Annotated in this window: 57 protein-coding genes and 1 riboswitch (2 of these 58 cut by a window edge); of the genes, 27 read left to right on the plus strand and 30 right to left on the minus strand. The window is 68.7% G+C overall.

Annotation, left to right across the window (positions count from 1 at the left end; genetic code table 11):
* Positions 1-705 carry the 5' portion of a Gfo/Idh/MocA family protein gene (locus tag EV647_RS16920; RefSeq protein ID WP_134003754.1) on the minus strand. 297 nt of this gene lie to the left of the window's left edge, so 705 of the gene's 1,002 nt are visible here — the first part of the coding sequence; it begins with the start codon at positions 703-705; its stop codon lies beyond the left edge, outside the window.
* Positions 696-2,099, minus strand: a complete 1,404-nt coding sequence (locus tag EV647_RS16925; protein WP_238177246.1) for an amidase — start codon at positions 2,097-2,099, stop codon at positions 696-698. The genes EV647_RS16920 and EV647_RS16925 overlap by 10 nt, the downstream gene beginning before the upstream one ends.
* 149 nt (positions 2,100-2,248) lie before the next feature.
* On the opposite strand from EV647_RS16925, the gene EV647_RS16930 reads away from it, so the two are divergent.
* The 3 genes from EV647_RS16930 (at position 2,249) to otsB (ending at position 4,162) form a co-directional block, all read left to right on the plus strand.
* Complete coding sequence (locus EV647_RS16930; RefSeq protein ID WP_134003758.1) at positions 2,249-2,557, plus strand: DUF3263 domain-containing protein; 309 nt, start codon at positions 2,249-2,251, stop codon at positions 2,555-2,557.
* A gap of 2 nt (positions 2,558-2,559) precedes the next feature.
* Positions 2,560-3,261, plus strand: a complete 702-nt coding sequence (locus EV647_RS16935) for a LytR C-terminal domain-containing protein (protein ID WP_134003759.1) — start codon at positions 2,560-2,562, stop codon at positions 3,259-3,261.
* A 67-nt stretch (positions 3,262-3,328) separates the two neighbouring features.
* Positions 3,329-4,162, plus strand: a complete 834-nt coding sequence (gene otsB, locus EV647_RS16940; RefSeq protein WP_134003761.1) for a trehalose-phosphatase — start codon at positions 3,329-3,331, stop codon at positions 4,160-4,162.
* Here otsB and EV647_RS16945 read toward each other — a convergent pair.
* On the minus strand, positions 4,128-4,568 hold the full coding sequence (locus EV647_RS16945; protein WP_238175505.1) for a hypothetical protein: 441 nt from the start codon (positions 4,566-4,568) through the stop codon (positions 4,128-4,130). The two genes, otsB and EV647_RS16945, sit on opposite strands and share 35 nt — an antisense overlap.
* 114 nt (positions 4,569-4,682) lie before the next feature.
* On the opposite strand from EV647_RS16945, the gene EV647_RS16950 reads away from it, so the two are divergent.
* The 6 genes from EV647_RS16950 (at position 4,683) to EV647_RS16975 (ending at position 10,535) form a co-directional block, all read left to right on the plus strand.
* Positions 4,683-5,630 (plus strand): DNA-3-methyladenine glycosylase, encoded by a 948-nt coding sequence (locus EV647_RS16950; RefSeq protein ID WP_238177247.1) that lies wholly within the window; start codon positions 4,683-4,685, stop codon positions 5,628-5,630.
* A 22-nt stretch (positions 5,631-5,652) separates the two neighbouring features.
* Positions 5,653-6,879 carry a sodium:proton antiporter gene (locus EV647_RS16955; protein WP_134003767.1) on the plus strand — a complete coding sequence of 409 codons (1,227 nt, stop codon included), beginning with the start codon at positions 5,653-5,655 and terminating at the stop codon, positions 6,877-6,879.
* Positions 6,880-6,944: 65 nt separating this feature from the next.
* Positions 6,945-7,088, plus strand: a riboswitch (SAM riboswitch).
* A 13-nt stretch (positions 7,089-7,101) separates the two neighbouring features.
* Positions 7,102-8,364, plus strand: a complete 1,263-nt coding sequence (gene thrC / locus EV647_RS16960) for a threonine synthase (protein ID WP_134003769.1) — start codon at positions 7,102-7,104, stop codon at positions 8,362-8,364.
* On the plus strand, positions 8,361-8,636 hold the full coding sequence (locus EV647_RS16965; RefSeq protein ID WP_130383007.1) for a ubiquitin-like small modifier protein 1: 276 nt from the start codon (positions 8,361-8,363) through the stop codon (positions 8,634-8,636). The genes thrC and EV647_RS16965 overlap by 4 nt, the downstream gene beginning before the upstream one ends.
* 13 nt (positions 8,637-8,649) lie before the next feature.
* Positions 8,650-9,666 carry a zinc-dependent alcohol dehydrogenase family protein gene (locus EV647_RS16970; RefSeq protein WP_134003771.1) on the plus strand — a complete coding sequence of 339 codons (1,017 nt, stop codon included), beginning with the start codon at positions 8,650-8,652 and terminating at the stop codon, positions 9,664-9,666.
* Between the two features lie 71 nt (positions 9,667-9,737).
* Positions 9,738-10,535, plus strand: coding sequence for a prolyl oligopeptidase family serine peptidase (locus EV647_RS16975; RefSeq protein WP_166680355.1), 798 nt, complete (start codon positions 9,738-9,740; stop codon positions 10,533-10,535).
* A gap of 30 nt (positions 10,536-10,565) precedes the next feature.
* On the opposite strand, the gene EV647_RS16980 is transcribed toward EV647_RS16975, so the two are convergent.
* The 3 genes from EV647_RS16980 to EV647_RS16990 form a co-directional block, all read right to left on the minus strand.
* Positions 10,566-11,789: a hypothetical protein gene (locus tag EV647_RS16980; protein ID WP_134003775.1), complete on the minus strand. Its 1,224-nt coding sequence runs from the start codon at positions 11,787-11,789 to the stop codon at positions 10,566-10,568.
* Between the two features lie 224 nt (positions 11,790-12,013).
* Positions 12,014-12,964, minus strand: coding sequence for a dihydrodipicolinate synthase family protein (locus EV647_RS16985; RefSeq protein ID WP_134003777.1), 951 nt, complete (start codon positions 12,962-12,964; stop codon positions 12,014-12,016).
* 11 nt (positions 12,965-12,975) lie between these two features.
* Positions 12,976-14,106, minus strand: a complete 1,131-nt coding sequence (locus EV647_RS16990; RefSeq protein WP_134003779.1) for a mandelate racemase/muconate lactonizing enzyme family protein — start codon at positions 14,104-14,106, stop codon at positions 12,976-12,978.
* Between the two features lie 95 nt (positions 14,107-14,201).
* On the opposite strand from EV647_RS16990, the gene EV647_RS16995 reads away from it, so the two are divergent.
* Positions 14,202-15,164, plus strand: coding sequence for an LLM class flavin-dependent oxidoreductase (locus EV647_RS16995; protein ID WP_134003781.1), 963 nt, complete (start codon positions 14,202-14,204; stop codon positions 15,162-15,164).
* Positions 15,165-15,571: 407 nt separating this feature from the next.
* Here EV647_RS16995 and EV647_RS17000 read toward each other — a convergent pair whose 3' ends face one another.
* The 8 genes from EV647_RS17000 to EV647_RS17035 all read right to left on the minus strand — a co-directional run bounded on the left by EV647_RS17000 (position 15,572) and on the right by EV647_RS17035 (position 24,274).
* Positions 15,572-16,444 (minus strand): carbohydrate ABC transporter permease, encoded by an 873-nt coding sequence (locus EV647_RS17000; RefSeq protein ID WP_134003783.1) that lies wholly within the window; start codon positions 16,442-16,444, stop codon positions 15,572-15,574.
* A complete protein-coding gene (locus EV647_RS17005) occupies positions 16,445-17,284 on the minus strand; it encodes a carbohydrate ABC transporter permease (RefSeq protein WP_238156812.1) in 840 nt (279 codons plus the stop codon). It lies immediately after the preceding gene.
* 80 nt (positions 17,285-17,364) lie between these two features.
* Positions 17,365-18,630, minus strand: a complete 1,266-nt coding sequence (locus EV647_RS17010; RefSeq protein WP_134003785.1) for an extracellular solute-binding protein — start codon at positions 18,628-18,630, stop codon at positions 17,365-17,367.
* Positions 18,631-18,720: 90 nt separating this feature from the next.
* Positions 18,721-20,706 carry a hypothetical protein gene (locus EV647_RS17015; RefSeq protein WP_238177248.1) on the minus strand — a complete coding sequence of 662 codons (1,986 nt, stop codon included), beginning with the start codon at positions 20,704-20,706 and terminating at the stop codon, positions 18,721-18,723.
* A gap of 154 nt (positions 20,707-20,860) precedes the next feature.
* Entirely contained in the window at positions 20,861-21,421 is a 561-nt protein-coding gene (locus EV647_RS17020; protein WP_134003789.1) for a hypothetical protein, read from the minus strand.
* The gene (locus EV647_RS17025) at positions 21,418-22,569 is read right to left on the minus strand and encodes an L-histidine N(alpha)-methyltransferase (protein WP_134003791.1); all 1,152 of its coding nucleotides are present in this window, start codon (positions 22,567-22,569) and stop codon (positions 21,418-21,420) included. The genes EV647_RS17020 and EV647_RS17025 overlap by 4 nt, the downstream gene beginning before the upstream one ends.
* 57 nt (positions 22,570-22,626) lie before the next feature.
* Positions 22,627-22,827: a cold-shock protein gene (locus EV647_RS17030; protein WP_130382983.1), complete on the minus strand. Its 201-nt coding sequence runs from the start codon at positions 22,825-22,827 to the stop codon at positions 22,627-22,629.
* A gap of 64 nt (positions 22,828-22,891) precedes the next feature.
* On the minus strand, positions 22,892-24,274 hold the full coding sequence (locus tag EV647_RS17035) for an MFS transporter (protein ID WP_166680356.1): 1,383 nt from the start codon (positions 24,272-24,274) through the stop codon (positions 22,892-22,894).
* A 52-nt stretch (positions 24,275-24,326) separates the two neighbouring features.
* On the opposite strand from EV647_RS17035, the gene EV647_RS17040 reads away from it, so the two are divergent.
* Positions 24,327-24,932, plus strand: coding sequence for a CGNR zinc finger domain-containing protein (locus tag EV647_RS17040; RefSeq protein ID WP_166680357.1), 606 nt, complete (start codon positions 24,327-24,329; stop codon positions 24,930-24,932).
* Here EV647_RS17040 and EV647_RS17045 read toward each other — a convergent pair.
* The 3 genes from EV647_RS17045 to EV647_RS17055 all read right to left on the minus strand — a co-directional run bounded on the left by EV647_RS17045 (position 24,893) and on the right by EV647_RS17055 (position 27,665).
* Positions 24,893-26,038, minus strand: coding sequence for a Cmx/CmrA family chloramphenicol efflux MFS transporter (locus EV647_RS17045; protein ID WP_134003797.1), 1,146 nt, complete (start codon positions 26,036-26,038; stop codon positions 24,893-24,895). The two genes, EV647_RS17040 and EV647_RS17045, sit on opposite strands and share 40 nt — an antisense overlap.
* 152 nt (positions 26,039-26,190) lie before the next feature.
* Positions 26,191-26,379, minus strand: coding sequence for a hypothetical protein (locus tag EV647_RS17050; RefSeq protein ID WP_134003799.1), 189 nt, complete (start codon positions 26,377-26,379; stop codon positions 26,191-26,193).
* Complete coding sequence (locus EV647_RS17055; protein ID WP_134003801.1) at positions 26,376-27,665, minus strand: PspC domain-containing protein; 1,290 nt, start codon at positions 27,663-27,665, stop codon at positions 26,376-26,378. The genes EV647_RS17050 and EV647_RS17055 overlap by 4 nt, the downstream gene beginning before the upstream one ends.
* 197 nt (positions 27,666-27,862) lie before the next feature.
* Here EV647_RS17055 and EV647_RS17060 point away from each other — a divergent pair, with 197 nt between their 5' ends.
* The 3 genes from EV647_RS17060 (at position 27,863) to EV647_RS17070 (ending at position 30,588) form a co-directional block, all read left to right on the plus strand.
* Entirely contained in the window at positions 27,863-29,350 is a 1,488-nt protein-coding gene (locus EV647_RS17060) for a PspC domain-containing protein (RefSeq protein ID WP_134003803.1), read from the plus strand.
* The gene (locus EV647_RS17065; RefSeq protein WP_134003805.1) at positions 29,347-29,988 is read left to right on the plus strand and encodes a response regulator transcription factor; all 642 of its coding nucleotides are present in this window, start codon (positions 29,347-29,349) and stop codon (positions 29,986-29,988) included. The genes EV647_RS17060 and EV647_RS17065 overlap by 4 nt, the downstream gene beginning before the upstream one ends.
* Positions 29,989-30,099: 111 nt before the next feature.
* A complete protein-coding gene (locus EV647_RS17070) occupies positions 30,100-30,588 on the plus strand; it encodes an N-acetyltransferase (RefSeq protein WP_134003806.1) in 489 nt (162 codons plus the stop codon).
* 191 nt (positions 30,589-30,779) lie between these two features.
* Here EV647_RS17070 and EV647_RS17075 read toward each other — a convergent pair whose 3' ends face one another.
* Genes EV647_RS17075 through rpsR form a run of 3 tightly spaced genes read right to left on the minus strand, consistent with a single transcriptional unit; the run spans position 30,780 to position 33,077 of the window.
* Positions 30,780-32,201 (minus strand): META domain-containing protein, encoded by a 1,422-nt coding sequence (locus EV647_RS17075; RefSeq protein WP_134003808.1) that lies wholly within the window; start codon positions 32,199-32,201, stop codon positions 30,780-30,782.
* A gap of 52 nt (positions 32,202-32,253) precedes the next feature.
* Positions 32,254-32,775, minus strand: a complete 522-nt coding sequence (locus EV647_RS17080; RefSeq protein WP_134003810.1) for an NUDIX hydrolase — start codon at positions 32,773-32,775, stop codon at positions 32,254-32,256.
* Between the two features lie 59 nt (positions 32,776-32,834).
* Positions 32,835-33,077, minus strand: coding sequence for a 30S ribosomal protein S18 (gene rpsR, locus EV647_RS17085; protein WP_133784955.1), 243 nt, complete (start codon positions 33,075-33,077; stop codon positions 32,835-32,837).
* Positions 33,078-33,213: 136 nt separating this feature from the next.
* On the opposite strand from rpsR, the gene EV647_RS17090 reads away from it, so the two are divergent.
* Complete coding sequence (locus tag EV647_RS17090; RefSeq protein WP_134003812.1) at positions 33,214-34,542, plus strand: aminopeptidase C; 1,329 nt, start codon at positions 33,214-33,216, stop codon at positions 34,540-34,542.
* Here the strand turns inward: EV647_RS17090 and EV647_RS17095 are convergent.
* A complete protein-coding gene (locus tag EV647_RS17095; protein ID WP_134003814.1) occupies positions 34,525-35,259 on the minus strand; it encodes an alpha/beta fold hydrolase in 735 nt (244 codons plus the stop codon). The two genes, EV647_RS17090 and EV647_RS17095, sit on opposite strands and share 18 nt — an antisense overlap.
* 41 nt (positions 35,260-35,300) lie before the next feature.
* Positions 35,301-36,026 carry a PIG-L deacetylase family protein gene (locus EV647_RS17100; protein ID WP_238175508.1) on the minus strand — a complete coding sequence of 242 codons (726 nt, stop codon included), beginning with the start codon at positions 36,024-36,026 and terminating at the stop codon, positions 35,301-35,303.
* Between the two features lie 42 nt (positions 36,027-36,068).
* Here EV647_RS17100 and EV647_RS17105 point away from each other — a divergent pair, with 42 nt between their 5' ends.
* Positions 36,069-37,154 (plus strand): serine hydrolase, encoded by a 1,086-nt coding sequence (locus tag EV647_RS17105; protein ID WP_134003818.1) that lies wholly within the window; start codon positions 36,069-36,071, stop codon positions 37,152-37,154.
* Here the strand turns inward: EV647_RS17105 and EV647_RS17110 are convergent.
* Both EV647_RS17110 and EV647_RS17115 read right to left on the minus strand, forming a co-directional pair.
* Positions 37,147-37,755, minus strand: coding sequence for a ClpP family protease (locus tag EV647_RS17110; RefSeq protein WP_134003820.1), 609 nt, complete (start codon positions 37,753-37,755; stop codon positions 37,147-37,149). The genes EV647_RS17105 and EV647_RS17110 overlap by 8 nt on opposite strands.
* The gene (locus tag EV647_RS17115; RefSeq protein ID WP_134003822.1) at positions 37,752-38,348 is read right to left on the minus strand and encodes a ClpP family protease; all 597 of its coding nucleotides are present in this window, start codon (positions 38,346-38,348) and stop codon (positions 37,752-37,754) included. The genes EV647_RS17110 and EV647_RS17115 overlap by 4 nt, the downstream gene beginning before the upstream one ends.
* A gap of 98 nt (positions 38,349-38,446) precedes the next feature.
* On the opposite strand from EV647_RS17115, the gene EV647_RS17120 reads away from it, so the two are divergent.
* Complete coding sequence (locus EV647_RS17120; protein ID WP_134003824.1) at positions 38,447-38,803, plus strand: hypothetical protein; 357 nt, start codon at positions 38,447-38,449, stop codon at positions 38,801-38,803.
* On the opposite strand, the gene EV647_RS17125 is transcribed toward EV647_RS17120, so the two are convergent.
* Positions 38,800-39,681 carry a phospholipase gene (locus EV647_RS17125; RefSeq protein ID WP_134003826.1) on the minus strand — a complete coding sequence of 294 codons (882 nt, stop codon included), beginning with the start codon at positions 39,679-39,681 and terminating at the stop codon, positions 38,800-38,802. The two genes, EV647_RS17120 and EV647_RS17125, sit on opposite strands and share 4 nt — an antisense overlap.
* A gap of 82 nt (positions 39,682-39,763) precedes the next feature.
* On the opposite strand from EV647_RS17125, the gene pcrA reads away from it, so the two are divergent.
* The 3 genes from pcrA (at position 39,764) to EV647_RS17140 (ending at position 43,808) form a co-directional block, all read left to right on the plus strand.
* Positions 39,764-42,082 (plus strand): DNA helicase PcrA, encoded by a 2,319-nt coding sequence (gene pcrA / locus EV647_RS17130; RefSeq protein ID WP_134003828.1) that lies wholly within the window; start codon positions 39,764-39,766, stop codon positions 42,080-42,082.
* Between the two features lie 41 nt (positions 42,083-42,123).
* Positions 42,124-43,149 (plus strand): glycosyltransferase, encoded by a 1,026-nt coding sequence (locus EV647_RS17135; RefSeq protein ID WP_134003830.1) that lies wholly within the window; start codon positions 42,124-42,126, stop codon positions 43,147-43,149.
* Positions 43,150-43,247: 98 nt separating this feature from the next.
* Entirely contained in the window at positions 43,248-43,808 is a 561-nt protein-coding gene (locus EV647_RS17140) for a hypothetical protein (protein WP_134003832.1), read from the plus strand.
* Here the strand turns inward: EV647_RS17140 and EV647_RS17145 are convergent.
* From EV647_RS17145 to EV647_RS17160, 4 genes are all read right to left on the minus strand, one after another.
* Complete coding sequence (locus EV647_RS17145; protein WP_202876191.1) at positions 43,805-45,088, minus strand: lanthionine synthetase LanC family protein; 1,284 nt, start codon at positions 45,086-45,088, stop codon at positions 43,805-43,807. The genes EV647_RS17140 and EV647_RS17145 overlap by 4 nt on opposite strands.
* On the minus strand, positions 45,085-45,603 hold the full coding sequence (locus tag EV647_RS17150; protein WP_134003834.1) for a DUF6886 family protein: 519 nt from the start codon (positions 45,601-45,603) through the stop codon (positions 45,085-45,087). The genes EV647_RS17145 and EV647_RS17150 overlap by 4 nt, the downstream gene beginning before the upstream one ends.
* Positions 45,604-45,659: 56 nt before the next feature.
* On the minus strand, positions 45,660-46,415 hold the full coding sequence (locus EV647_RS17155; protein ID WP_134003836.1) for a M23 family metallopeptidase: 756 nt from the start codon (positions 46,413-46,415) through the stop codon (positions 45,660-45,662).
* A gap of 351 nt (positions 46,416-46,766) precedes the next feature.
* Positions 46,767-47,618 (minus strand): triacylglycerol lipase, encoded by an 852-nt coding sequence (locus tag EV647_RS17160; protein WP_134003838.1) that lies wholly within the window; start codon positions 47,616-47,618, stop codon positions 46,767-46,769.
* A 134-nt stretch (positions 47,619-47,752) separates the two neighbouring features.
* On the opposite strand from EV647_RS17160, the gene EV647_RS17165 reads away from it, so the two are divergent.
* The 5 genes from EV647_RS17165 (at position 47,753) to EV647_RS17185 (ending at position 52,031) form a co-directional block, all read left to right on the plus strand.
* A complete protein-coding gene (locus EV647_RS17165; protein ID WP_134003840.1) occupies positions 47,753-48,172 on the plus strand; it encodes a cobalamin B12-binding domain-containing protein in 420 nt (139 codons plus the stop codon).
* Positions 48,173-48,522: 350 nt separating this feature from the next.
* Positions 48,523-49,845, plus strand: a complete 1,323-nt coding sequence (locus EV647_RS17170; RefSeq protein ID WP_134003842.1) for an ABC transporter substrate-binding protein — start codon at positions 48,523-48,525, stop codon at positions 49,843-49,845.
* A 97-nt stretch (positions 49,846-49,942) separates the two neighbouring features.
* Positions 49,943-51,001, plus strand: a complete 1,059-nt coding sequence (locus tag EV647_RS17175; protein ID WP_238175510.1) for a carbohydrate ABC transporter permease — start codon at positions 49,943-49,945, stop codon at positions 50,999-51,001.
* A 134-nt stretch (positions 51,002-51,135) separates the two neighbouring features.
* Positions 51,136-51,882: a carbohydrate ABC transporter permease gene (locus EV647_RS17180; protein ID WP_202871130.1), complete on the plus strand. Its 747-nt coding sequence runs from the start codon at positions 51,136-51,138 to the stop codon at positions 51,880-51,882.
* Complete coding sequence (locus tag EV647_RS17185) at positions 51,879-52,031, plus strand: hypothetical protein (protein WP_202871095.1); 153 nt, start codon at positions 51,879-51,881, stop codon at positions 52,029-52,031. The genes EV647_RS17180 and EV647_RS17185 overlap by 4 nt, the downstream gene beginning before the upstream one ends.
* Positions 52,032-52,080: 49 nt before the next feature.
* On the opposite strand, the gene EV647_RS17190 is transcribed toward EV647_RS17185, so the two are convergent.
* Complete coding sequence (locus EV647_RS17190) at positions 52,081-53,718, minus strand: glycoside hydrolase family 13 protein (RefSeq protein ID WP_134003845.1); 1,638 nt, start codon at positions 53,716-53,718, stop codon at positions 52,081-52,083.
* Between the two features lie 129 nt (positions 53,719-53,847).
* Between EV647_RS17190 and sucC the strand changes: the two genes are divergently transcribed.
* Both sucC and sucD read left to right on the plus strand, forming a co-directional pair.
* Complete coding sequence (gene sucC, locus EV647_RS17195; protein ID WP_134003847.1) at positions 53,848-55,020, plus strand: ADP-forming succinate--CoA ligase subunit beta; 1,173 nt, start codon at positions 53,848-53,850, stop codon at positions 55,018-55,020.
* A 14-nt stretch (positions 55,021-55,034) separates the two neighbouring features.
* Positions 55,035-55,571, plus strand: the 5' portion of a protein-coding gene (gene sucD, locus EV647_RS17200) for a succinate--CoA ligase subunit alpha (protein WP_134003849.1). The gene runs 354 nt beyond the window's last position; the window shows 537 of its 891 coding nt (coding positions 1-537); its start codon is at positions 55,035-55,037; its stop codon lies beyond the right edge, outside the window.

The raw sequence follows: 55,571 nt of genomic DNA on the forward strand, positions 1-55,571 counted from the left end.
GTTCTGCGACCGCAGGCCGCAGGTCAGCGCGGCGACCGCGCCGGACTCGTACCGCCAGGCCATCGCGACGTTCAGGTCGATGCCGTCGTCGTTCAGCGAACCGACTGCCTTCACCTCCGCCGGACGGCCGAGCGCCAGGTAGGCGAACGTCATCGGGTAGATGCCGCCGTCCATCAGAGAGCCTCCCCCGAGCGCCGGGTCGAGCAGGCGAACCGGCAGGGAAGGCTTGTGGAACGCGAAGTCCGCCACCACCTGCTGCGGCTCGCCGATCACCCCGCTGTCCAGGTCCTCGAAGAGCGCCTGGATCACCGGGTTCGTGCGCATCCACATCGCCTCGGCGAACAGTGTGTGGTGCTCCTTGGCGACCGCGATCAGGTCCCGGGCCTGCGCCGCGGTCAGCGTGACGGGCTTCTCGCACAGTACGGCGACGCCGGCCTGCAACGCCGTACGGGCGACGGCGTAGTGCTGCGGATGCGGCGTACCGATGTAGATCACGTCGACCTCGCCGGAGTCGATCAGCCGGCGGTAGTCGTCGTACGCGTGCGGGATGCCGAACTCGGCGGCGAACCTGTTCGCGCTGTCCTGGGAGCGGGACGCGACCGCGGTCGCGACGGCGTCGTCCGGAAGCAGCGCGAGATCGTGCGTGAACTGGGTCGAAATGTTGCCGGTCGCAACGATGCCCCACCTGACGCGATCTATACCCACTGTCTGAACTCCGGGGTCGGGAACGGTCCGTCTGCAGCGATTCTCGCGGTTTCCAAGGCGTGCGCCAAGCGAATGAGCGTGACCTCACTTCGCGCCGTACCGCTGATCGTGAGTCCGACCGGCAGTCCGGACACCACTCCGGACGGGACCGACAGCAGTGGATAACCGGCCAGGGCCGCGTGCGACGAGGAGCTGCCGAGCACGTGATCGCCGTTCACCAGGTCGATCGCCCAGGCCGGTGAGTACGCCGGGGATACCAGCGCGTCGAGCTGGTTGTCGCGGAGCAGGTTGTCGATGCCGTCCCGGCCCGCGCGGAGTGCGGTCAGGCGCGCGGCGACGTACACAGGGGAGCTGAGGCCCTCCGTGGCAGCAGCACGTTCAAACAGCTCCTGGCCGAACCACTGCAGCTCCTGGTCCGCATGCTTCTTGTTGAACGCTATGAGGTCGTCCAACGTCTGCGGGCCGCCAGGAGCGCGGGTAGCGAGGTACGACGCCATGTCGACCTTCAGCTCGTGGGCCAGCACCTGCAACTGGTCCTCGTCACCACCTGGTGTCGGCAACGACAGGTGGTCGACCAGCGTGGCTCCGCACTGGCTGAGGAGCTCCAGCGCTCGCTCGGTCACCTGGTCCAGGCCGTTCGAGTAGCCCCAGAGGGGACCGCGCGGTACGCCGATGCGCACGTTGCTGAGGTCCGTGCCGCGGCAGGCCTCCGTGTAGTCGGTCTGGCCGCCGGTGAGGACGGTGAGCAGGGCTGCAGCCTGGGTGACCGTCCTGGTCATCGGCCCGGCGGTGTCCTGCGAGTGCGAGATCGGGACGATGCCCTGCTGGGGGACCAGGCCGACTGTGGGCTTCAGGCCGACGACGCCGTTCAACGCGGCCGGGCAAACGATTGAGCCGTTGGTCTCGGTGCCGATCGCGTAGTCCGCCAGGCCCGCCGCGACCGCGGCGCCGGAGCCGGACGAGGAGCCGCCGGCCGAGCGGTTCAACGCGTACGGGTTGCGGGTGAGGCCGCCGTACGCGCTCCAGCCGGACGAGGACGCCGAGCCGCGGAAGTTCGCCCACTCGCTCAGATTGCTCTTCCCCAGGATCACGCAGCCCGCCGCGCGCAACCGCCGTACCAGCGGGGCGTCTTCCGGCGGCGGTGGCTGGTCGGCCAGCGCCAGCGAGCCGGCCGTGGTCGGCAGGTCCGCGGTGTCGATGTTGTCCTTGACCAGCACCGGCACGCCGTGCAGCGGCCCACGGACCCGGCCCTCGTCACGCTCGGTGTCGAGTCGGGCGGCTTCGGTGAGCGCGGCGGGGTTAGGGGTGCAGACGGCGTTGACCAGCGGGTCGACCTCACGAATCCGCCCCTGCAACTCCTCCACCAGCGCCACGCTGGACGGAGTTGAGCTCACTTGAACGATCCTGCCAGACTCGGGTGCGTCCCGTTGTCTTGTCAGCGACACGCTTCGTGTCGCCCGAGCGGTGAATGACATCGCTGTTGTTCAGCACGTAGAGTGGCAGGCGGACGGACGATCACCGACCGCACAGGAGTCAGCTGCACATGGACAGCGCCAACGCCAGCTCTTCCGGCCCGGCCGAAGCTGCGCAGCCGGCTGTTGCCGGACTCTCGGAGCGTGACGGCCAGATCCTTGCTTTTGAGCGGCACTGGTGGAAGTACGCCGGAGCGAAGGAACAGGCGATCCGGGACCAGTTCCAGATGTCGGCGACCCGGTACTACCAGGTCCTGAACGCACTCATCGACCGGCCCGAGGCCCTCGCGCACGACCCGCTGCTGGTCAAGCGCCTGCGCCGCCTCCGTGCCGCCCGCCAGCGCGCCCGCTCCGCACGCCGACTGGGCATCGAGGTCTGACCATGTCCCGCCGCCTCAGGGCGTGCCTCGCTGCCCCACGCCCGCGGGGCGAGCAGGGGCAGGTCCTGTCCTCCCTCGTCGCGGTGGCTGCCGTGGTGGCGATCGTGGCCGGACTGCTGGTGCTGTTCGGGACGCGAGAACACGACAGCAAGGCCGACGAGAAGCCGGCCGGCGTGAGTACGCCGAAGCCCACCTCCGGGCCGTCGACCGTCGGCGCCAGCGTGCCGCGACCGTCCACGAAGCCGACCACCGAGCCGACCGATGCACCGACCAGTGCGCCGAGTAGCGAGCCGCCGTCGACCGCGCCGACCCAGCCGACCGAGACCACGCAGCCGACCGAGACCACGCAGCCGACCGAGACCGCGCAGCCGACCGAGACCACGCCGTCGACTCAGCCGACCCAGCCGGTGGTGACGATCCCGGCGGAGGAACGGCCGGCGATCGAGGTGTACAACAACACCGCGCGCAAGGGTCTCGCCGACACCGTCGCGAACCGCGCCCGGCAGGCCGGCTGGACCGTGTCCGGGTCGCCGGACAACTGGCACGGCAAGATCGCCGAGAGCACGGTCTACTACCCGCCGGGCATGCTCGACGCCGCCAACCAACTCGCCCACGACCTCGGCATCGGCCGGACCAAGGGCGCACTGGACAACATGAAGAAGGATCGCCTGACCGTGATCCTGACCTCGGACTACAGCGGATGAGCGAGCGAACAATCAAGCACAGCGTGCTTCGTGTCTCATCCGCGCCCGGAGCGAAGCGAGGACGTGGATGAGCACCCCGGTCATCGAGACCGACTCGGGACGAGAGGGCTGGGAGGCCATCGTCTCGGACCCGGCGACCGCGGTGATCTCGTCCGACTTCGACGGCGTACTCTCGCCGCTCGTCGAGGATCCGGCGCGATCCCGGCCGGTCGAAGGCGCCCTGGATGCACTGGCCCGGCTCGCCCGGAGCGTGAACCAGGTCGCGATCGTCACCGGCCGGCCTGCACTGGTCGCCACCGAGCTGTCCGGTGTGAGCGGTTACCCGGGGCTGGGCAATCTCGTCGTACTCGGGCACTACGGGCTGGAGCGCTGGGACGCGGCGACGGGCAAGGTGACGAGCGACCCGGTGCCGGAGGGCGTCGCGACGGCGCGGGACCGGTTGCCGGGGCTGCTGCGCGAGGTCGGCGTACCGGATGCGTTCGTGGAGGACAAGGACAGCTCGCTGGCTGTGCACACGCGTCGGCTGGAGGATCCGGTCCGGGCCCTTGAACTGCTGCGGGCGCCGTTGAGAGCGCTGGCTCAGGAGGCCGGGCTGAGGCTGGAGCCGGGCAACCTCGTGCTCGAACTACGGCCGCCCGGCATCGACAAGGGCATCGCGCTCCGCCGCCTGATCGAATCCACCGGCGCGCGGTCGATCCTGTACGCCGGGGACGACCTGGGCGACCTTGCGGCGTACCGGGCGATCCAGGAGCAGCGGGACGCCGGACTACGCGGCGTACTGCTCGCTACGCGGTCCTCGAACGCGACCGAGCTGATCGAGGCCGCGGACATCGTCGTCGACGACCCGAGTGGTGTGGTGACCGTCCTCACGGCCCTTTCGGACGCGATCTCAGCCCGCTGAACGCCTGCGTCACGGTCTTGCCGATCGGCTGGACCGGGCGCTCGACGTACCCGCCCTCCTTCAGATCGGCGAGCCGTTCGAACGGGTTGCGCGACGCCGGGTCACCGGTGAGCAGGAACGAGACGACCACGCCCACGACGTACAGCGGGAGCATCGGCAGGCCGATCAGCCAGAAGTACTGCCACGAATGCCGCTCCTCGTGCCGGAGGAGCGCCGGGTTGTCGAAGTACACCCGCTCGTGCTTGCTCAGCACGACATTCCCGATCGTGAACGCCCCCGCGACCGGAAACCCGAGCTTGTACCCGTTCGCGAAGAACAACCCCCGAGGCCCCCGACTGAACGAAGCCCGCCCCAGAACCCCCACCACCGCCCCGGCAACCGTGGACAGATTCACAAAGTTCCCCACCAACTTCACCCACTGCCAGCCGGTCATGGCTCAGTATCGAGCCGATGTCCTAATGTCTCAATTCTCAGGACATCCGCTGATCTGGTTGTCGGCGGTGTGGGTCAGACTGGGGCGGTGAGTTCGGTGGTGCGGGTTTGGCGTCCTGGGCGGGTGGTGGATCCGCATTCGGTGATCGGGGGGTTGCGTAAGGGGCCTGGGGATCCGGCGTACGTGTTCGACGCGGCGCGGCGGACGGTGTGGCGGGCTACGCGGACTCCGGACGGGGCGGTGTTGTTGCGGTTGACGCCGTACGCCGGGTTTGTCGAGGCGGAGGCTTGGGGGCCGGGGTCGGAGTGGGCGCTCGACGGCGTGCCGGAGTTGCTGGGGGAGCGCGACAGCTGGGACGGGTTCGAGCCGCTGCCGGAGCATCGGGCGCTGGTGGACGCGGCGCGGCGGTTCCCGGATGTGCGTGTGCCGCGGACTCGGGCGGTGTTCGAGGCGATGGCGGCGGCCGGGATCGAGCAGGTGGTGACCGGCAAGGAGGCGTTCCGGGCGTGGCGGCTGCTGCTGCGTGAGTACGGCGAGCCTGCGCCGGGCCCGACGCCTCCGGACGGACGGCAGATGATGGTGCCGCCGGCGCCCGAGGAGTGGCGGCAGATCCCGTCGTGGCAGTGGCTGCGAGCGGGTGTCGAGGGCAGACGGTCGCGGGTTGTCATCACGGCGGCGACGCGGGCGAAGGCGCTGGAGCGGACGCTCGAGCTGAGCGACTCCGACGAGATCGAGCGGCGGTTGCGGTCGCTGCCCGGGGTCGGGGTGTGGACGGCGGCCGAGGTACGGCAGCGCGCTCACGGGGACGCGGACGCGTTCTCGTTCGCGGACTATCACGTGTCGCGGAACGTGTCGTACGCGCTGATCGGCGAGGAACTCGACGACGACGGCTGCGCCGAGCTGATCGAGCCGTACCGCGGCCACCGCTTCCGCGTCCAGCGCCTCCTCGAGCTCGCCGGCATCGGCCACCCGCGCTACGGCCCCCGCAAGGCGCTGCCCACTCACACCCCGGGAGCAACGCATCGCTTGAGGTGACACTGGGCACCGGATCGGCACAATGACGATCGACGGGGACGGTCTGTACCTGGTGGCAGGTCTGGCGTTGCTCCTCGGCGCCGTTCTTCCGCGTCTCTTACGCCGGTACGCCGTCTCCGCGCCGATCGCGTTCATCGGTGCCGGGATGCTGCTCGGGCCGGCCGTGGATCGCACCCACCTGAGCCCGATCGCCGAGCCCACGCTGACCAAGCATCTGGCGGCGCTGACCGTGATCGTCGCGCTGATGGGCGTCGGCCTGGCAATCGACCGGCCGATCAATCTCTTCACCTGGACGGTGACCTGGCGGTTGTTGTTCGTCGCGATGCCGGCGGGGATCGCAGCGCTGACCGGAGTCGGGTGGTTGCTCGGGTTGGCTCCGGCTACCGCGCTCCTCGTAGCAGCGGTCCTGGCGCCGACAGACCCGGTGCTCGCGTCCGACGTACAGGTGGATGGGCCGACGACCGGCGAGGACGCCGAGCTCGACGAGGACGACGAGGTGCGGTTCGCCCTGACGTCCGAGGCTGGGCTGAACGACGGGCTCGCGGCGCCGTTCGTCTACCTGGCGGTGTTCATCGCGACCAAGAGCTTCTCGCCGTGGCAGTGGGTCGCCTGGGACGTGGTCGGGAAGGCCGTGATCGGTGTCGCCATCGGCTTCGGTGCCGGCTGGTTGCTCGGGCGGATGACCTTCTCGGCTCCCGCTCGGAGCTTGCGGCTGTCCGAGTCGCGGGAGCCGGTGCTCGCGCTGGCCATGACGCTGGGCGTCTACGGGCTCACGCAGGTGCTGCACGGCTACGGGTTCATCGCCGTGTTCGTCGCTGCACTTACTCTGCGGTCGGTGGAGAGCAAGCACGAGTTCCACGGGGAGCTGCACGACTTCATCGGCGAGCTCGAGCACATCCTCACGTGGGGAGTCCTGCTCCTGCTCGGTGCCGCGGTCACGGCGGGGCTCCTGGAGCCGCTCACGTTGACTGGCGCGGCAGTCGGCGTACTGCTGGTTGTGGTAGTGCGTCCGCTGCTCGGGTGGCTGTCGCTCGCGCGATCGGGGTTGCGCCGGTCCGAGCGCTGGGCGATCTCGGCGTTCGGCGTCCGGGGTGTGTCGTCGGTCTACTACCTCGCCGCGACCGGAGCGCACTTCCGGGACGAGCTGCCGTGGCTGTGGGCGACACTGGGGTTCACGGTGATCCTGAGCGTGGTCCTGCACGGGATCGCGGCGACTCCGGTGATGCGCTTCCTGGAGCGCCGCAGCTGAGATCGCGTGTCTCGGATGGTGGGATCACAAGACACAATATGGACCCGATTGGGTAATCTCGGGGGAGCTCATCCAGAGGGACTGAGGGAAACGGCCCGTTGAAGTCCCGGCAACCCTCCCCGTCGAGCCCCCGCCCGGGGCGTCTCGCGGTGGAACGGTGCCAAATCCGTCCCGCCGCCGAGATCCGGTGTTCGCGGGGAAGATGAGAGGGGAACCTCACTCATGAGCCTGACCGCCGCCACCCACACGATCCGTGAAGGTGCCTTCGGCAACGGTACGCACCTGAGCTGTCGCGCCTGTGGGGCGAAGTCGCCGCTCGGCCCGTTCTACGCCTGTATGGAGTGCTTCGGTCCGCTCGAGGTCGGATACGAGTACCCGACCATCACCCGTGAGCAGATCGAGGCCGGACCCAAGAACATCTGGCGGTACCAGCCGCTGCTGCCCGTCCCCGTCGACGTGGCCAGCTTCCCGAACACCGAGCCCGGCTACACCCGGCTCGTCGACGCGCAGAACCTGGCCCGCGAGCTCGGGCTCAGGAAGCTCTGGGTGAAGGACGACTCCGGCAACCCGACCCACTCCTTCAAGGACCGGGTGGTTGCATCGGCGTTGAGCGCCACCCGCGAGCTCGGCATGAAGGTCTTCGCCTGCCCCTCCACCGGCAACCTGGCCAACGCGGTCGCCGCGGCCGCGGCCCGGGCCGGCATCCGCTCGGTCGTGTTCATCCCGCACGACCTCGAGCGCCCGAAGGTGATCACCACTGCCGTGTACGGCGGGACGCTGGTCGCCGTCGAGGGCAACTACGACGACGTGAACAAGCTGGCCTCCGAGATCGCCGGTGAGGAGGAAGGCTGGGCGTTCGTGAACGTGAACGTGCGCCCGTACTACTCCGAAGGCTCCAAGACCCTCGCCTTCGAGATCGCCGAGCAGCTCGGCTGGCGGATCCCGCAGCAGGTCGTGATCCCGGTCGCGTCCGGCTCGCAGCTGACCAAGATCGACAAGGGCTTCACCGAGCTCGGCAAGCTCGGCCTCGTCGACGCCACCGACTACAAGATCTACGGCGCGCAGGCGACCGGCTGCTCGCCCGTCGCGCAGGCGTTCCGCGACGGCCACGACGTGGTCAAGCCGGTGAAGCCGGACACGATCGCGAAGTCGCTGGCGATCGGCAACCCGGCCGACGGGCCCTATGTCCTGGACGTCGCCCGCCGTACCGGTGGCGCGATCGAGGACGTCAGCGACGAAGAGGTCGTCGAGGGCATCCAGTTGCTGGCCCGGACCGAGGGCATCTTCGCGGAGACCGCGGGTGGTGTGACCGTCGCGACGCTGAAGAAGCTGATCGCGACCGGGCAGCTCGACCCCGAGGCCGAGACCGTCATCATCAACTCCGGCGACGGGCTGAAGACGCTCGACGCCGTGGCCGACCGGGTCGGCCCCAAGGTGACCATCCCCGCGTCGTACGACGCCTTCGTGAAGGCAGGCCTGCAGTGAGTGTGAGCGTTCGCGTCCCGACCATCCTGCGGCCCTACACCCAGGGCGTGTCCGAGGTGTCCGCCGAGGGCGCGACCCTGACCGAGGTGCTCGACTCGCTCGACGCGTCGTACCCGGGGATCAAGGGCCGCGTACTGGACGACTCGGGCGAGCTGCGCCGGTTCGTGAACGTGTACGTCGACGACGACGACGTACGCTTCGCCGACGGCCTGCAGACCACGATCAAGGACGGCGGCCAGGTCTCCATCATCCCGGCGGTCGCGGGCGGCTGATTGAGCTGCTCTGATGCGTGCGGTTGTCATCTCGGAGTACGGCGTACTTCCTGAGATTCGTGAGGTTGCGGAGCCTGCGGTTGCGGACGGCTCGGTTGTCCTGAAGGTTGAGGCGACCGGGCTGTGCCGTAGTGACTGGCATGGCTGGATGGGGCATGACTCCGACATCGTGCTGCCGCATGTGCCGGGCCATGAGCTCGCCGGCACGATCGCCGCGGTTGGGGCGGGTGTGAGCGGGTGGGCGGTCGGGGATCGGGTGACGACGCCGTTCATCTGCGCGTGCGGTGCATGCGAGCAGTGCCTCGAGGGCAACCAGCAGGTGTGCCCCAACCAGCTGCAGCCTGGGTTCAACTACTGGGGTTCGTTCGCCGAGTACGTCGCTGTGCCGTACGCCGCTGTGAACCTGGTGCGACTGCCCGACGACATGGATTTCGCTACTGCCGCGGGGCTGGGCTGCCGCTTCGCCACGTCGTTCCGCGCCGTCCATCAGGTAGGACAGGTCGTCGCCGGTGAACGCGTGGCCGTCTTCGGATGCGGTGGCGTCGGCCTGTCCGCGGTCATGATCGCGACGGCTCTCGGCGCCGAGGTCATCGCCATCGACACCAACCCCGAAGCGCTGCAGCTGGCCCGCGAGTACGGCGCCGTACATGCGATCCACGCGTCTGCAGACACCGTTGCGCAGATCCATGACCTGGGCGGCGCTCACGTCACCATCGATGCGCTCGGCTCCAACGACGTCGTCCAGCAAGCCCTGCAAGCTCTCCGCCCACGAGGCCGTCACGTCCAGATCGGCCTCCTGCCCCAAGGCGTGCAGCTGGACGTCGGCCGCCTGATCGGCCAGGAACTCACCTGGCTCGGCAGCCACGGCATGCCCGCCCACGCCTACCCCGAAATGCTCGCCCTAGTTGCCACCGGCAACCTCAACCCCCAGCACCTCATCACCCGCACCATCCCCCTCGAACAAACCCCCGCCGCCCTGGCAGCCCTCACCAACGGCACCCCCGCCGGCGTCACGATCATCACTCCCTAGCCGGTCGCTCTGGACGTCGTCATCGCCCGGATACGACGATCGGTTCCCCGGCCGAGGAGGCGATGGACCTGATGTCTGCTACGCGATCCGAGCTCACCCACCTCGCAGATGTCCGCTACGCCCGCCTGGACGGCATCGACCTCTGCCTCGACGTACTAGGTCCGGCACCGCTGCCCACCACCCCGCTCCCGACCGTCGTACGAATCGACGGATGCCCAGGTTGGGGACCGGGTGATCGCTCGTCCGCCCTGCTGCCGTTCGCGAATCCCACCCTCGTGCGAGCAGGCTTCCTGACCGTAGCCATCTCCGTCCGACACAGCGGGCAGGCGATCTTCCCCGCGCAACTGCACGACGTACAGGCCGCCCTGGACTGGCTGCGCCGCAACCCGCTCGGCCTCCCGATCGATCCTGATCGCATCGGCATCTGGGGACAGTCCGCCGGGGGACACCTCGCAGCCCTCGCCGGCCTCGCGTCAGTTCGCCGTACGGCGGTGGCGAACGTCCACGCAGTAGTGACGATCAGCGGTCCGAGCGATCTCCTCCGTCCCGGCGGCGCCCTGCGGATCGACCGCCCTTCGCCGGTCACCGCGTTGGTCGGCGGCGACGTGTCCACGCATCGCGAACAGTTGCGCGCGGCAAGTCCGATCGCGCAGGTCAGCGCCGGCGCACCGCCCTTCCTGATCATCCACGGCACCGCGGACGAGACGGTTCCGTACGAGCAGGCCGAACGACTTCATCGCGCACTGCTAGCAGTCGGCGCGCCGTCGCGTCTCTTGGCGATCGACGGCGGGCGTCACGATCTCCGCGACGACTGGTATGCCGTGGCGGACGAGGCCGCACGCTTCTTTGCGGAACATTTTCGGCAGTAGGTGCAAACATCTTTCCGCAAAGCCCGGCCGCTACAACCTGATCAGGTAGACGGTGGGTGGGCGGCCGGTTCGGCCGTGTTGTTGGGTGCCGGTGGGGGCGGCTAGGCCGGCTCGTTCCAGGCGTTTGAGGACTCGACGGGCGGTGCGGAGCTGGACGGCTAGGTGGTCGGCTACGTCTTGGGTGGTGAGGCCGTCGGGGAGGGTGGCGGTGAGTTCGCGCATCCGGGCGAGGGTCTGGGTGTTGAGGCCGACCCGGCGGGCCAGTAGCGGGAGGCTCTCGGTGCCGCGGGCGCCGGACGGCTGGTCGCCGGAGGGCTCGATGACGATCTCGACGTCGTCGGACATCGAGACGACACCGGCGACAGAGCCGATCGAGGCGGCGCGGCCCACGGCGCGACGGGCGAGCGCCTCGGCTTCGGCCGCCGTACGGCCGACGCCGAAACCGACGTACGCCGTGCTGTGCCGGGCCGCCAGGTGGTCGAGCAGGGGCATCCGGGAGAACTGTTCGGTCGCCTGCTCCAGGAGCCCGCGGGTGGTGACGACGAGGTGCCGGCCGTCGGGGAGGGCGGCGAGGCTGCCGCCGAGCGTGATGAGGTCCGCGGCGAGCGCGTCGTCCGGTTCGGGCAGGTCGATGACGCCGAGCGCGACCTGGGCGTCGCCGACGTGCTGGCCGGTCGTGGTGAGGATCAGGGCCTGCAGGGTGGAGCGGATCGAGTACCGCGACGGCGCGAGCCGGACCGACGGCATCTCGTTCTCGATCAGGTGGAACGCCGAGCCCAGGCAGCTGATCGCGACCTTCGTGTCGTGCTTCTCGCGGGCCGTGCGGTGGAACGCGACGATGTCGTCCGAGGTCAGGCCCGGCCGGTACGGCAGCACCTGGATCTGGTCCGTCGGCAGCTTCGCCTCGATCAGGGTCTCCAGCACCTCGGACCGCCGCAGTGTGTCGATCGAGAACTGGGTGACGTTGTGCCCGAGGCGCAGGAGTTCGACGAGGGCGCGCAGCAGGGTCGCCCCGTCGTACGAGACGTACATCGCCGGCCGGTCGATCACCCCGGCCTCGGTGGCGATCGTGTACGGGACGACGCCGGTGAACAGGAAGGCGTCCACGTCCGAGTGCGACTGCTCGACGAGTTCGACGGCTTCGGTCTCGTGCCGGTACGCCAATGGCACGAGCCCGGTCCCGCTCGGGGCGCCGACCACCGTCACCCGCTGGACCAGGTCCTCAGGTCCGACCACGCCGACCGCAAGCGCCATCAGTCGACCCCGCCGACAGCTGAGCAGATCCTCACGCAGTCCTCCGACGACTTCTGGTCTGGCCCTCAAGTCGCAGAATAGCGCAGCGGGCTCCGAGATCTTGACGTTCAGGCCTTGCTCTCCTAGTTTCGGTCAAGACCACAACTACCGCCACCCCCTGAGGCGGATCCAGGGAGCGTCGGTGTGGTGGAGCGAAGGAGGGAGCGCGCCACCTCACTGCCCTTTTACCGATGCAGTTCCTCAAGGCAGCGGATGACCAGTTCGCGCTCGCCCGGCGGCAGATCCGGCCCGTACGGATCGTGCGCGGCCGTAGCCGCTATCAGGCCTTCCCACTCGGCCGCCCAGAGCATCCGCTGGACGTAGCCCTCGATCGGCGCGTAGAACGTCGCCGCCGCGAACCGGTCCAGCCGGTCCGACGCGGTCAGGAACGCCGAGTGGTCGCCGGCCGTCCAGGCCCGCAGTACGGCGGCCGACAACTCGACCTGCGCCGACGCGATCCCGACGAGCGCCGTGTCCGCGCCCCACATGAACGACGGCCCGTACATCCGGTCCTCGCCGGTGATCAACAGCTTCCCGCTGTCGCGCCCGGCCCAGATCGCGTCCTGGCACCCGATCGCGCGGTCCAGCGTCGCCGTTTTGACGCCGAGCATCGCGTCCAGCGACAGCAGATCGCGGATCAGTTCCGGTGGGTACGGGTACCCGCCGGCCTCGCCGTGCAGGTAGAAGCCGACCAGCGGCAGCCCGCTCTCGGCCGCCACCCGCTCGTGCAACGCGACCGCCTGCGCGTGCCCGTCCGGCAGTTCGCCTAGCGCTGCTAGCGGATAGACCATGACCGCATCGGCACCACCGGCCGCAGCGGCCCGCGCCATCTCCACGGTCGCGTCCGCGGCCTCCTCCAGCGTCCGGGCCGCGGAAGACTTCGGTACGCCGACACCCGCGACGATCGGTACGTCGGTAGCGGACCGCCACGTCTCGAGCACCTTCACGCGATCGCCCGGGGACAGGTAGAGCCCGCGCCCGGTGTGCGCCCACACCGCGACGCCGCCGACAGTGTGCTTCGTGAGCGAGACGGCGTACGCGGACAAGGCGTCGTACGCGACGATGCCGTCGGAGTCCATCGGGGTGACGACCGCGGGGAGCAGCGTGCCGCGGAGTCTTTCGACCAGTGGATGCATACGATGACCTCTCAGACGTCGTGCCCGAGACCGGGGCGCTTCGGTACGTCGATCCAGCCGTCGCAATCGGCGAACACGGTCGGGGCCAGCGGGTCCTCGTCGACCATCAACGGCCCCACCAGGTCCGCCGCGACGGTCGCTCCGGGTACGGCGGCGGCCAGGTGTACGGCGGCCAGCGTCGCGACACCCAGCTCTGGCATCGACCCTACCTTCACCGCGAGCCCCGCGGCCTCGGCCACGGCGGCGATCTGCAGCGCGCGGTGGAGCCCGCCGACCTTGAGGATCTTGATGTTCAGTACGTCGGCCGCACCGCGCCGTGCGATCTCCAGGGCGTCGTGCAGCGAGTGCATGCTCTCGTCGACCATCACGCGGACGTCGAGGCGGTCCCGCAGCCGTACTAGCCCGGTCAGGTCCCAGCGCGGAAGGGGCTGCTCGAGGAGAGTGAGGCCCGCCGCGCTCATCTTGGCGAGGTACGGGAGGGCTGTGGTTGCGTCGTACCCCTCGTTGGCGTCCAGGCACAGCTCCGCGTCGGCGGGGATCGCGGCGCGGACCGCCCGGATCAGTTCGAGGTCCTTCGCCGGGTCGTGACCGCCCTTGACCTTCAGGTGCATGAACCCGCGGTCGGCGTACTCCGCGGCCTCGGCGGCCATCTCGTCGAGGGTACCGAGGCCGACCACCCACGTGGTCTGCACGCGGTCGCGGACGCTGCCCCCGAGCAGGGCGTGGACCGGCCAGCCGCTGATCCGTCCGGCGAGGTCGAACAGCGCGATGTCGAGGCCGGCCTTGGCGACCTGCTGGCCGCGCAGTACGCCGTCCATCGTGACGTGAGCCCCCGCGCGGTCGAGCGGGTCGCGGCCGATCAGGGCCGGCGCGAGGTGCTCCTCGATCGCCGCCTGGACGCCCGCCAGCGTCTCGCCGGTGTACGCCGTCATCGGCGAGGTCTCGCCGATCCCGACGTCACCGTCGGCCGTGTGCACCTCGACGACCAGGCTGATCAACTCGTTGCTCACACCGCTGCTGATCTGGAACGGCCGGCGGTACGGCGCGCTCACCACGCGGGTCTTGATCGCACTGATCGGCGCGGCCCCGAAAGCCTCCGATCCCCCACCCGGCAACCCGGCCGGTTCTGCTGCAAGACTCATAACCGGCTCCTAGGGTCGCAATCTGGGCGGAAAGCATTTACGGTCAAGACCGTAAATACCCTGAGCGCTCCCTGTCAACGGAAGGTGGCACCCCGATGCGGCTGGGTCTCTATCTGAACCTCTACGGCACCCCGGACGAGCGGCCCCAACTGGCCGACGCCGTCGAGCAGGCGCGGCTGGCCGAGCAGGCCGGATTCGAGTGGGTCGTGCTGGGCGAGCGGCACCTGCACCGGCCCGGGTACCACGAGATCCTGACGTCGATGACCTGGCTGGCCGCGCACACGTCGCGGATCGGGATCGCGACAGCCGGGATCGTGGCGCCGCTGTACGACCCCGTCGTACTCGCCGAGACGCTCGCGCACATCGACGTACTGTCGGGTGGGCGGCTGACAGCGGGGTTCGTGCTCGGGTACCGGCCGGAGGAGTTCGCGCTGTACGGCGTGACGCAGGCGGAGCGGGTCGCACGGTTCGAGGAAGGGTTGGAGATCCTCACCCGGTTGTGGACGTCCGAGGAGGTCACGTACGACGGCAAATTCACGTCCATCCAGGAGGCGTACCTGTCGCCCCGCCCGGTGCAGACGCCGCGGCCGCGGCTGTGGAACGGCGGACGGGTGTCGGCGGTGCTGGAGCGTACGGCGCGGATGTGCGACGGGTGGACGACGTCGTTCAACGAACTCGACGCGGACCTGCCGGCGAAGATCGCCGAGTACCTGTCGTACCCCCAAGGCGCCGGATCGCTCGGCCGGGAGGTCATCCTCTGCCGCGAGGGCTACTGCGCCCCCACGACCCAGGACGCGCGGCAGGCCCTGGAGGAGCCGCTGCGCGACCTGTACGACGCCTACACCGGCTGGAAGCGTACGTCGACGGACGCCGCCCGCTACACCCAAGGCTGGGACGAGATCGCCGACCGCAGCGTCATAGGCTCCCCAGCCCAATGCGCCGACCGCCTCGCCCACTACAAGGAGATGGGCGCCGACGGCATTATCCTCCGTATCCAACCCCCCGGCATGCCCCAATCCGAAGCCCTGAAGGCCATCGAGTCCTTCGGCAACCTGTAGAAGACCCCCGCGTGCTACACAGCCAGTCCTCGTCGCTGCGCTCCTCGTCCCGGCCGCTACGCGCGCTCCCACCCGCCCCGGCTGAGCGCCGGACTTCTAGCTGCCGGCTAACACCGGCGAATTGCGGGCTGCCGCCCGCGAGTAACTGCCTGACGGGATGTGGTTATCCGGGACGTGACGTGGTGACAGGGGGACCGCGGTCTACGCGGCGACCCCGAATCTCGCCCTGGGGTAACTGGGAACACCTGCCGGGGACCGGGAACAGGCTATTGCCTATGCCCAGTCCCAGGGAGGTGTTGCAAGTGTGTTCGGCGACGCCGTTCGCGCACGTGCGCGTGACCACGGAGGTGGTCGCCGCGGGCGCTAGCCCGCAACTCGCCGGCGCCTGCGGAGCACGCGTGGGCTGTTCAGGCCTTCAGCCCCGACATGGCGATGGAGTCGGTGAGGTAGCGCTGGAGGAGGCCGAAGACGAGGAGGCTGGGGACTACCGTGATGGTGGCGCCGGCCATGAGTTGGTTGATGGGGACGGCTTGGCCTTGGAGGGTGGCCAGGCCGACGGTGAGGGTCTGCATCTTGCCGGACTGGCCGATGACGAGCGGCCACAGGAAGTCGTTCCAGTGCCAGAGGAAGACAAAGATGCCCAGTGTCGCCAGCACCGGGCGGACCAGGGGCAGGACGATCATCGTGAAGATCCGCCACTCGGGCGCACCGTCGATCTCGGCGGCCTCGAACAGCTCGTCGGGCAGTTGCATGATGAACTGGCGCATCAGGAACACCGCCTGCGAGTTCGCCAGCGTCGGCACGATCAGGCCCCAGTAGCTGTCCACCCAGTCCAGCTTCGCGACCAGGATGTACGACGGGATCAGCGTCGCCTGGAACGGGACCATCAGCGTGGCGAGGAACGCCCAGAACATGATCTCCCGGCCGGGGAACTTCTTCTTCGCGAACGCGTACCCGGCCATCGACGCGAACAGCAGCACGCACGCCACGGACACCAGCGAGTAGAGCAGCGAGTTCACCGTCCACCGCGGGATGTCCGAGCTGGACAGCACCTTCGAGAAGTTCTCCAGCGTGAAGTTCGCCGGGTTGAGCGCGTCCGGGAACGTCCGCCCGCTCGGCGGCGCGAACGCGACCAGCACCATCGCCGCGAACGGCACGATCGTCACGATCGCCGTCAGCGCCAGCAAGGTCGGCAACGTCAGCCGGCCCGCCGTACGCCGTCCTGCCGTCGGTGCCTCCACTACCGGCCGGACCGGCGGGCGGTCGAGTACCTGAGCCATCTAGTCGTCCCTCCCGACGAGCCGGCGCTGTACGAGCGAGACGATCAGCACGATCAGGAACAGCACCAGACCGATCGCGCTGGCGTAACCGAAGTCGAAGTACTTGAAACCGCTGTCGTACAGGAAGTACACGAGCGAGTAGCTGGACCGCACCGGTCCGCCGCCGGTCATCACGTACATCGCGTCGAAGACCTGGAAGGCGCCGATGGTCTCGATCACCAGCACGAAGAACAGCACCGGCCGCAGCTGCGGCAGCGTCACGTACCGGAACCGCTGCCAGGTACTCGCCCCGTCGATCATGGCGGCCTCGAGGTACGACTTCGGCACCGCCTGCAGACCCGCGAGCAGGATCAGCATCGAGTACCCGAAACCCTTCCACGCCGACGTGACCGCGATCGACGGCAGCACGGTGCCTGACTGGCTGAGGAAGTCGATCGGACCGATGCTCACCAGCCCGAGTACGGCGTTCAGCAGCCCGTCCTGCGCGTCGTAGATCCACTTCCAGATCACCGCGGCCAGCACGATGCTGGTCACGTACGGCAGGAAGAACACGCCGCGGAAGAAGCCGCGCTTCCACACCACCTGGTGGAGCAGTACGGCGGTTCCGAGCGACAGCAGGACCGTCAGCGGGACGAAGATCACCGTGTAGGTGATCGTCACCAGCAGCGCCTCGTGGAACACCTTGTCCGACAACAGCCGCGTGTAGTTGTCGAGCGCGATGAAGTCCCACTTGCCGCTGATCCGGTAGTCGGTCAGCGAGAGGAAGAAGGCCCCGATCGCGGGCAGGAACCGGAACAGCAGGAACAGCACCAGCATGGGGGCGACGAACAGCAGACCCACCCAGGGTCTGCGCCGCGGCCCACCTCGACGACGGCCGGCCGCGGGTCCCGCCCGACCCGCGACCGTGTCGGTTGTGTCGGTCAACGCTGCCTCGAGAGCAGGTCGTTGGCCTGCTTGGCGGCGTCGTCCAGCGCCTGCTGCGGCTGCTTCTTACCGGTCAGCACGGCCTGGATCTCGGTGCTCAGGAACGACATGATCTGCCGCGCCGCCGGGTTCGGCTCACCTGGTACGGCGTACTGCAGCGCGTCGTGGAACTTCGCCGCCATCGGGTCGGTCGACTCGGACTTGGCGTCGTTGCGCGGCGAGTAGAACCCGGACGCCTTGCTGAGCGCGTCCAGTTGCGCCGGCTGCATCATGAACGACAGGAACTTCTTGGCCCCGTCGGTGTTCTCCGAGGCCGCGTTCACGACCAGACCGCCCGGCAGGCCGAACCCGACCTGCTTCTTGCCGGTCAGCGGCGTACCGATCTCGACGTTCGCCGCGCCCCACGTCTTCGCCACCGTGGCGGCGTCGGCCGGCACGCTGGTCATCGCCATCGCGACCTGCCCCTTGCCGAACGGCGAGTCGGCGACCACGTTGCCCGCGGTGAGCGCGGTCTTCGAGATCGCGCCCTCGTCCCACAGGCTCTTCAGGAAGGTCAGCGCCTCCAGGCCGGGGGCCTGGTTGAAGGTGACGCTCTTGCCGTCGTCGGCGAACACCTTCCCGCCGGCCTGCCACAGCAGCGGGTAGAAGTTCAGGTTCAGCGTCGCCTCCGGCGAGGCCGAGTAGTCCAGCGTGGAGAACCCGGCCGCCTTGAGCTTCGGCGCGGCCGCCTTGATCTCGTCCCAGGTCTCCGGCGGCTTGCTGATCCCGGCCTTGGTCAGGACGGTCTTGTTGTACATCGTCGTCGTGACCGTGTGGTAGATCGGGGCGCCGTACACCTTGCCCTCGACGGTCAGGCCGGGGATCGCGGCCGGCAGGAACTTGTCCTTCTCCGGGGTGACCACGTCGTCGACCGGCTCCAGCGAGCCGCTCTTCACGTACTGCGGGATCTGGTCGGGGATCATCAGCAGGACGTCCGGACCCTTCCCGCCGGAGAACGCGGCCGCGACCTTCTCCTCCCGGCCCTTCCACGGCTGGTTCTCCAGCTTCAGGTCGATGCCGGAGTTGGCCGCCTCGAAGTCGGTCTCGACCTTCTTCCAGTAGGCGTCGCTGGCCGCCTGGTCGGCGATCACCGGGTACATCCAGAGCGTGACGCTCTTCTTGCTGGCGGAGCCGCCGTCGTCGCCTCCGCCGCACGAGCTGAGCGCAGCGGCGAGAACGAGCGCGGTAAGTGGTGCCGCGATGCGGCGGACGGTCGATTTCATCGCACCCCCAGGGTGTCCGGAAGTCAGGGCCGGAAAGTGTAGAACCGAATAACGGTCAGGACCGAAAGTAGCTGGGGTGAATTTCGGCTGTCAACGGCTGATATCAATCCGGAACAGCTCGGAGCCGCTCGTCATCAGCAGTTGGTGATCCCCGCGGACGCCGAGCCGCCGGTGGGCGTGCGCGACGAACAGCGTCGGGACGGCCTTCGCCCCCGGCGCGATCCGGTAGATCTTGTTCAGGTCGATGCTCACGTAAACGGCCTCCGGCGTGGCCACGATGTCGCCGCTGGAGGTCGTTGTCCCGAGCGTGAAGGACTTCTTCAGCTTGCCGGTGTCCGGCGCCACCGCGAACACGGTCTTCCCGGCCACGCCCCACAGCAGGCCGTCCGGCCCCATCGTGACCGAGGACACCGTTGCGGCCTTCGGCACCGGCACGGTCTCCCAGAGCTTCTTCTTGGCCACGTCCCACGCGAACACTGTGCCCGCTTCCCGGGTCGGCGGCGTGGTGGCCAGGCCGCCGACGATCGACGTACCGCCGTACACGATCCCGCAGTGCGAGGTGAGGCCGAAGACGGACTCGTCCTGGACGACGTTGCGGTACTTCTCCGCGGTGTTCGTCGCCGGGTCGTAGATCACCAGCGCGCCGCCGAGCCGGTCGCCGTCGGGGACGGTGCCGACCGCGATCTTGCCGTTCACCTCGGTCAGCGCGCGGGCGCGGGTCTGCAGCAGGTCGGGCTTGAGATTGAGCCGCTGAACCGGGTTGTCCGGCGTGCCGGGCGGTCCGGGGGAGTACTCCGGGCTGCTCCAGGGCTTGCTCAGGTCGTAGTCGTAGAGCCTGGCCTCCGGATAGGCGCCGATCCAGAGCTTGCCGTCGGATCCCTCCAGCAGCGCCTCGACCTGCGAGAACCGGTTGTACTTGGCCTCGCCGGTCGTCGGGTTGACCACGGAGACCCCGCCGTTCAGGAAGCCGCCGGCGTAGATGTTGTTCTTGCCGCCCGCCACCGACAGGATCTCGATCGGCTCCCGGCGGACCTTGGTCACGAAGATCTCGGACTTGCCGGTCTGCGGGTTGTACCGGAACTCCTCGCCGCGCCACAGGGTGCCGACGACGCTGGTGCCCGGGTAGTCGGGGAGGTTCAGGTCGGCGTACCCGATCGAGCGGGCGTTCTGGATCCGGCCGGTGAACATCAGGCCGGTGCCGGTCAGGGTCTTGGTGGCCGGGTCGTACTTCTTCAGTTCGCTGCTCTGGATCAGGTACAGCGAGCCGTCCGCGCCGATCGGGGAGATGTCCAGGCCGTGCGCATTCGGGATCTCGTCGACCCAGGTGCGACTGGCGATGTCCCAGACGTACAGCGGGCCGGGGAACGCGGTGCTGATCCGCACATAGACGCGGCCGCCGCGGGCGTTCAGGTCGTAGACGACCTTGTCGGACGGGTCGCCGAGACCGGGTGGCGAGGGCAGTTCGGTGATCGCTCCGCTGGTGGCGTCGATCTCCATGATGTGCGCGTCGGGCATCGTGCCGGCGTACACCTTGCCGCCCGCGTAGTCGATGCTCTTGACGTACGTCTGGCCCGCTAGGACGGTGCCGTAGTCGCGGATCGCGCCTGTCGTGTCGTCGTACCGGAACACCTTGCCGTTCGGGAACGTGCCGCCGTACACGTTGCCCTGGTCGTCGGTGGTGATCCGCCAGATGAAGGACTCGGACGCGATCGGCCGGCCGAGGTCCTCGACGCTGCCGCCCGGCCGCAGCCGGTACAGGTGGCCGTTGTTGTACGTGCCGACGTAGATCGTGCCGTTTGGCGTCGCGGCGACCGCGTAGCTGCCGTCCGCGCCGGGCAGCGCCGCGGAGAGCAGGCTGTCGCCGGTGGCCGGGTCGATGGCGTTCAGGTACGCCGGACTTCCGGTGGACACGTTCCAGATCGCGGTCTTGCCGTTCGGGCCGGGCGCGACGGTGCCGCCGATGAGCAGTACGTCGGACAGCGGCGTACCGAGTGAGGTGACTGTGCCGACCGGTGGTTGCTGACCGGCCTGCGCCGGGCTGGTCAGGGTTGTGCCGAGCAGAGCGACGAGAGCCATTGCGAGAAGGGAGCGGACTGATCGCATGCGAATTGCCTCCGGGGTGCCGTATTTACGGTCCTGTCCGAAAGTGAAGCTCTCGCGGCGTGGCCAAGTCAACGGCTCGGCACAATTTGCAGCTACTGGCAGCAACGGGTCCGGTTACGGCCAGACCCTAAAGCGGTGGCAGCGCGTCGAGCAGCTTCTGCAGCTTCTCGCGAGTGCGCGCGAAGTAGCTGTTCTCGCGGTGCAGCGCACGGTGGAACGCGGCCAGCTCGGCCGCCGAGATGGTGTTGGAGAACGTGCTGATCTCGGTCAGGTCGAGCCGCCGGTTGAACAAGTGCACGGTGTCCCGCCAGCGGTGCATCAGGCCGACGAGCTCGGCGTCGCGGTGCAGGCCGAGCGCCCCGGACACCAGCGCGAGATCGACCGCGGACACCACCAGTCGCGGGTACACCTGCCGGGTGGTCGGCGCGTCGGGCGAGAACCGCTCGTCGTTCAGCAGCCTAGTGTTCTCGTGCAGCTCGTCCGCGACGGCCCGCAGGACCTCGGTACGGCGTTCCGCCTCGGCCGTCAGCCGCTCGACGAAGATGCCGGTCAGCCCGGCGACCAGCGTGAGTGAGTTGACCGCCGGCTCCCAGCGCGAGCCCTGCGGCCAGAAGAACCACAGGACGCCGAGAACGAAGGCCAGTGCGAGCAGACCGTACGTCACCGCACTGACGACGGTCCGCCTCATGTGGACCAGATGTCGTCGGCGAGGCTGCGTGCCGTCTCGCCGGCCCCTTCCGGTGCGAGCAGCAGCAGTTCCAGGCCGAACGGGTTCGGGCGGCGGGCGTATCGGAACTGGGACTGGATCGCCTCGACCGGCGTCAGCTGACAGGCCTCGGTCAGCCGCTTCAGCCGGGTCGTGGAGTACTTGCGGGTGGTGTAGAGCCGGATCGTGTCGCCGATCGGCAGCACCGCCTCGGTGTGGTCCGGCAGCTCCATCCGGATCTCTTCGCCGGTGTCGTTCTGCCAGAAGATCTTCACCAGCAGCGCGTCCTCGTCCTCGACCTCGCCGACGAACTTGACCTGGTCGTTGTTGATCTTGAGGTCGGTGTTGTACCGCAGGGTGCTGGTGACGAACTCCGCGAACGCGCGGGTCTGGTGGTACTCGTCCGCGGCCGCGTCGGCGGACTCCTGGTCGAGTCGCGTCGTACTGGCCACCTCGAGCAGCAGCCGGTCCTGCGGCCGCAGCACCCGGGTGAGCGTGTCGAGCAGCTCCTCGTCGCTCTCGAAGTTGGCCAGCGTGTTGCCGGTCAGCGCGAACAGGATCGGCTCGTCGTCGACCAGCCGGGCCAGCATCTGCCCGAGCTCCTCCATGTTGTCGGCGATCGAGAAGTCGAGCTGCACCGGAAGCACCTGGGAGACCGGGAAGCGGGCGCCACGGACCGGCTCCAGGGTGCCCATCCGGAGCATCTCCGAGCTCATGTCCACCGGGATGTAGTACATGTCGGGGTTGTGCCGGCGCATGTCGCTGAGGATCGTCCGGTCCTTGACGCCGGTGCCGACCCCGAGGCTGACCAGGTGGAAGCCGCCGTTCTCGACGTGCGGGCGGAGCTTGCGCCAGTGCCGCAGGAACGACTCCGCGCCGGCCTTCATGACCAGGTAGAACGGGTCGTTGGTGGCGTTCGCCCACGCGATCGTCGGGCCGATTCCCCAATAGGAGAAGCCCGACGTGATCTGCTTGCCGTCACCGGACGTCGAGAACGGTCCGCGCAGGTCGCTCGTCAGGGTCGCGAGCTTGTCCGTCTGGTCCTCGCCGACCAGCACCAGCGACCATGCGAAGTCGTCGTCGGCCAGCGCATGCTCGAGCTTCCGGATCACGGGTACCGGCTCTGCCACGTCTCACCCCTCACATGATGAGAGGTCAGGTTATCGGTTACCGCCGGCTACTGCCGGTCAGACAGGGGTGACCGCGTCGGCCTCGCGGCCCTTGGGCCCGTCGACGATCTGGAACTCGACGTGCTGGCCGTCCTCGAGCGTCTTGTACCCGTCGGAGACGATCTTGCTCCAGTGCACGAACACGTCGTCCTGCCCGTCGACGGCCAGAAAACCGTAGCCCTTGTCGGCGTTGAACCACTTCACGGTGCCGCGCACCATCGATACTCCTTGACTACGGGACCCGCTGCACCCGGACCCCTCCGGTACTTCGCGGTCCACAAGCCTAGCCCAGGCCGTCGGTCGAGCGGCGCACTGTCCGCGGCACCGTGAACGCGGCGGCGAGCCCGGTCAGGGCGACCGAGATACCGAGCCCGAAGGCCATCCGGTAGCCGGTCATCGGCGCTGCCGACGCGATCACCGGCCCGGACAGCGCGAGCCCGAGCGAGGCCCCGAGTTGCGCGGACGAGTTGAGGACGCCGGCGGCGACACCACGGTCGGTTTCCCGCACGTACGCCGTACCCGCGGTGGTGGACGCGACGGACGCGACGCCGAGGCTCACGCCCATGACCCCGAAGCCGCTGATCAGCAGAGTCAGCGGCAGTCCTTCCGCGGGCAGCGGCAGCAGTACGGCGACACCCACAGCAACACCCGCGAATCCGGTCAACAGCGCGCGCCGTACGCCGAGCGCACGGACTACGGGCGGACCGAGCAGGGAGCCACCGATCACCGCGACGTTGAAGACCGGGAAGATGAGCCCGGCCAATGCCGGCGGCAGATGCAATGTGTCCTGCACGTACAGCGCGGCGGTCAGCATCGCCGGGCTCGTCGAGGCGGTCAACGCGGCGGCGGTGAGGTTGCCGCCGAGAACGCCGTGGGTTCGCAGCAGCGAGGGCGGGAGCAGGGGCTGCCGCGAGGTTCGCTCGATGCGCATGAAGCCGATCATCAGCAGGGCAGCTGTTGTCAGCGCCGCCCAACCGGGCCACGCGGAGAAATCCCGCGCGATCTCCGACAGGCCGACGGCCGCCAGCGCGATGCCGGCCGTGACGCAGCAGGCGCCCGGGAGATCGAGGGTGACGACGCGAGTCCGGCTCCCGCGGCCGGGGAGGCTGCGGATGCTCCAGAGCAAGGCGACGAAGCCGATCGGCACGTTGACGGCGAACACCCAGCGCCAGCCTGCGACCTGGGTGATCAGGCCGCCGAGGAACCAGCCGCTCGCCCCACCCCCGGCGCCCGCTGCCGTCCACCATCCCAGCGCTCGCCGCGCCGCTTCGGGAGGCAGGGCGTCCGACAACGCGGCCAGCGCCGCGGGAGACAGGAGTGCCGCACCGGCGCCCTGGGCGAGGCGGGCACCGATCAGAACCGCCGGGGACCAGGCGAGAGCGCAGGCGAGCGAGGCGGCAGAGAACACGACGAGCCCGATCCGAAAGATTCGCCGTGCACCGCCGAGGTCGGCGGTCCGGCCACCGAGCACGAGCAGTCCGGCCAGCACGACCGTGTACGCCATGAACACCCAGGGGAGCGTGGCCGCGGCGAAACCCAGGTCCGCACCGATCGCCGGCAGCGCGGTGGTGACGATGGTCGCGTCCAGCACGACGACGAACTGGGCCACGCAGACGACTGCCCAGCCGGCCGAACGGGTCGAGATGTTTCCGGTCAAACCGCTCATGATGGAAACAGTGCCCGCGTCGGCGGATGGCAAACTGGTAAAATGCATTTTGATGGAAACAGTTGAGCTCCCACCAGGCATCCGCGAGCTGCCCGTGGTCGCGGGTGATCTCGCGCTGGACTTCGCCAACACGGTCGACGATCCCGCCGGCCCGTTGCGGCACGACCACATCGCGGACTACCGCTCGCTGCTGCACTGGTCGCTGCGAGTGGGCCTGCTGACCGGGGCCGACGCGGATCGCCTGCTGCTCCGTACCGAGCCACGCCGAGCGGCGGTCGTGATCCGCCGGGCCCATCAGTTGCGGGATGCGATCAACCTGGCGGCGGGCTCGATCGCCGACGGCCACGAGTTGGAGGGATGGACCGAGCTGCGCCCCTTCGTCCGTGCGGCGGTCGACCACGCCGACCTGGTGGACCGCCGCCCGGTCTGGCCGAAGGAGGAGCTGGAGGCGCCGCTGTGGCCGGTGGCACTCGCCGCCTACGAGCTGCTCACCGGCCCTCACGCGACCCGTATCAAACGCTGCGCGGGCTGCCCCTGGGTGTTTCTGGACCAGTCCAAGAACAACAGCCGCCGCTGGTGCTCGATGGAGATCTGCGGCGTCAACCAGAAGATGCGCCGCTACGTCACGCGGCGTGCTGCTCGCCGCGTCCAGCCCTGAGCCGCACAACCGAGGCTGAGCGCTGCACCCACCAACCCGGCGCTGACCCAGAGCGGGCCGTGGAAGGTGCCGGTTCCGATCGCGAGGCCGCCCAGTAGCGGTCCGGCGGCGGCGCCGACGTTCAGGGCGGCGGTGGCCAGTCCGCCGGTCAGGACCGGCGACTCGGTGCCGGCGTACAGGGCGTACGAGATCAGTGTCGAGCCGACCGCGAAGGACAGCGCGCCTTGGACAAGGAGCAGGGCGACGGCCGGTACGACGTACGCCGTGGTGAGGGCGAAGGCGCACCACCCGAGCAGCAAGATGCCGCCGGCAACGAGTACGAGCCGGTCGTCGCGACGGTCGGCGTACCGGCCGGCGACGGTGACCCCCGCGAACGAGCCGAGCCCGAACAGCGCGAGCATCACCGGCACCCATCCCGCCCCGAGCCCGGTGACCTTTGTAAGTATCGGCGACAGGTAGGTGAACGAGCAGAACGTCGCGCCGTTCACGAGGGCACCGAGGAGCAGCAGTACGGCGAGCCGCGGTGTCACGCTGAACCGCCCGACGGTCGCCGGGCCGGTCGCACGGTTCGGGACCGAGCGCAGGATCCCGAGTAACGCCGGCAGCGAGATGATCGCGACCGCCCAGAACGCGGACCGCCAGCCGAGGTAGCGGCCGAGCACGGCACCCGCCGGTACGCCGACGATGCACGCGAGCGTCGTACCGCCGAGAAGGACGGACGTCGCGCGGCCCTTCGCGTCCGGGCGGACCATCGCGGCGGCCGTGGCGAGTGCGATGGCGAGGAAGCCTGCGTTCGCGAGGGCAGCGAGGATCCGGGTGACCAGCAGAACCGTGAAGTCGCTGGTCAGCGCGCCGACCACGTGGACCGCGAGGAACACTGTCAACGTCACGAGCAACGTCCGGCGGCGCGGCCAGCGGGCGCCGAGTACGGCGACGGCCGGGGCGCCGACGATCATCCCGAGCGCGAACCCGGAGGTCAGCCAGCCGGTGGTGGGGATCGAGACACCCAGGTCCCGGGCGATGTCCGGGCCGAGCCCGGAGAGCATGAATTCAGAGGTCGCCTGGGCGAAAACGGCCAGGCCAAGGAGGTACAGCACGAAAGGCATGGAAATGCTCCGCAACCATGAGAAGACGGGTATGAGTCGTCTCCGGCGGTTCCGGCGCATGCGCACGGGAACGGCCGGTGGCTACGCTCTGTCCGCCTCCGGGCTGCTCACACCCCAAAGCCTAGAAACCGGCGTACCCACCGTCCACCGAGTTAGGCGCGGCGGGAGGCGGCGAGGCCGAGGAGGCCTGCGGTGACCAGGAGGAGGGCGCTGGTCACGCCGAGGTCATCGGTCTGCAGTACGCCGTTGTCGGTCAGCATCCAGATCGTGGCGGCGCCGGTCAGGACCGTGCCGGCCACCACGCCGGGCACGTCCGGCCTGGTCTTTCGCTGCTGGCTCATCCGCGCTCCACCTTGATACTGCCCAGCCTGAGGTCCAGGTCCAGGGTGACCTGCTGCGGGCCGGCCTTGCCGTCCGTGCCGAGGTCGTTCAGCTTCAGTTCGGCATTATGGCCGTCCTGGTGCTGGTTGAGGAAGGCAACGTCTCCCATCTCGGTCGACACCGCGCCCTGCACGTCCACGTCCTGCGGGAGCCGCACGACCACCTCGCCGAGGCCGCCGTGGACCTGGACCTTGGCGCCCGGGCCGAACTTCGCCTGGGTCAGGTCGAGGTGCACCGACCCGGCGTCGAACTCGTAGCTCGTCCCGGTCGCGGTGATGGTCTGGGTGGACGGCGCGACGTAGTTGGTGTCCGCGAAATTGCGCGGCACACCGGGGAACACTGTGCTCGCGATGGCTCCGACGGCCAGCAGGATGCCGAGCGGCAGCAGGGCCAGCGTGCGCCCGACGAACCCGCCGAGCAGCATGCCGCCGCCGAGTGTCGCCAGGCCGATGATCAGCATGGTCGCCGTCGGCGCCCCCGCGAGCGCGGCGATGCCGATCGCGAGGCCGGTCAGCACGACGATGATCGACTTGATCCCGCGCACGCCCTTGGCAGGCGGTCCGGCGGGGGTGCTGGCGACCGGCGTGGTGCCGGCGGGCTCGTCGATGTACAGGCCGAGGGGGTCGTCCTCGGTCCACACAGGCTGGACCGGTTCGACGGTGCGGTCCTGGGGTCGCTGTGTGGCCGAGGACGACGGACCCGCCGGGGGAGCTGACGGGTCGGTCCGAGGAGGCGTGTACGCCGTGGTCTGCTGCGGACCGGCGTACGCCGAAGTAGTCGGCGGCACCGTGTCCTGTGGGCGCCGACCCTGATTGCAGTTGCCCTTGCGCTGCTTCGCGATCAGCCAGATGACACCCACCACGATCAGCGGGCCGGGGACGAAGCGGCCGAAGTTGAACGACGACATCATCGCGATCGCGAAGAACACGCAGGCGCCGATGACCACCGGCCAGAACCACGGGTGGTCGCTCCGGACCCGGTCGCCGAGCACGCCCTGCGCGGCGGAGCGGTCACTGCCCTCGTCGGGCATCAGGACCCAGGCGGCGATGTAGAAGATCACGCCCGGACCGCTGATGATCAGCACGGCCATCACCACGCGGACCAGCACCGGGTCGATGTTCAGCGCGCGGCCGATACCGCCGCAGACACCCGCGACCCAGCGGTCCGACCTGCTGCGCCGCCAGCTCTGGGGGTTCTGCAGGCGGTTGCGGTCGAACCCGGCGGGTCCACTCTGGTTCTGCTCCATGCCATCGATACTGGCGCGAATTCACCCCGGATCACATCGGGGATGCCCCCTGAGGACCCCCGGAGTCGCTCGCCGTCCGGATGACACAGTCGGGGTTCTCCCCGAGCCGACCCTGACTTCATCGGAGAGGCGTGTGAGGAGGCGGCCCGGGACAAGCCTGCTGGTGTCGGACCGGTCCGCATGTGACGATCGTTGTGATGAGCCAGCCAGCAGCCGCGCCGCCGGGCGGGTCCTCCGCGAACGGAGCCCCACCCGAGCCGCCGCCTGGGCAGAACCAGGATCAGTGGCGCTTCAAGGGCTGGGGACCGCAAGGCCCGGGGCAGTACCAAGGCCCGTACGCCGCCTACGCCGCGCGGATGGGCAACCAGGCCGGCCCGAGTGGTCCGCCGTACTCGTCCACGCCGCCGCGGCCGGCCGCGGAGCCGACTCGTCGGGCGTACCGGCGTACCGAAGGGCGCGTCGTCGCCGGTGTGGCCGGCGGGATCGCGGACCACCTCGGCGTGTCGGACACCGTCGTACGGCTGGTGCTGATCGCGACCACGGTGTCCGGCGGCTTCGGCGTACTGATCTATGCGGCGCTGTGGTTCCTGATGCCGCTCGCGCCGGAAACCGTGCCGGATGCACCTGGGCTGGCCGCGCACACACGTAAGGGGCTGCGCACCGACGAGCCGGCGCCGCCGGTCGCCGAGGCGAAGCAGCGGACGCGGGAGAAGAGTCGCGGGCAGCTGCCCGCGCTGGTAGCCATCGGCATCGGCCTGGTCCTGCTGCTGCAGGTCGCCGGGCTCGGCATCGCCGGGAAGCTGTTCTGGCCGCTGGTGTTCGCCGCGACCGGTCTGGCACTGATCTGGCGGCAGGCGGACGAGAGCCAGAAGGACAAGTGGACGCGCGACGTCCGGGTCCCGATCCTCGGCCTGGTGCTCGGCAAGGGCGGCTGGAAGTCGCTGATCCGGATCGCCGTCGGCCTGGTCCTGCTCGGCACCGCGGTCACCTTGTTCCTGGTACAGAACGGCCGGCTCTCGATGGTCGGCGACGTACTGATCGCGCTGCTGCTCGCCGTGGTCGGGATCGGAGTCATCGCCGGGCCGTGGGTGCACCGGCTGACCCGCGACCTGAACGCCGAGCGCGCGGAGCGGGTGCGTTCGCAGGAACGCGCCGACATGGCCGCGCACCTGCACGACTCGGTGCTGCAGACGCTGGCGCTGATCCAGAAGCAGGCCGAGGACCCGAAGGCCGTGGCCCGGCTGGCGCGCTCGCAGGAGCGCGAGCTGCGGTCCTGGCTGTACGACGAGGAGCACGACGCCGACCAGACGATCGTCGGCGCCGCGAAGCAGGCGGCCGCCGAGGTCGAGGACTCGCACGGCGTACCGATCGAGGTGGTCACGGTCGGCGACTGCGACCTGACCGAGCCGCTGGCGTCGATGGTCCGGGCCGCCCGGGAGTCGATGGTGAACGCGGCCAAGCACTCCGGCGCGGCGAAGATCGACGTGTTCGTCGAGGTGGACGGCGACCGGGTGGAGATGTTCGTCCGCGACCGCGGCAAGGGCTTCGCCGTGGACGAGGTCCCGGACGACCGGCTCGGCTTGCGGCACAGTGTGATGGGCAGAATGGAACGGCACGGCGGACGCGCGACGGTGCGGTCCGATCCCGAGACAGGCACCGAAGTGCGACTGGAGATGGACAGATGAGCAGCAGGCGCGTTGTCGTCATCGACGATCACGACATGTTCCGGGCCGGGGTACGCAGCGAGATCGGCAGCGCGGTCGACATCGTCGGGGAGGGGGCTGACGTCGACAGCGCGGTCAAGGCGATCGTCGGCACCGAGCCGGACGTCGTACTCCTCGACGTCCACCTGCCGGGCGGCGGTGGCACCGAGGTGATGAAGCAGGTGCACCAGCGGCACCCGGACATCAAGTTCCTCGCGCTGTCGGTGTCCGACGCCGCCGAGGACGTGATCGGCGTGATCCGGGCCGGCGCCCGCGGGTACGTCACCAAGAACATCTCCGGCACCGAGCTCGTCGACGCGATCAACCGGGTCGCCGAGGGCGACGCGGTGTTCTCGCCGCGGCTGGCCGGCTTCGTGCTGGACGCCTTCTCCGGCGCGATCGACATCGCCTCGGTGGACGAGGACCTGGACCGGCTGTCACAGCGGGAGCGTGAGGTACTGCGGTTGATCGCGCGGGGCTACGCCTACAAGGAGGTCGCCCGCGAACTCTTCATCTCGGTGAAGACGGTCGAGACCCACGTCTCCTCGGTCCTCCGCAAACTCCAACTCTCCAACCGCCACGAACTAACCCGCTGGGCCACCGACCGCCGCCTCGTGTAACCACCCCACGCTTTAGCGCGCGCTACCGCGCGATTTCGGCTACCGCCGGGACGACGACCCTGTGGTGCCACCCGCCCGTTCTACATCAGTTGGATGTGGGGGTCGCGATAAATGGCCGAGGTTGTCTTGCCGCTTACCGTTCGCGATCTGACCGAAGCCGACCTGCCCGCCTGCGGGTGGTACGGGACAGCGACGGATCTTGCGTACGTAGCCGAAGCGATCCAACGCGCCCGCCGCGGCGAGGTCGACTACTTGGCGGTCTGTCCACCTTCCGGTCTGCCAGTTGCGGTCGGTGGGGTCGACTACACCAAACCACCCGGCGCGGCGACTATCTGGCAACTGTCGGTCCAGGCGGAGCTGCGCTCGTGCGGGATCGGCTCAGTCCTGATCGGGGCGTTGGAGCAGCGAGCTCGAGACCGCGGACTCCGCTGGGTCGAGTTGGGCGTGGACGACAACAGCTCGCGGCCGCGCGGCTTGTACGAGCGGCTCGGCTACGTGGTGAGCGGCAACGAGATCGCCTCGTGGGACCAGGAAGCTGCAGACGGATCCACGACCCGCTACGAAACGCGGATCACTCTGATGCGAAAGCAACTGACCTAGAGCGTGATAGTTCCAGGGGACGGGTTCAAGCCCGTTGCCGTTCAGTTCAGGGCGTGGGCCGGCTGTCGATCGCGGTAGTGGGAAAGAAATGGTCCGCATGTGCAAATTTGTTTCCCAACCGGCCGGTGTGAGGCGTGGTTGGGGTTGCCCGGCGTGGCCACAGACGGATTGGTGGCCGCCGCGCATTCGGTCTACCCCGCTTTTAGGGCGAGGCCGGTGCCGGAGGGGGTCAGGAGGGTCAGTTGGTTGTGGTTGATGGTGTAGGTGACCGCAGGCCTGAGGACGGCCAGGATTGTGGTCTGCAGCGCGGCGGATTCGGGTGTGCAGGGGTGGTCGGTGGTGGCGACGTCGCTGAAGTTCAGTTCTGTGTTGTTGCGGGTGAAGCTGCCGGAGAGTTCGTTGCACCCGGTCCAGCCGGTCAGGCGGTCGCGGTCGAAGCTGATCCACGCCGGCTCGGCGCGACCGTAGCCCTGGCGCAGATCGCCGTTGGTGATGGTGGCGACGACCTTCCACCTGATCCCGTCGAGCGGGGAGTCCGGTTCGGCGATCTTCCGGTCCAGCAAGGTGATCGTCGTACCGCCTGAGGCGAGGGTGAGCTCGTCGCCGTTCAGCTGCCAGGAGGGTTTGCTCGTCAGGAACGTCTTGAACCATTCCTCCTGGTCCCGAAGCGGCGGTTGGCAGCCCATCTGGGTACCGCCGAGTCCGGGGACAGACAGGCTCCCGTGGGTCAGCAGTTCGCCGGCCCCGACGGCGGCGCCCAGGCTGTTGCACCCGACGTGCGCTCTCACGCTGTCCAACACCCGCGGCCCCTCCTCGTTCTTGTTCGGCTGTCGCGCGAACTGGAGCCGGATACGCGTCTTCGGCAGCAGTTGTTTGGCTTCGCCGTCCTCAACCACAGCGGTCGACAGATAGGTCTTGCCCAGGGGCATCCTGATCGATCCGTCCAGTACGCCGATCGCGGATCTGAACTCACGCAGTCGGTCCAGGAGTACGTCGGCTCCACCGGCCTCTTGGTCCTGGACCCCTGATCGATGCACGGACATCCGACCGTCCGGCTCTACCCGGATGATCGTGCTGACTCCGTAGGCGGCGGCCGGCGTACGTCGGTCGTCGGCGTCGATGATCACGGTGCCGGGCGGAAACTGCGCGCGGGCTTCGGCTGCCGAGGCGGCCGGTGCTTCGCCGGTTCGATTGGCGCTGCTTCCGTACAGGAAGGGAAAGCTCGTCCACAGGAATGGCAGCTCACCCCAGGCTCCGTCGAAGAACAGCACCCAGCCTTCCTTGATGGCCGGCGTCAGCCACTCGGGCATCGCCGGATCCGGCCGGATCGGCGCCAGGACGGACATTCGCTCGGCGAGCGCGAAGTCGGCCGCGGCGAGGGTGTCGCTGCGCAGGTCGAGGTACAGGAACAGCTGATCGTGCGCGTCCTCCAAGTGGACCGAGATCCCGACCGCCTGGTCGACGGGACGACCTTTCAGGACATTCACGGCACGGGCGTCGCGGGCCACCACGCCGTACGTCATCGGACTGGGCCTGGTCACGACAACAGCCCCGCCGCCACGCAGTACTTCGACCGCATGGATTTGCGCCCGATCGAACTCCGGCAGATCCATGATCGACACTCCCCAAGTATCAGCCGGGTGTGCGGTTCCACCTATGGGGCGGCTATGCCGATGTCAGGGCGTCGTCGCCGTCATTCCGCACGATTGTGGGAGGCTCAAGGTGGCCCTCCGAGGCCAGGTGCGTGAAGAGAGCGCGGTTGTAGGTGTTCATCTCAGGCAGTTCGAGTGGGTCGTAGAACCTGAGGTCGGTGGTCTCGGGGCCCGAAAGGTCGAGGTGCCCCGACCACGACTCGGCGCGGTAGGTCAGTGAGATCACCTGGCACTGGTCGCCGTTGGGGTAGACCAAGAAGCATTCCGGACCTGAACGTGCGGAGAGCAGGGTCAGCTGTCCAGCTACCAGGCCTGTTTCCTCACGAAGCTCTCGACGGGCGGCGACTTCGAGTCGCTCGCCTGGTTCAACGGCGCCGCCGGGGATGCACCACGTCTGGTCGTCGGAGCGCTGTTGGAGCAGGACTTGCTGCCGGTCATCCCAAACAAGCACACCGGCAGCCGCGACGACCAGTGGTTCCGTGCCGACCAGTGCTCTCATGCGCTCCAGGTAGGACTTTGTGCCGCCGTCAGCCATGGTCGCAGGATAGGTGGGCGGGTCGATTGAGTCCTGTAGAGCTAGATCGCTTGGAGGGCTTACCGGCCGGAGGAGGTGTAGGGGAGGAGGGCCATTTCGCGGGCGTTCTTGATGGCTCGGGCTACTTGTTTTTGTTGCTGGACGGACAGGCCGGTGACTCGGCGGGAGCGGATTTTGCCGCGGTCGGAGATGAACTTGCGCAGCAGGGCGGTGTCCTTGTAGTCGATGAAGGTGATGCCGTCGCGGTCCAGTGGGTTCTGCTTCGGCTTGCGCGTGCCGGTCGGTGCCGGGCGTCGGGCCATGACGGCCTCCTTTGTTGAATGTCGTTTTCAACTAGCGTAGCGCAGGGTCTCCACGGTGGCGCGTTTCGGCCAGGGCATGGATTCGCCACTCCGTTCCTTCGGTCCGGGCTTGGCGGCTGTTATACCGTCGACTCTTATGGAGCGGAATCTCACAGCCGATCAGCTCGCGCTCTTCGAGAAGGAGTTCGCGTCGAACCCGCAGTACCGGGTGATGCAGAACGCCGTCACGCAGACGCCGGTCAACAGCATCGCCCTGGATCGCCAGGTCGTCACGTCGATGGACCACTCGGTGTCCCATCTGCTGGACGACTGGAAGGTCACCAATCAGAAGAAGAGCGGTCGGTGCTGGCTGTTCGCCGGGCTGAACCTGCTCCGCGTCGGCGCGGCCGAGAAGCTCGGGGTCAAGGACTTCGAGTTCTCCCAGAACTACCTGCTGTTCTGGGACAAGTTCGAGCGTTCGAACTTCTTCCTCGAGGCGATCATCGAGACCTCCGAGCGGGACGCCGACGACCGGACCGTCGCGCACCTGCTGTCGGACCCGATCGGTGACGGCGGCCAGTGGAACATGTTCGTCGCGCTGGTCCGCAAGCACGGCCTGGTGCCGAAGTCGGCGATGCCGGAGACCGAGAGCTCGTCCGCGACCGCGCAGCTCAACGATGCGCTCCGCAAGCTGCTCCGCCAGGGCGCGCGCGACCTGCGGGCGCTCGACACCGACGAGGCCCGCCGCGACCGCAAGCGCGAGATCCTGACCACCGTGCACCGGGTGCTGAGCATCCACCTCGGTACGCCGCCGCAGAAGTTCCTGTGGCAGTGGAAGGACAGCGACAAGGGCTTCCACCGTGACGGCTGGACCACACCGACCGAGTTCGCGGCGGCGTACGTGCAGCTGCCCGTCGACGAGTACGTCTGCCTCGTGCACGACCCGCGGGAGACCAGCCCGGTCGGCCGGACCTTCACCGTCGACTTCCTCGGCAACGTCATCGACGCCCCGCCGGTGGTGTACCTGAACGTCGAGATCGACCTGATGAAGCAGCTCACCCAGGACGCGATCGTCGGCGGCGAGCCGGTCTGGTTCGGTTGCGACGTCGGCAAGCAGATGAACGCCGACCTCGGCTTCTGGGACGCCAAGCTGTACGACTACGGCGCCGTCTACGACACCGAGTTCACGCTGGACAAGGCCGAGCGGCTGGTGCACCACGAGACGCTGATGACGCACGCGATGCTGTTCACCGGCGTCGACGTGGTGGACGGCAAGCCGCGCCGCTGGCGGGTCGAGAACAGCTGGGGTGACGAGAAGGCCGACAGCGGCTTCTGGACCATGAACGACTCGTGGTTCGGCGAGCACGTCTTCGAGGTCGCCGTACGCCGGTCCGCGCTGCCGGCCGACCTGCAGGCCCGCCTGGACGAGGCCCCGATCGTCCTCCCCGCCTGGGACCCGATGGGCGCCCTAGCCGATCAGGCCTAATGCTTCAGCGGGGCGCTCGAGGGTCGGCAGGTGGCCGGCCCAGGGGAGGTGGATGCGTTCCGGGTTCGGTAGGCGTTCCGCCAGGTAGTCCGCGCTGTCGGTGAAGAACTTGAAGTCGTGCGCGCCGGTGATCAATCGCACCGGCGCGCCGATCTTCTCGGGCTCGACGGCGTACTCCTCGTTGTCCAGGTCGTCCCCGGCGGCGAGCTGCAGCTCGTACGCGCGCTTCTGCATCGCGCGGAGCAGTTCGCGGGCTTCGTCGTCGGCGTCCGGACCGATCCAGCGCCGTACGGTGAGGTCGGTCGCGCCGTCGACGTCGCCGGCCTCCAACAGCTTGTTCTCCTCGCCCCACAACGCCCGGAGCTCGTCGTCCGGCTCCACGTTGTCGGTCGGCGCACAGATCAGTACGAGACGGTCGAACCGCTCGGGCGCCCGGCTCGCGGCCTGCTGTACGACGTACCCGCCGTACGAGGCACCGACCGCCGTCACCGCACTGGACCCGACCGCGTCGAGTACCGCGAGCACGTCGCCCGCGTCGGAGTACTTGGCGCCGGCCTCCACCGGCGTCTCGCCGTACCCGCGCAGGTCCAGCGTGATCACTCGATGGTTCGACTTCAGCTCTTCCACCTGCCGGGCCCACATCCGGGCGTCGGCCACGCCGGCGTGCACGAGCAGCAGATCCGGGCCGTCCCCGGTCACGTCATAAGAAATCGTCATGGCTGCACCTTCCAGGTCGCACCTGCCCGCAGGCAAACTGATTACAGGCGGACGACAGTGAACGACTCGGCGTAGTGGTTCGGAGGGAGGCCGGCTTCGGCGGCGACAGCGGCGAAGGTGGCGGTGATCCCCGTGCGAAGGCCGTCGGGGTCCCGGTGCTGGCTGGTGTGCGACAGGAGCGCGTCCAGCTTCTGGTCGAAGGTGTCGGTGACGTCCACGTAGTGGTTGATCTCCGGGTGGTCCATCATCCAGAGCTCGCCGACGTCCCACGCCTCCTCGGCCAGGTCGGAGTACGCGTGGGGGTTGCCGGCCGCCGGATAGAACGCCCGGACAGCAGCCTCCGCCGCGGCCAGGTGGTCAGGGTGTGAGACGTGGAGCCGGGACCACACGCGCTCGGGCGACTGAGTGAGCAGGCGCTGCGGGCGAACAGTCCGGATCACTCGGCTGATGTCGCGGACCAACGCCGACGTCGGCTCGACCGATCCGTCGACGTAGCCGAGGAAGTGCAGTTTCTGGACGCCGACGTGCTGCGCGGCGGTGGTCTGCTCGGCCCGTCGTACGGCGGGAATCTCGGCGCGGTCCCGATCCGGTTCGAAGCCACCGGCCTGCCCGTCGGTGACGATGCAGTAGTGCACCTCGATTCCGGCCTTGGTCCACAGTGCGACCGTGCCGGCGCCGCCGAAGTCGATGTCGTCCGGGTGCGCCATCACGACCAGCGCCCGCTCGATCTCGCTGTCCGGTCGCGGATTCGCCTCAGGAACACTCACCATCAGACAGTAACTGTTTGCCCAGGTGGGCACAGTGGACTCATGGAGTTCGGCGGGGTCGGCGACCCCCAGGACGCCGGTTTCGACCCGGACCGTCTCGCGGAGGCGATCGGGCTGATCGAGGCACGTGGCGGGGTCGCGCAGTTGTGTGTCGTCCGGGACGGCCGGACGGTGGTCGACCGCTCCTTCGGGTGCTCACCGAACGCGCTGTTCTGGCTCTTCTCCGCAAGCAAGCCGTACATCGCGATCGTGGTCCATCAACTCGTCGAATCCGGGCGGCTGCATCTCGACGACGCGGTCGCGGCGTACTGGCCGGAGTTCGCGCGCAACGGCAAACGCGAGATCACCGTCCGCGAGGTCCTGCGGCACCGGTCCGGCCTGTCGAACGCGGGCTCGTACGTCGGAGAGCTCCGCGCGATGACCGACTGGGACCGCGCGCTGCGCCGGATCGAGGAGGCCAGACCGCGCTTTCCGATCGGGACCGTCGCGTACAGCCCGCTGGCGTTCGGGTTCATCCTCGCCGAGGTCGTGCGACGCTGCAGCGGGACGCCGTACGACGAGCTGGTACGTCGTAACGTCCTCGAGCCGCTCGGTGTCGCGGACACGTACCTCGGCCTGCCCTACGAGCTCTGGGACCGGCATGTGCCGATCCGTGCGTCGGGTCCGCTCGGGCCGTTCATCCAGTCCGTCGTCAACCGCCGGAGTACGCGCGAGGCCCTCGTACCGGCTGCCGGGATCTCGACGACCGCGCGGGATCTGACGGTCTTCTACCAGGCCTTGCTGGACGGCCGTTTGCTCCGGCCGGAGACGCTCGCGGTCGCGCTCGAGCCGAGCAGCGAGGGCGAGTACGACCCGGTGGCGCGGGCGCCGGTCCGGTGGTCTCAGGGCTTCCAGCTCGGTGGACCGCGCTGGATGGAGGGTGCCGTGTCGTCCATGGGCTCCCTGAGCGGCAAACGGACGTTCGGCCACAACGGCAGCAACTGCTGTATCGGGTGGGCCGACCCGGATCGCAGGATCGCGTACGCGTACCTGACCAACCGGGTCGGCCGCCCGCAGCCCGACCTCCTCCACCACGCCGCCGTCGCCGACAAGGTCCTCGAAGCCGCCGACCAGACGGAACCTAGGTAAGCACCGGAACCGGGGTCCGCTCGCTGATCACGTGGTCGACGATGCCGTACTCCTTGGCGCCGGCCGCGGTCAGCACGTGGTCCCGGTCGGTGTCGTGCCGCAGCCTCTCGATCGTCTGGCCGGTGTGCCGGGCCAGGATCTCCTCGACCTGACCGCGGACCCGCACCACTTCGTCCGCCTGCAGGATCAGGTCCGGGATCGTGCCCTGACCGCGGCCCGCCGGCTGGTGCAGGACGATCCGGGCATGCGGCAGTACCGCGCGGCTTCCCGGCGTACCCGCTGCCAGCAGGACCGCACCGGCGGAGATCGCCTGTCCGACGCATACGGTCGCGATCGGGGACTGGACGTACTGCATCGTGTCGTAGATCGCGAGCATCGCGGTCATGTCGCCGCCCTCGCAGTTGATGAAGACCTTGATCTCCTGATCAGGCTTGTCCGCTTCCAGATGCAGGAGCTGGGCGATCAGGGCGTTCGCGACCCCGGCATCGATCCCCGTACCGATGTAGATGATGCGCTCGGTCAGCAGGTGCGAGTAGACGTCCATGATGCGCTCGCCGCGCGGGTGCTGGGCGATGACGTTCGGGATCGTGTAGCTGCTCATGCTGCTGCCGCCTTCCTGGGCATGACCTGGTCGAAGGACTCGACGATGTGGTCGATGAAGCCGTACTCGCGGGCCTGCTCGGCGGTGTACCAGTGGTCGTGCCGCGAGTCTTCGTGCACGACGTCGAACGGCTGCCCGGTGTCCTCGGCGATCAGCCCGAGTACGGTGTCGCGGATGTGCCGCAGGTCGTTGGCCTGGATCTCGATCTCGACCGCGGACCCGCCGATACCGGCCGAGCCCTGGTGCATCAGGACGCGGGCGTGCCGCAACGCATAGCGCTTCCCCGGCGTACCGGCCGACAGCAGGAACTGCCCCGCGCTGCAGGCCAGCCCGATCGCCAGCGTCGACACGTCGCACGGCACCATCCGCATCACGTCGCGGATCGCGAGCATCGACGGCACCGAGCCGCCGGGCGAGTGGATCCAGAACGCGATGTCGGCGTCCGGGTCCTCGGCCGCCAGCGTCATGATCTGGGTGGCCAGTAGGGTGCCGAGGTCGTCGTCGAGGACTCTGTCCAGTACGACGATCCGTTGCCCGAGCAGCCGCTGCCGGGCGGTCTCGTTGAACAGCGGCGGTTTCATGTCTTCTGCCATGTCATCCACACTGACCGGGCGAACGGCGCCGTCCCAGCTTTTCTGCTGACGGCAAGTCTGCCCACAGCAAAGCTGTTCTTTGTGGCAGTCTCCTGCGGGTGTATTTGACTGAGGAGCTGTCCGAGCAGGAGCGCACGCTCCTGGAACTGACGGCCACCCCGGCCGCGACGCTGCTCGGCGCGGTGTCGATGATCCTGCGTACGACGTTGTTCAGCGAGGATCCGGCCGTCTGGGTCGACATGTGGCAGGCGCGCCCCGACCTCGCCCGCATCGAGTGGATGGACGGCCCCGAACTGGCCGACGTGGTCGCCCATCTCGCCGCGAAGGACTACGAGGGCACCATCGAAGGCGTCCCCGGCCTGCGCATCACGTCGTACGACGACCACAACGCCAAGATGCACTGGATCGCGACCAGCACCCCGGTGGTCCTGCACCTCACCAGGCAGCTGTCCTAGAGGACCTTCGCCAGCAGTTCGTCGAAGCCGGCCGGGAACGTGTGCCCGAGCCCCGGCAGCCGCTCGATCCTGCACCCGAACCCGGTGAGCTGTTCGGCGGAACCGTCCACGACCTCGAGGAGATCGTCGTCGGTCCCGATCCAGATCGTTGCCGGTGACAACTTCCTGTCCGTGTACGCCGGAAGCTCCCGCAACGCCGGCGCCAATGCGAGCACACCGGCAACGGCCGCCGGCCGACCGGTGAGCGCCCAGTCAAGAGCCACCCGCCCGCCCGCCGAGAACCCGGCTGCGACCACCGGCAAGCCGCCGATCTCGGCAGGCAACTCGTCCAGCGCACGGGCAATGTCCGCGCGGGCCTGCTCGGGATCCGGCCACGTCCGGTACATCGGCGACATCCGCCGCGACGACTGCACACAAACCAGCGCGTAGCCGAGCTCCAGGACCCCGCTCCAGTTCGCTCGCGCATGTAACGCCGTCTGCCCGGCACCATGCAACGCAACCACCACCCCCACCGGCCGATCGGGTACGTCGACCAGCGCCGGAACCGGATCGTCCGCAACCCGCGCGCCGGACACGGCGACCAACTCCTCGAACTCGGACCGCTCACGCAACCCAGCGAGGTCGTCGTCCTCCACCAGGATCGCGGGTGCCCACCACCCACCCGCCGCACTCGCCTCGCGCAACACCCGCAGCGCTCCATCGGCGTCACCGTCCGCGCCGAGCAGGCAGGCCTTCAGGTGGGCGAGTTCGGCCGTCCACGCCTCCAGCCCGTCGCTCTCCGCGTCGAGCAGGTCTGCGGCCGCGCGGTAGCGGTGGTCGTTGTAGAGGACCTCGATCCGGTCCACCAGGTCGTCGTACCGCAGCTCAGAGGCGTCCATGGGGCTGATCCTCGCAGTCCCGGACGCGCGGTTCGAACCCGTTTTCGGAAAGTGTCTGGGGGACCGCCTAAGGTGTTGGGTGATGACCACTTTGTTCTCGCCTGATGAGCTCCCGGTGCCGCTGGAGGAGTCGAAGACGTCTCGGGCCGACCCGGATGCGCTGCTCGAGGGGTTGAACCCGCAGCAGCGCGCCGCGGTGGTGCATGCCGGCAAGCCGCTGCTGGTGGTGGCCGGTGCGGGGTCGGGGAAGACCCGGGTGCTGACCCGCCGGATCGCCTACCTGCTGGCGGCCCGCGACGCGCACCCCGGCTCGATCCTGGCGATCACGTTCACCAACAAGGCCGCCGCGGAGATGCGCGAGCGGGTGGTGGACCTGGTCGGCCCGCGGGCGAAGCTGATGTGGGTCTCGACGTTCCACTCCTCCTGTGTGCGGATCCTCCGCCGCGACATCAAGCGGTTCGGGATCAACTCGACGTTCTCGATCTACGACGACACCGACTCGCGCCGGCTGATGACGCTGGTCTGCCGCGAGCTCGACCTGGACGTCAAGCGGTACAACCCGCGCGCCGTGCTGAACTGGATCAGCACCCAGAAGAACGAGCTGATCGACCACGAGACCTCGGCCGCGAAGGCGGAGAACCATCTCGAGCAGACGTACGCCGAGTGCTACCGGATCTACCAGGAGCGGCTCGCCCAGGCGAACGCCCTCGACTTCGACGACCTGCTGATGACCACGGTCAACCTGCTGCAGGCCTTCCCCGAGGTCCGTGAGTACTACCGGCGCCGGTTCCGGCATGTGCTCGTCGACGAGTACCAGGACACGAACCACGCGCAGTACACGCTGATCCGCGAGCTCTGCGGCGAGGACGAGCCCAACTACAACGGCCCGACGGCGCCACCGGCCGAGCTGATGGTGGTGGGCGACTCCGACCAGTCGATCTACGCGTTCCGCGGGGCGACGATCCGCAACATCCTCGCGTTCGAGGAGGACTTCACCGGCGCCGAGACGATCCTGCTCGAGCAGAACTACCGCTCCACCCAGACGATCCTGACCGCGGCCAACGCGGTGATCAGCCGCAACGAGGGCCGCAAGGCGAAGAACCTCTGGTCCGACCAGGGCCAGGGCGAGCAGATCGCGGTGTACGTCGCGGACAACGAGCACGACGAGGCGCAGTTCGTCGCCGACGAGATCGACCGGCTCACCGACGCCGACGGGGTGAAGCCGTCCGACGTGGCGGTGTTCTACCGGACCAACGCGCAGTCCCGGGTGTTCGAGGAAGTCTTCATCCGGACCGGCCATCCGTACAAGGTGGTCGGCGGCGTCCGGTTCTACGAGCGCAAGGAGGTCCGCGACGCGCTCGCGTACCTGCGGGTCCTGGTCAACCCCGAGGACACCGTCTCGCTGCGCCGGATCATGAACGAGCCGAAGCGTGGGATCGGCGACCGGGCCGAGGCCGCGATCGAGGCGCTCGCCCAGCGCGACCGGATCTCGTTCGCGCAGGCGATGCGCCGGGCCGAGGACGCGCCGTCGATGGCCTCGCGCTCGGTGAACGCGGTCCAGGCCTTCGTCGACATCCTCGACGAGCTGACCGCGATGGTCGACTCGGGAGCCCCGCCGGACGACATCCTCGACGTCGCCCTGCACCGCTCGGGGTACTACGAGACCCTGCAGAAGTCCCCGGACCCGCAGGACGAGACCCGCCTGGAGAACTTGGACGAGTTCATCTCGGTGGCGCGCGAGTTCGTCGAGGAGCGGACCGCGGCCGGCGAGGCCGCCGACCTGCAGGCGTTCCTGGAGCGGGTCGCGCTGGTCGCCGACGCCGACCAGATCCCGGACGCGGCCGACGACGGCGGCGTGGTCACGCTGATGACTCTGCACACCGCGAAGGGCCTGGAGTTCCCGGTGGTGTTCCTGACCGGCATGGAGGACGGCGTCTTCCCGCACTCCCGGTCGCTGACCGACCTGAAGGAGCTCGAGGAAGAGCGCCGGCTCGCGTACGTCGGCATCACGCGGGCCCGGCAACGACTGGCGATCTCCCGGGCCGCGGTGCGTTCGGCGTACGGCGCTCCGCAGCACAACCCGCCGTCGCGGTTCCTGGAGGAGATCCCGGCCGAGCTGCTCGACTGGCGCCGCGACGAGTCCGCGATCACGCGGTGGTCCGGCACCGGGACGACCCGCGGCAGCGGGATCCCGAGCCGGTACGAGCCGGCCCGCAGAACGGCCTCCGACAAGCCCGTGATCAGCCTGAACCCGGGCGACCGGGTGGTCCACGACAGCTTCGGGATGGGCACCGTCGTGGTGGTCCGCGGCGAGGGCCAGCAGGCCCAGGCCGACATAGATTTCGGCTCCGAAGGTGTGAAGCGACTCCTCCTGCGCTACGCGCCTGTCGAAAAGATTTAGTAGAAGTAGGTGAAAGGGGCGTACGCGCCGGTGGAGAAGGCTTGAGTCTGCCTGCTGGCGGGCGGGTGATCTATGCGGTGAAGGAGCCCGACTCTCCAGGCGGTGGGATCCGGGTCCAGGCGCGCCATGTCGAGCTGCTGCGCGCTGCGGGGATCGACGCCGCACTGTGGTTCCGTACGCCGGGATACCGGCTGCCGTGGTTCGAGACGACCGCGCCGATCCTCGGGAACGACCAGCTCGAGCTGGGCGCCGACGACCTGCTCGTCGTACCGGAGCTGTACCTGCTGCCGGGGGTGGATCCCGCGCCCGGCGTGCGGAAGGTGATCTTCAACCAGAACCACTTCCTGACGTTCTGGTCGTGGCGCGACACCGCCGGGTACCCCGGCTGGGACCCGGCGCCGGAGGTCTGGGCTGTGTCGCAAGAGAGCCACGACGTGCTCGGCCGGCTGCACCCCGAACTCCCGGTCCGCCTGGTGCCCAATCCGATCGACACCGAGCTGTTCAGGCCCGGACCGGCACGCACGCGCCAGATCGCCTGGATGCCGCGGCGTCGTCCGCTCGAGGCGTCGGTGCTGGAACGGCTGCTCCGGAACGACCCACGGGCCGACGGAGTTCAGCTGGCCGTGCTCGCGGAGCTCAGTGAGAGCCAGGTGGTCGAGGCGCTCGGCCGGACCTCTGTGTTCATCGCACTGGGGATCTCCGAAGGCTTCGGTCTGCCGGTCGCCGAGGCGCTCGCCGCCGGTTGCCTGGTCGTCGGGTACCCCGCCGGTGGCGGCGAGGAACTGTTCGAGGCGCCGGGCACCTGGCGGATCGACGACGCGCGGCCGCATCTGCTCGCGGATCGGGCTCTGGAGCTGGTCGACGTACCGGCGGAGGATCCCGTTCGTAGTGCGGGGCGGGAATGGATCACGGAGCGTTACTCCCCGGCGGTGACCGCCGAGGCCCTCCTGGCCGCGGTCGCTTCGGCTCGGGCGTTACCGGGCCGCGCAGGCGTCGCAACCCACCCGATCGTGTGGCCGGACGACCCGGTCGCCGCCGCCGAGCGGGCCCATCCGTGGCGGCCGTGAGCAGATCCAGCTGAAGCTTTGTGGGGGTTAGCGTTGCATCTGACCCGGAGATTGAGACAATCAAGGATCTTCGGCCCCTCCCGGAAGCGCGTCCGCTCATGTCCAAGTCGTCGGCCAGTCACCGCCGGATCATCCTGGCGGGAGCGAATCCTGGCCTCCGGCTGTTCGACGAGCACGGCAAGGTGACGGCGTACGCGTCGATCTGGATGGTCGACTGGTCGATCCGCGGCTCGGGTACGGCGGTGGTGCTGTGGTTCGACGGGATCGTCCGCGTGGTGTCCGAGGACGTCGATCTCGCCTCCTGGCTGGAGCAGTACTTCGTCCGGTCGTTCCTCGAGGTTCAGGGCCTGCCGTGGCACGAGCCGGCCGTCGAGCGGGACCTGGTCCAGGTCTCGATGAACCTGGCCGACGGCCTGAGCGCGAAGGCCGCGGACATCCAGATCGAGATGAGCGGCGTACTGGACCGGCGGTTGTTCGCGACCGACAACTTCCAGCTTGCCGACGGCAATCACAGCCTCAGCCTGGTGATCGCCCCGGTCCGGTCCGCGACGGTCTCGATCGGCGGCGCCTCGGTGCCCGGTTTCGTTCAGGTCGACGGCTCACCGGACAAGCCGGGCTCGTCCGCGTTCCTCACGACCGCCGAGGTCTGGCAGCGTTAACGCAGGTTGAACCAGTTCTCCATCCGCTCGACGACGCGCTGATCGCCGCCGAGCACCCGCTGCAGCCTGAACAGGTACGCCGCGATCCCGGCAGCGCCCTGCATCCAGCCGACGCCCGGCCGCAGCAGCGGATCCTCGTTGCGGTGCTCCACGAACCGCCAATACCCCTCCGGGTAGGCGTGGTCGAGCAACGTGTCACCCATCAGTACGGCGAACTCCAGGTCCTGGTCCTCGCCGTCGCGGTGCCACGCGTCGAGGAACGCGTCGCCGACCCCCGCCGTACCGCAGCAGCGGCCGTCGTTGTCCCAGAAACCCGGATGGAGCCGCTCGGGGATGCCGGCGTACCGGACGCCGTCCAAACACCGGCGACGCCACGTCTGCGGCGTCTCACCGGCGATCTGCGGTACGCCGGCATACTCGAGCGCACTGAACGTCGACGCGGTCCCGGCACCGCCGTGGCACCAGTTGAACGTGTACTCGTCGCCGTGCCGCTCCGCCCACGGAATCACCCGCGGCACCCGAAAGCCTTTGTCGTCGTTGATCCCGAGCGTCACCAGGTGCTCGGCCCCGCGCCGCGCCACGTCGACGAGCTCAGGCCGCCCGAGTTCCACGCCGGCCACCGCGAGCACCGCGACGATCCCCGCGAGACCGTGCGAGAAATTCGGCATCTCGGTCGGCTCGTCGGTGCGGAACCGGCGGGACACGAACTGCCAGTTGACCCCGGCCGGCGTCTTCTCCTGTTCGCCGAGCAGCAGGTCCGCGGCCCGGTTGGCGAGCGCCGAGGCGTCGTCACCGCGCCGGGTCGCCCACAACGCGCCGAGCAGGATCGCGCCCGTTCCGAGGGTGATGTCGTTGGCGACCGCCCCCGGCGCGTATCTCGGCTGGTCGAGGAAGTTCTCGGGCCAGCCGTCATCGGTCGCCCACGCCTGAAGACGTTCCAGCGCGGCGCTCGTGCCCGGCTGGTCGAGGGCAGTGAGCGCTCCGATCGAGCTGACCAGTCCCCCGAAGAAGGTGGTGGTCGTGGTCGTCGGGATCGTCCTACGGATGCGGTCCGCGATCGCAGCGGCCAGGTCCTGCTCGGCAGGGGTCCATTGCCGGGTCAGGCGGATCTCGGCGAGCGCGTGGGCGAGTCCGGCGATGCCGTTGTGCAGCCCGTCGCGCTCCTCCTCGATCGGCTGCTCGTCGCCGGCGAACTCGGGGATCCACGGGCCGTCGTCGTCCCACCGGACCTGGCCCATGACCCAACCCCAGGCCGTTTCGCCGATCTCGCCGTACGTCATGGCTTGGCGTTCCCGAGCCGGATGCCGCTCCACTCGAGGGTGCTGGTGGTGACCGCGGCCCAGAAGTCGTGCAGCCGCTGCAGGACCCGCAACTGGATCCCGGCCTCCTCGTGCAGCGCGAACAGATCACCGACCCGCTCCGGCGTACCGAGAGGTCGTACGTCGGTGGTCGCGACGACGGCGGCGTCGTGCTCGACGAAGGCGTCGGCGGGGAGGCGGTAGGCGTACAGCTCGACGGAGCGCATCGCGTCCAGCCAGCCGTACTCGACGGCGTGGACGCGGGAACCGGAGCCGGCGCCGATGATCCGGTCGCGGTCCTCAGGAGTGGTGCTCGGTCCGATCCAGGCCATCGCTCGCGGGCATTGGCGGGGGAACCAGTAGTCGGGCGCGCGCTCGTGGCCGACGGCCCAGACGTACGCCGTGGCCTGCTGCGCCGTCTTCGCGACGTGCGGCCGGAAGATCTCGATGGTCGGATCCTCGGAGAAGTGCAGAACCTCACCAGCCGCCGGACGCATGCGTCGCAGCTTAGTCAGACGTGGTGTTGCGGTGCGCGGGAATTACGGGTTCAGACCTACGGGTTCAGACCACAGTGGTTGCGCAGCCACGGCATCGGGTTGATCGGCTCGCCGCCGCCCGGCCGGACCTCGAAGTGCAGGTGCGGGCCGGTGGTGTTACCGGTCATCCCGACCGCGCCGACCTGGTCACCGGCGTACACGGTCTCGCCGACCGACACGCTGAACTTCGACATGTGGTTGTACCAGGTGACGGTGCCGTCCTCGTGCCGCACCTGGACCTGACGGCCGTAGGCGCCGGCCCAGTCGGCGAAGATCACCACGCCCTTCATCACAGCGCCGATCCGGGTCCCGATCGGGGCGGCGAAGTCGGTGCCGGTGTGGTTGCGGGCCCAGCGGCTGCCGCCCTGCCCGAACGTCGCGGTGATGTGGTAGCCGGAGATCATCATCTCGCAGCGGGTGGCGGACTCGCGGGCCTTCTGCTCGGCGGCCTCGGCCTTCGCCTTCGCGGTGGCCAGGGCGCTCGCGCGCTTCGCGGTGAGGGCCTGGGTGGCGTTCAGCTTCGCGGCGCGGGCCTGGGCCAGCTTCGCGGCGGCGGACTGCTTCTTCGTCGTGTCGGCGAGCTGGACCCGGGAGGAGTCACGGGTGGCGAGCTGGCGCGCCTGGATGCGTGCCGTGGTGATACCGGACAGCTGCTGCCCACTGTCCAGGCTGAGCGCGGCGAGGTTCACCGCGGAGTTCGCCTGGGTCGGTGACGCCAGCGAGCTGTGGCTGAAGCCGACAGCTCCGGCTGCCGCGGCGAGCGCGGCGGTCAAACCGACGATCTGGGAGCTGGTGGGGGTATTACGCCTGGCGACGCGATGCTTGGCACTGTGACGTCCTGCGCCGGGTTTGCGCGCAGCGTTGCCGGGCGTGACGCGGTCTCCCGCGGCACGGTGCTGGGACACAACGTGGCCTTTCGGTCACAGGGGAGGGGCTAAGGGGAGAGCGAGGGGGAAGCTCTCTCCTCCTCTCGGGGGGTTTATTCCCCGGGAGGACTCACAGACCATAACGGAAGGGTCACGGGGTGACAAACCCCGCCACCCACTTTTCCGCGTGTCCTTCACGAAACTTTTGCATGAGCCGCTGCACGTGCATCCGCCCGAATCGCTCAGAAGGCTTCCTGATCAGGCAGTTCTGGGCTCTTCGTCCAGGTGGGCCAGTACGCCGGTGATGCGGTGCACGACCTCGCCGTGGAACGGCAAGGACAGGTGGCCCACGCCGTGCACCCGGACGTTACTCGTCACCAGATCGGGGTGCCTGATCCGGGCCCTGCGCTGCGGCACGATCAACTGGTCGACGTCGCTGTAGAAAGCGACGAACCGGGTCCGGCAGTCCGGCGCCGGCTCGTCCAGCTCCGCCATCAGGTCGCTGTCCGGCCGGACCTGCTTCACCAGCGGCCACGGCAGCAGCTTGGCCGCGGCCGTGCCCTGGTGCGGCGTCCCCAGTGTCACGCAGGTGTGCACGCGGGCGTCGCCGCCGAGGCGCTGGATGTAGTACCGCGCGATCAGGCCGCCGAGGCTGTGCCCGATGACGTGGATCTGGTCGGATCCGGACGCCTCGCAGATCGCCTCGATCTCACGGCCCATCCGTTCCGCGGTACGGCGTACGTCCAGCGTCAGCGGTGAGTACGAGAACGTGTGGATGCTGCTGAACCCGCGCCGCACCAGCTGCCGACGCATCATCGCGAAGACCGTGTGGTTGTCGATGATCCCGTGCGCGAGCAGGATCGGCGTACCGGCGGCCTGGATGTCGCTGACCAGCAGGCCGCGCTGGGCCGGGCCGAGGCCGGTCAGGTTCAATCGCGCGGGGAGTGCGGGAGCGCCGCCGACCAGACCGAGCGGATACATCGCCAGGTGCGTGGTCAGCCAGCCGAGCTCGACCGCCGCGCCGTGCAGCACGCTGGGCGAGAGTGCGGAGCGGGCGCCGTACGCGAGTCCGTCCAGTGCGCCGCGGACCTCGTCCTGCCAGGAGCCCATGCGCGCCTCCTCACCAAACCAGACCCCCCGGTGGTCCGATCACTTTCAACGGTAACCGGTTCCCGTTCGGCGTGTGGGCGAACACACGCCGCCGTGTCTTATCCGTGAGGAACACAGCGGGTTAGCCTGCCCACATGTCTGCTACGAGCCCGTTGCGCGTTGTCGTCGCCAAGCCCGGTCTGGACGGTCACGACCGTGGCGCCAAGGTCGTCGCCCGGGCCCTGCGGGACGCCGGCATGGAGGTCATCTACACCGGGCTGCACCAGACCCCGGAGCAGATCGTCGAGACCGCGATCGCCGAGGACGCCGACGCGATCGGGCTGTCGGTGCTGTCCGGCGCGCACATGACGCTGTTCAAGCGGGTCCGCGAGCTGCTGACCGAGCGGGACGCCGAGGACATCGTGGTGTTCGGCGGCGGCATCATCCCGGACGCCGACCTGCAGCCGCTGGCCGAACTCGGCGTACACAAGATCTTCACCCCGGGTGCGACGACCACCGAGATCGTCGAGTGGGTCCGCGGTCACGTCGGCGACGCGTCGGCGTCCACGGCCTGAGAGCTGCCCGTTCTGATCCGCGGGGAGTACCGGAGTTGCGAATCCGCTCCGGAGCGTGATGACGACTGCGCGGAGTCGTTCTGAACGGGCTTGCCCGGTTCAGTCACGTTACTAACCGGTAATACCGAATCGTTAGGAAATGCCCGGTTGTGCGGGCTTCCCAAACGCGGTCGCATACAGCCATGCGGCTGTCCGTTTCAGAGACCGTCGGGCCGGGCTGTGTGTGGCTCAGAACACATCGGCCCCGTTCTCGGTTACTGTCCGGACATGGCGGATCGCGGTGTGGTGGGGAACGGCGACCGGCTGACGCAGGACCAAGCGATGTCCCATCGGGAGAGGGCAGGTACACGATGAGGTTTGAACGATCACACACACGCAAAGCGGCCGTCGTGGCCGTCGCGAGCAGCCTGGTGTTGCTTGCGTCAGCGTGTGGTGGCGGCGATGACGGAGGCAGCAGCAATGGGGGTGGCTCGGCCGGCGCGCTCGAGGGCCGGGGGCCGATTACCCTTGCCAGCGGCAAGGACACGTCCGGAAACCTGCAGAACCAGCTCAACGCCTGGAACGCGTCGCACCCGAACGAGAAGGTGGAGCTGAAGGAGCTGCCGGAGGACGCCGACGCGCAGCGGCAGCAGATGGTCCAGAACGCCCAGGCCAACTCCGACGCCTACAGCGTGCTGGTGATGGACGTGGTCTGGACGTCGGAGTTCGCGGCGAACCAGTGGATCACCCAGATCCCGGAGGACAAGGTTCCCGACCTGGGCAAGCTGATCCCGGCAACAGTCGAGACGGCGAAGTACCGCGACAAGCTGTACGGGGTGCCGATCACCTCCGACGGCGGCCTGCTGTACTACCGCAAGGACCTGCTGACCAAGGCCGGCATCACCGATGCGCCGAAGACCTGGGCCGACATGGTCGCCGCGTGCCAGAAGGTACAGGCGCTGCCCGAGGCAAAGGGCATGGGCTGCTACTCGGGTCAGTTCGAGAAGTACGAAGGCCTGACCGTCAACTTCGCCGAGGCGGTCAACTCCGCGGGCGGTTCGATCGTCGACAAGGACGGCAAGCCGAGCGTCAACACGCCGGAGGCGAAGGCCGGGCTCGACGAGCTGGTCAACGGCTTCAAGACCGGTGCCATCCCGAAGGCCGCGATCACGTACAAGGAAGAGGAAAGCCGGCGCGCGTTCCAGGAGGGCAAGCTGGTCTTCCTGCGCAACTGGCCGTACGTGTACGCCAAGGCCGCGGCGACCGACGGGACCTCGAAGGTAGCCGGCAAGTTCGGGGTCGCGCCGCTGCCGGGTAAGGACGGCCCGGGTGTCTCGTCGCTCGGCGGTCACGACTACGCGATCGCTTCCTCGGCCAAGAACAAGGCGACGGCGATCGACTTCATCAACTTCATGGCGAGCGAGGCGCGTCAGAAGGCGAACATCGAGAAGACGTCGCAGGCGCCGACCTGGGCCTCGCTGTACGACGACGCGGCGCTGAACAAGCAGTTCCCGTACCTGGCGCCGCTGAAGGCCTCGATCGAGAAGGCGCAGCCGCGGCCGCGGGTGGTCAAGTACGGCGACGTGACGGCAGCGATCCAGCAGGCGGCGTACGACGCGCTGAACGGCAAGGTGGCGCCGGACAAGGCGCTGGCCGACCTGCAGACCAAGCTGCAGTCGCTGATCACGCAATGACCGTCGTGTCGGGGCCGGTGCGGGGGGATGTTGCGACCACGCACCGGCCCCGGCCAGTTCCTGCCCGGGTTCGCCCGGGAAGCGTAAGGAGGCGCAGGTGACTGCAACCGCGCCGGTCGCGGAACGGCCGGCCAAGGAACCGAAGCAACCGAAGCGACAGCAGCGGTTCAACGAGGGCACCGGCCGGCTGGCCGCGATGCTGCTCTCCCCGACGATGCTCGTACTCGGGCTCGTCGTCCTGTTCCCGATCATCTCGGCGTTGCGTGAGTCGCTGTACACGAGTGGCACGAAGCTCGACGAGAACGGGTTCATCGTCAAGGGCTCGACCTTCGTCGGGCTGCAGAACTACACCGACATCTTCAAGGGCGAGATCGGCGACCGGTTCTGGAACGCGTTCTACAACACGACGTTCTTCACCGTGATCTGCGTCGTCCTGGAGACCGTCCTCGGTGTCGTGATGGCGCTGATCATGCACAAGGCGTTCAAGGGCCGCGGTGTGGTCCGGGCCAGCATCCTGGTCCCCTGGGCGATCCCGACCGTCATCTCGGCGCTGCTGTGGAAGTGGATCTTCCAGGCCGACGGCATCGCGAACGACCTGCTCGGTACCCAGATCCTGTGGTCCACCGAGGGCTGGCAGTCCAAGATGTCGGTGATCCTCGCCGACACCTGGAAGACCGCGCCGTTCATCGGCCTGCTGGTGCTGGCAGGCCTGCAGACCATCCCGGCCGAGGTCTACGAGGCGGCGAAGGTGGACGGTGCGAGTGTGTGGAAGACGTTCACCCGGATCACGCTGCCGCTGGTGAAGCCGGCGCTGCTGGTGGCAGTGCTGTTCCGCATTCTCGACACGCTGCGGATCTTCGATCTGCCGTTCGTCCTGGTCGGGCCGCACAAGGACTCGGTCGAGACGCTGTCGATGCTGGCGTACGACGAAGCCTTCAACACCAGATACGGCCCGGCGGCCGCCTATGCGACGGTGCTGTTCGTCTACGTCGCCGTGGTCGCCTACGCGTTCGTGAAGATCCTTGGAGCTGACGTGATCGGTGAGGCCAGAGCCAAGAAGCCTGGCGGTGGTGGTAAGGGCCGGCGGAAGAAGCGCGAGATCGAGGAGGCGCCGGGCGTTGCCATGGGCGCAGCCGCGGGTGGAGGTGGAGTGTGATGGCTACCGCAACCGCAGCGCCCAGGGAAGATCTCGCAAAGGTCCGCGCGGCCGAGGTCGGTCCGCTGCGCCGGTGGGCGCCGCTGATCGGCGTCGTGCTGATCGTGCTCTACTGCCTGGCGCCGTTCTACTGGATGGTGGTGTCGGCGTTCCGGCGGCCGGCCGACCAGTTCTCGAACAAGGTCATCCCGGCACCGTTCTCGATCCAGAACTTCAAGGACGTGTTCAGTGGCTCGAACGGCTTCGGCCGGGGCTTGCTGAACAGCCTGATCGTGGCCGGCACCGTGACGATCCTGACGCTGGTCATCGGCTTGATCGCGGCGTACACGCTGGCCCGGCTGGACTTCAAGTTCAAGAACGTCGTACTGGCGATCATCATCACCACGTCGATGTTCCCGGGCATCTCGCTGGTGGTGCCGCTGCTGAAGTTGTTCGTCGACATCAAGTGGATCAACACCTACCAGGCGATGATCGTGCCGAGCCTGTCGTTCGCGCTGCCACTGGCGGTGTGGAACCTGACCGCGTTCTTCCGGCAGATGCCGCAGGAACTCGAGCAGGCGGCGATGGTGGACGGCTGTACGCCCGCCCAGGCGTTCCGGAAGGTCATCATCCCGTTGGCCGCGCCGGGTGTGTTCACGACCGCGATCATCACCTTCATCGCGGCGTGGAACGAGTTCCTGATCGCCCTGAGCATGACGAACAAGAAGTCGATCCAGACGGCGAACGTGATCATTTCGCAGTTCACCGGTACGACGGGACGTGACCAACCGTTCGGTAGCCAGATGGCCGCCGGTGTGGTGGTCACGATCCCGCTCGTGATCGCGGTACTGCTGTTCCAGCGCCGTATCGTCGCCGGCCTCACGGCAGGTGGCGTGAAGTGAACTGGCGGGACCGGCGGGAGCGTGATCGCCGGGACCGGGAGGATCGGGATCGGCGGGACCGCGAGGACCGGGACCGCCGCGACCGCGAAGACCGGGATCGGCGGGACCGCGAAGACCGGGACCGCCGTGACCGTGAGCGCTACCGCTAGCTGACAGCCGAGGGCCGGGACCACAAAGGTCCCGGCCCTCGTGCGTCGGCTACACCTCGAGCCAGACGGTGACGTCGGTGGGGAGCTCGCCGTTCGGCAGCGGCTCGCTGCTCAGCATGACCTTCTGGTGCTCGGGGAGGGCGACCGGAGCGCTGCTCAGGTTCACCACGCAACGGAAGCCGGGGTCGCGGGTGAACGAGAGGACGCCGTCGGGCGCGTCCTGGTCCCAGATCAGCCGGCCCTCGCCCAGTGCCGGGTGCTCACGCCGGATGCGGAGCGCCTGCTTGTAGAGGTTGAGGTGGCTGCTCGGATCAGATGCCTGGGACTCGGCGGTCAGACCGGCCCAGTCGGCCGGCTGTGGGAGCCAGGGCTGCCCGGACCCGGGGCCAAAGCCGTACGGCGGCTCGGAGCCGGACCACGGGATCGGGACCCGGCAGCCGTCGCGGCCGCGGACGGTGTGCCCGGAGCGCTCCCAGGTGGGATCGTCGAGCACGTCCTCGGGCAGGTCCTCCACCTCGGGCAGCCCGAGTTCGTCACCCTGGTAGATGTACGCGCCACCGGGCAGCGCCAGTTCCAGCAGCGCGGCCGCCCGCGCCCGGCGCAGCCCGAGCTCCAGATCGGTCGGTACGACGCCCGCGCCTTCCAATGCGTCCCGACGATCCCGGCCGTACCGCGTGCGGTGCCGGATCGTGTCGTGGTTGCTCAGCACCCACGTCGCCGGCGCCCCGACCGCCCACAGGTTGTCGGTGGTGTGGTCGATGACCTCACGCAGTTCCTTCGCGTCCCACGCCGCGCGCAGGGCGTCGAAGTTGAACGCCGAATGCAGTTCGTTGGGCCGCACGTACTGCGCCAACCGCTCGGCCGGCGACAGCCACGCCTCCGCCACGAAGACCCGGGGTCCCTGCGGTGTATCGGCGTACTCGTCGGCGATCGCGCGCCAGCGCTGGTGGATGGTGTGCACCCCGGGCTGGTCGTAGAACGGGTTCCCGACGTACTTCTCGCGCGTCGGCTTCCCGTTGTGCAGCGGTACGTCGGGCAACGCCGGGTCCTTCGCCATCGAGTCGGCGACGTCGATCCGGAACCCGTCGACGCCGCGGTCGAACCAGAACCGCAGGATCGAATCGAACTCCTCGACCACCTTCGGGTTGTCCCAGTTCCAGTCCGGCTGGGAGATGTCGAACAGGTGCAGGTACCACTGGCCGTCGTCGATCTGCTGCCACGCGCCGCCGCCGAACGCGGCCGGCCAGTTGGTCGGCGGCAGGCCGTCCTCGGAGTCCCGGAACCAGAAGAGGTCCCGCTCCGGAGAACCCTTGCCCGCCGCCAGCGCGGCCTTGAACCACGGGTGGTCCCAGGAGCAGTGGTTCGGCACCAGGTCGATCAGGATCCGCAGGCCCAGTGCGTGCGCCTCGGTGATCAGCGCGTCCGCGTCGGCGAGGGTGCCGAACTCCGGGTTGATGTCGCGGTAGTCGGCGACGTCGTACCCGCCGTCGAGCAGCGGGGACGGGTACCAGGGGCTGATCCAGATCGCGTCGACGCCAAGCTCTGCGAGGTACGGCAGCCGGGCGCGGATCCCGTTCACGTCGCCGGTCCCGTCCCCGTCGGCGTCGGCGAACGAACGCGGATACACCTGGTAGACGACGGCGCTACGCCACCAGTCGTCAGCTGGTCTGATCTCAGGATCGGTCATGCGGTCTAGCCTGACATGGGGCCCGGAGAAGGCTGTGACGGTCGTCTCAGCCGGGACCCCGCCTGTTGCTGCCGGCACGAGGGTGGCTACTGTCAGAAGCCCCGTACAGGCGAGAGAGGGACCACACTCGTGGATCTGATGGAATTCCAGGCGAAGACGGTCTTCGCCAAGCACGGAGTGCGGACGACCGTGGGTGCGGTCGTCACGACTCCGGAGGAAGCCCGCGCGGCGGCCGAGAAGATCGGCGGCCGGGTGGTCGTGAAGGCCCAGGTCAAGACCGGCGGCCGCGGCAAGGCCGGCGGCGTCAAGCTGGCCTCGAACCCGGACGAGGCCGAGGAGAAGGCCCGCGAGATCCTCGGGCTCGACATCAAGGGTCACGTCGTCAAGATCCTGAACATCGTCCCGGCCGCGGCGATCGGCGAGGAGTACTACTTCTCGTTCCTGATCGACCGGGCCAACCGCAACTACCTCTGCATCGCCTCCGCCGCCGGCGGCATGGAGATCGAGGAGGTCGCGCACACCAACCCGGACGCGGTCGCGAAGATCTCGATCGACCCGGCGACCGGTGTCGACGAGGCGAAGGCGCGGGAGATCGCGGTCGCCGCGAAGTACCCGGCCGACGTGATCGACGCCGTCGTACCGGAGATCGTCAAGCTGTACGACGTGTTCATCGCCGAGGACGCCTCGCTGGTCGAGGTGAACCCGCTGGTCAAGCTCGAGGACGGCAACGTCGAGGCGCTGGACGGCAAGGTCACGCTGGACGAGAACGCGGACTTCCGGCACCCGGACCACGCCGAGTTCGAGGACGTGTCGGCGGCCGACCCGCTGGAGGCGGCGGCCAAGGCCAAGGGCCTGAACTACGTGAAGCTGGACGGCTCGGTCGGCATCATCGGCAACGGCGCGGGTCTGGTGATGAGCACCCTGGACGTCGTCGCGTACGCCGGCGAGGAGTTCGGCGGCGTCAAGCCCGCGAACTTCCTCGACATCGGCGGTGGCGCGAGCGCCGAGGTGATGGCCAACGGCCTGGAGATCATCATCTCCGACCCGCAGGTGCAGAGCGTGTTCGTGAACGTGTTCGGCGGCATCACCGCCTGTGACGCGGTCGCGAACGGCATCGTGCAGGCGTTCGAGCTGCTGTCGAGCCGCGGCGAGGCCGTCACCAAGCCGCTGGTCGTCCGGCTGGACGGCAACAACGCCGAGGAGGGCCGCCGGATCCTCGACGAGGCCGGCCTGGCCGGTCTGGAGCGGGTCGACACGATGGACGGCGCCGCCAAGCGCGCCGCCGAGCTGGCTGCGAAGTAAGGGATCGCCGAACAATGTCTATCTTCCTGACCAAGGACAGCAAGGTCATCGTCCAGGGCATGACCGGCTCCGAGGGCACCAAGCACACCACCCGGATGCTTGCCTCCGGCACCAACATCGTCGGCGGCGTGAACCCGCGCAAGGCGGGGCAGAGCCAGGACTTCGACGGCAAGGCGGTACCGGTGTTCGGGACCGTTGCGGACGCCGTCAAGGAGACCGGTGCGAACGTCTCCGTCATCTTCGTCCCGCCGAAGTTCACCAAGGACGCCGTACTGGAGGCCATCGAGGCCGAGGTGCCGCTGGTCGTGGTGATCACCGAGGGCGTGCCGGTGCACGACACCGCCGCGTTCTTCGCCGCCGCGCAGGCGTCCGGCAAGACCCGGATCATCGGCCCGAACTGCCCGGGCATCATCACCCCGGGCGAGTCGAACGCCGGCATCATCCCGGCCGATATCGCCGGCCAGGGCCGGATCGGTCTGGTGTCGAAGTCGGGCACGCTGACGTACCAGATGATGTACGAGCTGCGGGACTTCGGGTTCTCGACCGCGATC

Source organism: Kribbella sp. VKM Ac-2566, from assembly GCF_004366005.1.
Taxonomy (GTDB): Bacteria; Actinomycetota; Actinomycetes; order Propionibacteriales; family Kribbellaceae; genus Kribbella; species Kribbella pratensis.

Excerpts from the sequence above, each read along its gene's own strand:
- thrC (WP_134003769.1), top strand. The coding sequence starts at position 7,102 with ATGAGCCTGACCGCCGCCACCCACACGATCCGTGAAGGTGCCTTCGGC.
- EV647_RS17065 (WP_134003805.1), top strand. The coding sequence starts at position 29,347 with ATGAGCAGCAGGCGCGTTGTCGTCATCGACGATCACGACATGTTCCGG.
- EV647_RS17035 (WP_166680356.1), bottom strand. The coding sequence starts at position 24,274 with ATGAGCGGTTTGACCGGAAACATCTCGACCCGTTCGGCCGGCTGGGCA.
- EV647_RS17075 (WP_134003808.1), bottom strand. The coding sequence starts at position 32,201 with ATGGATCTGCCGGAGTTCGATCGGGCGCAAATCCATGCGGTCGAAGTA.
- EV647_RS17125 (WP_134003826.1), bottom strand. The coding sequence starts at position 39,681 with ATGGACGCCTCTGAGCTGCGGTACGACGACCTGGTGGACCGGATCGAG.
- EV647_RS17105 (WP_134003818.1), top strand. The coding sequence starts at position 36,069 with ATGGAGTTCGGCGGGGTCGGCGACCCCCAGGACGCCGGTTTCGACCCG.
- EV647_RS16995 (WP_134003781.1), top strand. The coding sequence starts at position 14,202 with ATGCGGCTGGGTCTCTATCTGAACCTCTACGGCACCCCGGACGAGCGG.
- rpsR (WP_133784955.1), bottom strand. The coding sequence starts at position 33,077 with ATGGCCCGACGCCCGGCACCGACCGGCACGCGCAAGCCGAAGCAGAAC.
- EV647_RS17030 (WP_130382983.1), bottom strand. The coding sequence starts at position 22,827 with ATGGTGCGCGGCACCGTGAAGTGGTTCAACGCCGACAAGGGCTACGGT.
- EV647_RS17055 (WP_134003801.1), bottom strand. The coding sequence starts at position 27,665 with ATGGAGCAGAACCAGAGTGGACCCGCCGGGTTCGACCGCAACCGCCTG.
- EV647_RS17140 (WP_134003832.1), top strand. The coding sequence starts at position 43,248 with ATGTCCAAGTCGTCGGCCAGTCACCGCCGGATCATCCTGGCGGGAGCG.
- EV647_RS16930 (WP_134003758.1), top strand. The coding sequence starts at position 2,249 with ATGGACAGCGCCAACGCCAGCTCTTCCGGCCCGGCCGAAGCTGCGCAG.
- EV647_RS17000 (WP_134003783.1), bottom strand. The coding sequence starts at position 16,444 with ATGGCTCAGGTACTCGACCGCCCGCCGGTCCGGCCGGTAGTGGAGGCA.
- EV647_RS17115 (WP_134003822.1), bottom strand. The coding sequence starts at position 38,348 with ATGGCAGAAGACATGAAACCGCCGCTGTTCAACGAGACCGCCCGGCAG.
- EV647_RS17015 (WP_238177248.1), bottom strand. The coding sequence starts at position 20,706 with ATGGCTCTCGTCGCTCTGCTCGGCACAACCCTGACCAGCCCGGCGCAG.
- EV647_RS17165 (WP_134003840.1), top strand. The coding sequence starts at position 47,753 with ATGTCTGCTACGAGCCCGTTGCGCGTTGTCGTCGCCAAGCCCGGTCTG.
- EV647_RS17050 (WP_134003799.1), bottom strand. The coding sequence starts at position 26,379 with ATGAGCCAGCAGCGAAAGACCAGGCCGGACGTGCCCGGCGTGGTGGCC.
- EV647_RS17180 (WP_202871130.1), top strand. The coding sequence starts at position 51,136 with ATGGTGGTGTCGGCGTTCCGGCGGCCGGCCGACCAGTTCTCGAACAAG.
- EV647_RS17040 (WP_166680357.1), top strand. The coding sequence starts at position 24,327 with ATGGAAACAGTTGAGCTCCCACCAGGCATCCGCGAGCTGCCCGTGGTC.
- EV647_RS16970 (WP_134003771.1), top strand. The coding sequence starts at position 8,650 with ATGCGTGCGGTTGTCATCTCGGAGTACGGCGTACTTCCTGAGATTCGT.
- EV647_RS17080 (WP_134003810.1), bottom strand. The coding sequence starts at position 32,775 with ATGGCTGACGGCGGCACAAAGTCCTACCTGGAGCGCATGAGAGCACTG.
- EV647_RS16990 (WP_134003779.1), bottom strand. The coding sequence starts at position 14,106 with ATGAGTCTTGCAGCAGAACCGGCCGGGTTGCCGGGTGGGGGATCGGAG.
- EV647_RS17110 (WP_134003820.1), bottom strand. The coding sequence starts at position 37,755 with ATGAGCAGCTACACGATCCCGAACGTCATCGCCCAGCACCCGCGCGGC.
- EV647_RS17190 (WP_134003845.1), bottom strand. The coding sequence starts at position 53,718 with ATGACCGATCCTGAGATCAGACCAGCTGACGACTGGTGGCGTAGCGCC.
- EV647_RS17070 (WP_134003806.1), top strand. The coding sequence starts at position 30,100 with ATGGCCGAGGTTGTCTTGCCGCTTACCGTTCGCGATCTGACCGAAGCC.
- EV647_RS17150 (WP_134003834.1), bottom strand. The coding sequence starts at position 45,603 with ATGCGTCCGGCGGCTGGTGAGGTTCTGCACTTCTCCGAGGATCCGACC.
- EV647_RS16955 (WP_134003767.1), top strand. The coding sequence starts at position 5,653 with ATGACGATCGACGGGGACGGTCTGTACCTGGTGGCAGGTCTGGCGTTG.
- EV647_RS17170 (WP_134003842.1), top strand. The coding sequence starts at position 48,523 with ATGAGGTTTGAACGATCACACACACGCAAAGCGGCCGTCGTGGCCGTC.
- EV647_RS16935 (WP_134003759.1), top strand. The coding sequence starts at position 2,560 with ATGTCCCGCCGCCTCAGGGCGTGCCTCGCTGCCCCACGCCCGCGGGGC.
- EV647_RS17060 (WP_134003803.1), top strand. The coding sequence starts at position 27,863 with ATGAGCCAGCCAGCAGCCGCGCCGCCGGGCGGGTCCTCCGCGAACGGA.
- EV647_RS17095 (WP_134003814.1), bottom strand. The coding sequence starts at position 35,259 with ATGACGATTTCTTATGACGTGACCGGGGACGGCCCGGATCTGCTGCTC.
- EV647_RS17090 (WP_134003812.1), top strand. The coding sequence starts at position 33,214 with ATGGAGCGGAATCTCACAGCCGATCAGCTCGCGCTCTTCGAGAAGGAG.
- EV647_RS17045 (WP_134003797.1), bottom strand. The coding sequence starts at position 26,038 with ATGCCTTTCGTGCTGTACCTCCTTGGCCTGGCCGTTTTCGCCCAGGCG.
- otsB (WP_134003761.1), top strand. The coding sequence starts at position 3,329 with ATGAGCACCCCGGTCATCGAGACCGACTCGGGACGAGAGGGCTGGGAG.
- pcrA (WP_134003828.1), top strand. The coding sequence starts at position 39,764 with ATGACCACTTTGTTCTCGCCTGATGAGCTCCCGGTGCCGCTGGAGGAG.
- EV647_RS16980 (WP_134003775.1), bottom strand. The coding sequence starts at position 11,789 with ATGGCGCTTGCGGTCGGCGTGGTCGGACCTGAGGACCTGGTCCAGCGG.
- EV647_RS16985 (WP_134003777.1), bottom strand. The coding sequence starts at position 12,964 with ATGCATCCACTGGTCGAAAGACTCCGCGGCACGCTGCTCCCCGCGGTC.
- EV647_RS17160 (WP_134003838.1), bottom strand. The coding sequence starts at position 47,618 with ATGGGCTCCTGGCAGGACGAGGTCCGCGGCGCACTGGACGGACTCGCG.
- EV647_RS16975 (WP_166680355.1), top strand. The coding sequence starts at position 9,738 with ATGTCTGCTACGCGATCCGAGCTCACCCACCTCGCAGATGTCCGCTAC.
- EV647_RS17020 (WP_134003789.1), bottom strand. The coding sequence starts at position 21,421 with ATGAGGCGGACCGTCGTCAGTGCGGTGACGTACGGTCTGCTCGCACTG.
- EV647_RS17145 (WP_202876191.1), bottom strand. The coding sequence starts at position 45,088 with ATGACGTACGGCGAGATCGGCGAAACGGCCTGGGGTTGGGTCATGGGC.
- EV647_RS17010 (WP_134003785.1), bottom strand. The coding sequence starts at position 18,630 with ATGAAATCGACCGTCCGCCGCATCGCGGCACCACTTACCGCGCTCGTT.